The 55,810-nt window shown below is 59.9% G+C and carries 54 protein-coding genes, 1 pseudogene and 1 riboswitch (1 of these 56 cut by a window edge); of the genes and pseudogenes, 16 read left to right on the top strand and 39 right to left on the bottom strand.

Annotated features, from left to right (window positions below; translation table 11 throughout):
* Together AC07VO_RS20115 and sugE are read left to right on the top strand one after the other, a co-directional pair.
* On the top strand, nucleotides 1-920 hold the 3' portion of the coding sequence (locus AC07VO_RS20115; protein WP_018925159.1) for a bile acid:sodium symporter family protein. Its footprint begins 46 nt before the window's first position; 920 of the gene's 966 nt are visible here — the last part of the coding sequence; the start codon falls outside the window, past its left edge; it ends in the stop codon at nucleotides 918-920.
* Nucleotides 921-1,039: 119 nt separating this feature from the next.
* Nucleotides 1,040-1,354 carry a quaternary ammonium compound efflux SMR transporter SugE gene (gene sugE / locus AC07VO_RS20110; RefSeq protein WP_018925158.1) on the top strand — a complete coding sequence of 105 codons (315 nt, stop codon included), beginning with the start codon at nucleotides 1,040-1,042 and terminating at the stop codon, nucleotides 1,352-1,354.
* A gap of 52 nt (nucleotides 1,355-1,406) precedes the next feature.
* On the opposite strand, the gene AC07VO_RS20105 is transcribed toward sugE, so the two are convergent.
* From AC07VO_RS20105 to AC07VO_RS20090, 4 genes are all read right to left on the bottom strand, one after another.
* The gene (locus tag AC07VO_RS20105; RefSeq protein ID WP_086945820.1) at nucleotides 1,407-3,281 is read right to left on the bottom strand and encodes an MFS transporter; all 1,875 of its coding nucleotides are present in this window, start codon (nucleotides 3,279-3,281) and stop codon (nucleotides 1,407-1,409) included.
* Between the two features lie 102 nt (nucleotides 3,282-3,383).
* Nucleotides 3,384-4,535, bottom strand: a complete 1,152-nt coding sequence (locus AC07VO_RS20100) for a TDT family transporter (protein ID WP_086945821.1) — start codon at nucleotides 4,533-4,535, stop codon at nucleotides 3,384-3,386.
* Between the two features lie 106 nt (nucleotides 4,536-4,641).
* Nucleotides 4,642-4,953: a cupin domain-containing protein gene (locus tag AC07VO_RS20095; protein ID WP_007936125.1), complete on the bottom strand. Its 312-nt coding sequence runs from the start codon at nucleotides 4,951-4,953 to the stop codon at nucleotides 4,642-4,644.
* 42 nt (nucleotides 4,954-4,995) lie between these two features.
* Nucleotides 4,996-6,189, bottom strand: a complete 1,194-nt coding sequence (locus AC07VO_RS20090; protein WP_086945822.1) for an MFS transporter — start codon at nucleotides 6,187-6,189, stop codon at nucleotides 4,996-4,998.
* Between the two features lie 91 nt (nucleotides 6,190-6,280).
* Between AC07VO_RS20090 and AC07VO_RS20085 the strand changes: the two genes are divergently transcribed.
* Together AC07VO_RS20085 and AC07VO_RS20080 are read left to right on the top strand one after the other, a co-directional pair.
* The gene (locus AC07VO_RS20085) at nucleotides 6,281-6,820 is read left to right on the top strand and encodes a TetR/AcrR family transcriptional regulator (protein ID WP_086945823.1); all 540 of its coding nucleotides are present in this window, start codon (nucleotides 6,281-6,283) and stop codon (nucleotides 6,818-6,820) included.
* 159 nt (nucleotides 6,821-6,979) lie between these two features.
* Nucleotides 6,980-10,450: a hybrid sensor histidine kinase/response regulator gene (locus AC07VO_RS20080; protein WP_086945824.1), complete on the top strand. Its 3,471-nt coding sequence runs from the start codon at nucleotides 6,980-6,982 to the stop codon at nucleotides 10,448-10,450.
* 185 nt (nucleotides 10,451-10,635) lie between these two features.
* Here AC07VO_RS20080 and AC07VO_RS20075 read toward each other — a convergent pair whose 3' ends face one another.
* Nucleotides 10,636-12,000, bottom strand: coding sequence for a DNA recombination protein RmuC (locus tag AC07VO_RS20075; RefSeq protein WP_169342498.1), 1,365 nt, complete (start codon nucleotides 11,998-12,000; stop codon nucleotides 10,636-10,638).
* Between the two features lie 175 nt (nucleotides 12,001-12,175).
* Nucleotides 12,176-12,499: an SEL1-like repeat protein gene (locus tag AC07VO_RS20070; RefSeq protein ID WP_082920890.1), complete on the bottom strand. Its 324-nt coding sequence runs from the start codon at nucleotides 12,497-12,499 to the stop codon at nucleotides 12,176-12,178.
* Nucleotides 12,500-13,491: 992 nt separating this feature from the next.
* Between AC07VO_RS20070 and AC07VO_RS20065 the strand changes: the two genes are divergently transcribed.
* Entirely contained in the window at nucleotides 13,492-13,716 is a 225-nt protein-coding gene (locus AC07VO_RS20065) for a hypothetical protein (RefSeq protein WP_007898912.1), read from the top strand.
* A 405-nt stretch (nucleotides 13,717-14,121) separates the two neighbouring features.
* Here the strand turns inward: AC07VO_RS20065 and AC07VO_RS20060 are convergent, their stop codons facing one another.
* The 8 genes from AC07VO_RS20060 to AC07VO_RS20025 all read right to left on the bottom strand — a co-directional run bounded on the left by AC07VO_RS20060 (nucleotide 14,122) and on the right by AC07VO_RS20025 (nucleotide 24,251).
* On the bottom strand, nucleotides 14,122-14,757 hold the full coding sequence (locus AC07VO_RS20060) for a LysE family translocator (RefSeq protein WP_018925150.1): 636 nt from the start codon (nucleotides 14,755-14,757) through the stop codon (nucleotides 14,122-14,124).
* Complete coding sequence (locus AC07VO_RS20055; protein WP_018925149.1) at nucleotides 14,754-15,539, bottom strand: SDR family oxidoreductase; 786 nt, start codon at nucleotides 15,537-15,539, stop codon at nucleotides 14,754-14,756. Before AC07VO_RS20055 ends, AC07VO_RS20060 begins: the two co-directional genes overlap by 4 nt.
* The gene (locus AC07VO_RS20050; RefSeq protein WP_086945825.1) at nucleotides 15,536-16,732 is read right to left on the bottom strand and encodes an ATP-grasp domain-containing protein; all 1,197 of its coding nucleotides are present in this window, start codon (nucleotides 16,730-16,732) and stop codon (nucleotides 15,536-15,538) included. Before AC07VO_RS20050 ends, AC07VO_RS20055 begins: the two co-directional genes overlap by 4 nt.
* On the bottom strand, nucleotides 16,729-17,985 hold the full coding sequence (locus tag AC07VO_RS20045; RefSeq protein ID WP_086945826.1) for an ATP-grasp domain-containing protein: 1,257 nt from the start codon (nucleotides 17,983-17,985) through the stop codon (nucleotides 16,729-16,731). Before AC07VO_RS20045 ends, AC07VO_RS20050 begins: the two co-directional genes overlap by 4 nt.
* Before the next feature lie 57 nt (nucleotides 17,986-18,042).
* Entirely contained in the window at nucleotides 18,043-18,999 is a 957-nt protein-coding gene (locus AC07VO_RS20040; protein WP_064619327.1) for a TauD/TfdA family dioxygenase, read from the bottom strand.
* 141 nt (nucleotides 19,000-19,140) lie between these two features.
* Nucleotides 19,141-20,982, bottom strand: a complete 1,842-nt coding sequence (locus AC07VO_RS20035) for a carbamoyltransferase family protein (protein WP_086945827.1) — start codon at nucleotides 20,980-20,982, stop codon at nucleotides 19,141-19,143.
* The gene (locus tag AC07VO_RS20030) at nucleotides 20,979-23,024 is read right to left on the bottom strand and encodes an iron-containing redox enzyme family protein (protein ID WP_086945884.1); all 2,046 of its coding nucleotides are present in this window, start codon (nucleotides 23,022-23,024) and stop codon (nucleotides 20,979-20,981) included. The genes AC07VO_RS20035 and AC07VO_RS20030 overlap by 4 nt, the downstream gene beginning before the upstream one ends.
* 177 nt (nucleotides 23,025-23,201) lie before the next feature.
* Nucleotides 23,202-24,251 (bottom strand): SGNH/GDSL hydrolase family protein, encoded by a 1,050-nt coding sequence (locus AC07VO_RS20025; protein ID WP_018925142.1) that lies wholly within the window; start codon nucleotides 24,249-24,251, stop codon nucleotides 23,202-23,204.
* Between the two features lie 484 nt (nucleotides 24,252-24,735).
* Between AC07VO_RS20025 and AC07VO_RS20020 the strand changes: the two are divergent.
* From AC07VO_RS20020 to AC07VO_RS20010, 3 genes and pseudogenes are all read left to right on the top strand, one after another.
* Nucleotides 24,736-24,857 (top strand): annotated as a pseudogene (locus tag AC07VO_RS20020) (phosphatidylcholine/phosphatidylserine synthase); the annotation flags it as partial.
* A gap of 407 nt (nucleotides 24,858-25,264) precedes the next feature.
* Nucleotides 25,265-25,747, top strand: a complete 483-nt coding sequence (locus AC07VO_RS20015) for a hypothetical protein (RefSeq protein WP_007936111.1) — start codon at nucleotides 25,265-25,267, stop codon at nucleotides 25,745-25,747.
* Nucleotides 25,748-25,893: 146 nt separating this feature from the next.
* Entirely contained in the window at nucleotides 25,894-27,162 is a 1,269-nt protein-coding gene (locus AC07VO_RS20010) for an OmpP1/FadL family transporter (RefSeq protein ID WP_064619339.1), read from the top strand.
* A gap of 89 nt (nucleotides 27,163-27,251) precedes the next feature.
* Here AC07VO_RS20010 and AC07VO_RS20005 read toward each other — a convergent pair whose 3' ends face one another.
* From AC07VO_RS20005 to cobO, 14 genes are all read right to left on the bottom strand, one after another.
* Entirely contained in the window at nucleotides 27,252-27,803 is a 552-nt protein-coding gene (locus tag AC07VO_RS20005; protein WP_018925139.1) for a glutathione peroxidase, read from the bottom strand.
* Nucleotides 27,804-27,874: 71 nt separating this feature from the next.
* Entirely contained in the window at nucleotides 27,875-27,997 is a 123-nt protein-coding gene (locus AC07VO_RS20000) for a hypothetical protein (RefSeq protein ID WP_007936107.1), read from the bottom strand.
* A complete protein-coding gene (locus AC07VO_RS19995; RefSeq protein ID WP_064619342.1) occupies nucleotides 27,994-29,202 on the bottom strand; it encodes an MFS transporter in 1,209 nt (402 codons plus the stop codon). Before AC07VO_RS19995 ends, AC07VO_RS20000 begins: the two co-directional genes overlap by 4 nt.
* 52 nt (nucleotides 29,203-29,254) lie before the next feature.
* Nucleotides 29,255-29,659 (bottom strand): MarR family winged helix-turn-helix transcriptional regulator, encoded by a 405-nt coding sequence (locus AC07VO_RS19990; protein ID WP_007898923.1) that lies wholly within the window; start codon nucleotides 29,657-29,659, stop codon nucleotides 29,255-29,257.
* A 254-nt stretch (nucleotides 29,660-29,913) separates the two neighbouring features.
* Nucleotides 29,914-30,645, bottom strand: coding sequence for an adenosylcobinamide-GDP ribazoletransferase (locus AC07VO_RS19985; RefSeq protein ID WP_086945829.1), 732 nt, complete (start codon nucleotides 30,643-30,645; stop codon nucleotides 29,914-29,916).
* A 2-nt stretch (nucleotides 30,646-30,647) separates the two neighbouring features.
* On the bottom strand, nucleotides 30,648-31,223 hold the full coding sequence (cobC, locus tag AC07VO_RS19980) for an alpha-ribazole phosphatase family protein (protein ID WP_086945830.1): 576 nt from the start codon (nucleotides 31,221-31,223) through the stop codon (nucleotides 30,648-30,650).
* Nucleotides 31,220-32,275, bottom strand: a complete 1,056-nt coding sequence (gene cobT / locus AC07VO_RS19975) for a nicotinate-nucleotide--dimethylbenzimidazole phosphoribosyltransferase (protein WP_018925134.1) — start codon at nucleotides 32,273-32,275, stop codon at nucleotides 31,220-31,222. Before cobT ends, cobC begins: the two co-directional genes overlap by 4 nt.
* A complete protein-coding gene (gene cobU / locus AC07VO_RS19970) occupies nucleotides 32,272-32,793 on the bottom strand; it encodes a bifunctional adenosylcobinamide kinase/adenosylcobinamide-phosphate guanylyltransferase (RefSeq protein ID WP_064619351.1) in 522 nt (173 codons plus the stop codon). Before cobU ends, cobT begins: the two co-directional genes overlap by 4 nt.
* Nucleotides 32,794-32,835: 42 nt before the next feature.
* Complete coding sequence (locus AC07VO_RS19965; protein ID WP_086945831.1) at nucleotides 32,836-34,287, bottom strand: cobyric acid synthase; 1,452 nt, start codon at nucleotides 34,285-34,287, stop codon at nucleotides 32,836-32,838.
* On the bottom strand, nucleotides 34,284-35,276 hold the full coding sequence (cobD, locus tag AC07VO_RS19960) for a threonine-phosphate decarboxylase CobD (protein ID WP_019648164.1): 993 nt from the start codon (nucleotides 35,274-35,276) through the stop codon (nucleotides 34,284-34,286). The genes AC07VO_RS19965 and cobD overlap by 4 nt, the downstream gene beginning before the upstream one ends.
* On the bottom strand, nucleotides 35,269-36,177 hold the full coding sequence (gene cbiB, locus AC07VO_RS19955) for an adenosylcobinamide-phosphate synthase CbiB (protein ID WP_018925130.1): 909 nt from the start codon (nucleotides 36,175-36,177) through the stop codon (nucleotides 35,269-35,271). Before cbiB ends, cobD begins: the two co-directional genes overlap by 8 nt.
* On the bottom strand, nucleotides 36,174-36,824 hold the full coding sequence (bluB, locus tag AC07VO_RS19950; RefSeq protein WP_086945832.1) for a 5,6-dimethylbenzimidazole synthase: 651 nt from the start codon (nucleotides 36,822-36,824) through the stop codon (nucleotides 36,174-36,176). The genes cbiB and bluB overlap by 4 nt, the downstream gene beginning before the upstream one ends.
* Nucleotides 36,821-38,146 carry a cobyrinic acid a,c-diamide synthase CobB gene (locus AC07VO_RS19945; RefSeq protein WP_086945833.1) on the bottom strand — a complete coding sequence of 442 codons (1,326 nt, stop codon included), beginning with the start codon at nucleotides 38,144-38,146 and terminating at the stop codon, nucleotides 36,821-36,823. The genes bluB and AC07VO_RS19945 overlap by 4 nt, the downstream gene beginning before the upstream one ends.
* Nucleotides 38,143-38,754, bottom strand: coding sequence for a cob(I)yrinic acid a,c-diamide adenosyltransferase (gene cobO, locus AC07VO_RS19940; protein WP_007936078.1), 612 nt, complete (start codon nucleotides 38,752-38,754; stop codon nucleotides 38,143-38,145). Before cobO ends, AC07VO_RS19945 begins: the two co-directional genes overlap by 4 nt.
* 81 nt (nucleotides 38,755-38,835) lie before the next feature.
* Nucleotides 38,836-39,069: riboswitch (cobalamin riboswitch) on the bottom strand.
* 154 nt (nucleotides 39,070-39,223) lie between these two features.
* Between cobO and AC07VO_RS19935 the strand changes: the two genes are divergently transcribed.
* Both AC07VO_RS19935 and AC07VO_RS19930 read left to right on the top strand, forming a co-directional pair.
* A complete protein-coding gene (locus tag AC07VO_RS19935; RefSeq protein ID WP_086945834.1) occupies nucleotides 39,224-39,808 on the top strand; it encodes a hypothetical protein in 585 nt (194 codons plus the stop codon).
* A 68-nt stretch (nucleotides 39,809-39,876) separates the two neighbouring features.
* Nucleotides 39,877-41,190 carry a PQQ-dependent sugar dehydrogenase gene (locus AC07VO_RS19930; RefSeq protein WP_138866096.1) on the top strand — a complete coding sequence of 438 codons (1,314 nt, stop codon included), beginning with the start codon at nucleotides 39,877-39,879 and terminating at the stop codon, nucleotides 41,188-41,190.
* 128 nt (nucleotides 41,191-41,318) lie between these two features.
* On the opposite strand, the gene AC07VO_RS19925 is transcribed toward AC07VO_RS19930, so the two are convergent.
* The 5 genes from AC07VO_RS19925 to AC07VO_RS19905 form a co-directional block, all read right to left on the bottom strand.
* On the bottom strand, nucleotides 41,319-41,855 hold the full coding sequence (locus AC07VO_RS19925; RefSeq protein WP_064619367.1) for a C40 family peptidase: 537 nt from the start codon (nucleotides 41,853-41,855) through the stop codon (nucleotides 41,319-41,321).
* Nucleotides 41,856-42,021: 166 nt separating this feature from the next.
* On the bottom strand, nucleotides 42,022-42,657 hold the full coding sequence (locus tag AC07VO_RS19920) for a C40 family peptidase (RefSeq protein WP_064619369.1): 636 nt from the start codon (nucleotides 42,655-42,657) through the stop codon (nucleotides 42,022-42,024).
* 214 nt (nucleotides 42,658-42,871) lie between these two features.
* Nucleotides 42,872-43,576, bottom strand: coding sequence for a DnaA regulatory inactivator Hda (gene hda, locus AC07VO_RS19915; RefSeq protein ID WP_007936072.1), 705 nt, complete (start codon nucleotides 43,574-43,576; stop codon nucleotides 42,872-42,874).
* 230 nt (nucleotides 43,577-43,806) lie between these two features.
* A complete protein-coding gene (locus AC07VO_RS19910; protein ID WP_018925123.1) occupies nucleotides 43,807-44,880 on the bottom strand; it encodes an AI-2E family transporter in 1,074 nt (357 codons plus the stop codon).
* 32 nt (nucleotides 44,881-44,912) lie between these two features.
* A complete protein-coding gene (locus AC07VO_RS19905; RefSeq protein ID WP_495007664.1) occupies nucleotides 44,913-45,962 on the bottom strand; it encodes a DUF2066 domain-containing protein in 1,050 nt (349 codons plus the stop codon).
* A 384-nt stretch (nucleotides 45,963-46,346) separates the two neighbouring features.
* Between AC07VO_RS19905 and purM the strand changes: the two genes are divergently transcribed.
* From purM to AC07VO_RS19880, 5 genes are all read left to right on the top strand, one after another.
* Nucleotides 46,347-47,405: a phosphoribosylformylglycinamidine cyclo-ligase gene (purM, locus tag AC07VO_RS19900; protein WP_007936066.1), complete on the top strand. Its 1,059-nt coding sequence runs from the start codon at nucleotides 46,347-46,349 to the stop codon at nucleotides 47,403-47,405.
* A complete protein-coding gene (purN, locus tag AC07VO_RS19895; protein ID WP_018925121.1) occupies nucleotides 47,405-48,055 on the top strand; it encodes a phosphoribosylglycinamide formyltransferase in 651 nt (216 codons plus the stop codon). Before purM ends, purN begins: the two co-directional genes overlap by 1 nt.
* 8 nt (nucleotides 48,056-48,063) lie before the next feature.
* On the top strand, nucleotides 48,064-48,777 hold the full coding sequence (locus tag AC07VO_RS19890; protein ID WP_064619375.1) for a DUF3108 domain-containing protein: 714 nt from the start codon (nucleotides 48,064-48,066) through the stop codon (nucleotides 48,775-48,777).
* 195 nt (nucleotides 48,778-48,972) lie between these two features.
* Nucleotides 48,973-49,389: an OsmC family protein gene (locus AC07VO_RS19885; RefSeq protein WP_007936063.1), complete on the top strand. Its 417-nt coding sequence runs from the start codon at nucleotides 48,973-48,975 to the stop codon at nucleotides 49,387-49,389.
* Between the two features lie 61 nt (nucleotides 49,390-49,450).
* Entirely contained in the window at nucleotides 49,451-50,338 is an 888-nt protein-coding gene (locus tag AC07VO_RS19880) for a pirin family protein (RefSeq protein ID WP_138866099.1), read from the top strand.
* Between the two features lie 93 nt (nucleotides 50,339-50,431).
* On the opposite strand, the gene AC07VO_RS19875 is transcribed toward AC07VO_RS19880, so the two are convergent.
* The 4 genes from AC07VO_RS19875 to AC07VO_RS19860 form a co-directional block, all read right to left on the bottom strand.
* Entirely contained in the window at nucleotides 50,432-51,160 is a 729-nt protein-coding gene (locus AC07VO_RS19875) for a dienelactone hydrolase family protein (protein WP_086945838.1), read from the bottom strand.
* Nucleotides 51,161-51,227: 67 nt separating this feature from the next.
* Nucleotides 51,228-53,132, bottom strand: coding sequence for a molecular chaperone HtpG (gene htpG / locus AC07VO_RS19870; protein ID WP_026331729.1), 1,905 nt, complete (start codon nucleotides 53,130-53,132; stop codon nucleotides 51,228-51,230).
* Nucleotides 53,133-53,213: 81 nt separating this feature from the next.
* A complete protein-coding gene (locus tag AC07VO_RS19865; protein ID WP_019579626.1) occupies nucleotides 53,214-53,666 on the bottom strand; it encodes a PaaI family thioesterase in 453 nt (150 codons plus the stop codon).
* Entirely contained in the window at nucleotides 53,663-54,139 is a 477-nt protein-coding gene (locus AC07VO_RS19860; RefSeq protein WP_086945839.1) for a PaaI family thioesterase, read from the bottom strand. Before AC07VO_RS19860 ends, AC07VO_RS19865 begins: the two co-directional genes overlap by 4 nt.
* 156 nt (nucleotides 54,140-54,295) lie before the next feature.
* On the opposite strand from AC07VO_RS19860, the gene AC07VO_RS19855 reads away from it, so the two are divergent.
* Nucleotides 54,296-54,541 carry a hypothetical protein gene (locus AC07VO_RS19855; RefSeq protein ID WP_064619386.1) on the top strand — a complete coding sequence of 82 codons (246 nt, stop codon included), beginning with the start codon at nucleotides 54,296-54,298 and terminating at the stop codon, nucleotides 54,539-54,541.
* Nucleotides 54,542-54,617: 76 nt separating this feature from the next.
* Here AC07VO_RS19855 and AC07VO_RS19850 read toward each other — a convergent pair whose 3' ends face one another.
* Both AC07VO_RS19850 and AC07VO_RS19845 read right to left on the bottom strand, forming a co-directional pair.
* A complete protein-coding gene (locus AC07VO_RS19850) occupies nucleotides 54,618-55,019 on the bottom strand; it encodes an MAPEG family protein (RefSeq protein WP_018925113.1) in 402 nt (133 codons plus the stop codon).
* The gene (locus tag AC07VO_RS19845) at nucleotides 55,019-55,756 is read right to left on the bottom strand and encodes a DUF599 domain-containing protein (protein ID WP_018925112.1); all 738 of its coding nucleotides are present in this window, start codon (nucleotides 55,754-55,756) and stop codon (nucleotides 55,019-55,021) included. Before AC07VO_RS19845 ends, AC07VO_RS19850 begins: the two co-directional genes overlap by 1 nt.
* Nucleotides 55,757-55,810: the final 54 nt, after the last annotated feature.

Here is a 55,810-nt window from a genome sequence, read left to right as displayed (position 1 = left end):
CTTACTGGGTACTGATTTTCGCCATCGTGGCGTTTCTGCAGCCGGCCTGGTTCATCGGTTTGAAAGGCGCCATTGTGCCGCTGCTGGGGCTGGTGATGTTCGGCATGGGCCTGACCCTCAAGCTCGAAGACTTCGCCGAAGTCGCTCGCCATCCGTGGCGCGTGGCCCTGGGCGTGGTCGCCCACTTCGTGATCATGCCCGGCATGGCATGGTTACTCTGCCAGGTATTCCACCTGCCGCCAGAGATCGCCGTCGGGGTGATTCTGGTCGGCTGTTGCCCGAGCGGCACCTCGTCGAACGTGATGACCTGGCTGGCTCGCGGCGACCTGGCGTTGTCGGTGGCCATTGCCGCCGTCACCACCCTCCTCGCGCCATTGCTGACACCGGCGCTGATCTGGCTGCTGGCCTCGGCCTGGTTGCCGGTGTCGTTCATGGAGCTGTTCTGGTCGATCCTGCAAGTCGTGCTGTTGCCGATCGTACTTGGCGTGGTTGCCCAACGCGTACTCGGTGATCGGGTTCGTCACGCGGTAGAAGTGTTGCCGCTGGTATCGGTGGTGAGCATCGTGATCATCGTCACGGCCGTGGTGGCCGCCAGCCAGGCGAAGATTGCCGAATCCGGTCTGCTGATCATGGCCGTGGTGATGCTGCACAACAGCTTCGGCTACTTGCTGGGTTACTTCACCGGGCGCCTGTTCAACCTGCCGCTGGCCCAGCGCAAATCCCTGGCACTGGAAGTCGGCATGCAGAACTCCGGTCTGGGTGCGGCACTGGCCAGTGCGCACTTCTCGCCGCTGGCGGCGGTGCCGAGCGCGCTGTTCAGCGTCTGGCACAACATTTCCGGGGCCCTGCTCTCGACGTATTTCCGTCGCATGAGCGAAAAAGAGGATCGGAAAATCGCTGCTCAGCAAGTGGCTGACTGATCCGAAAACTTGATCCTCGGGTTAATGATGGGCACTCTATCGCGCAACGCGGGGACGACCTCGCGGCTCGATCGAGTGCTTAATCCGGGGACGACCCCATCCATCGATGGAGGTCTTCCATGTCCTGGATCATTCTGTTTTTTGCCGGTCTGTTCGAAGTCGGCTGGGCCGTTGGCCTGAAATACACCGACGGCTTCAGCCGCCCTCTTCCCACCGCATTGACCGTTGCCGCCATGGCGATCAGCCTTGGCCTGCTGGGCCTTGCCATGAAGGAATTGCCGCTGGGCACGGCCTATGCGATCTGGACCGGCGTGGGTGCAGTGGGCACGGTGATCGCCGGGATCATTCTGTTTGGTGAATCCATGGCACTGTTTCGGCTGGCCAGTGTGGCACTGATCATTACCGGGTTGGTTGGGCTCAAGGTCAGCGCTTAGGCCACTGACGTCATCGCGGGCAAGCCCGCGATGACGCCCGCAAAGTCACCAACTATCTGACGGCCCCACGCAAATCCCCCACCAACGCCTGCAACTTAGCTGGCTCCGCCACTTCAACCGCCACCGCCGGCCCTGCCACCAAGGTCACCCGCGACCACAACCGACGGAACAAGCCCTTGTTCGGATCGCGGCTGAAGAAACTCCCCCACAACCCTTGCAACGCCAGCGGAATCACCGGCACCGGCGTTTCTTCGAGAATCCGCGTCAGCCCGCCCTTGAACTCGTTGATCTCGCCATCAGCGGTCAACTTGCCTTCAGGGAAAATACACACCAGCTCGCCATCCTTCAGATACTGGGCAATGCGGGTGAAGGCTTTTTCGTAGATTTGAATGTCTTCCTGGCGCCCGGCAATCGGAATTGCCCCGGCCGTGCGGAAGATGAAGTTCAGCACCGGCAGGTTGTAGATTTTGTAATACATCACAAAGCGAATCGGCCGACGCACGGCCCCACCGATCAGCAACGCATCGACGAACGACACATGGTTGCAAACCAGCAGCGCAGCACCCTCATCGGGAATCAGCTCGAGGTTGCGATGCTCGACGCGGTACATGGAATGGCCGAGCAGCCAGATCATGAAACGCATGCTGAACTCGGGGACAATTTTGAAGATGTACGCGTTGACGCCGATGTTCAGCAGCGACACCACCAGGAACAGCTGCGGGATCGACAGCTTGGCGATGCTCAGCAAGACGATCGACACAATCGCCGACACCACCATGAACAGGGCGTTGAGAATGTTGTTGGCGGCAATCACTCGGGCCCGTTCGTTCTCGACGGTGCGGGACTGGATCAGCGCATACAGCGGCACGATGTAGAAACCGCCGAAGACTCCCAGCCCGAGGATGTCGATCAACACCAGCCAGGTGTGACCGAAGCCAAGGATTTCGATCCAGCCATGGCCGGTAACGCTGTCCGGAATTCCACCGGAATGCCACCACAGCAACAGGCCAAATACGGTCAGGCCGAATGAGCCGAACGGCACCAGACCGATCTCGACTTTGCGCCCGGAGAGTTTCTCGCAAAGCATCGAACCCAGTGCAATACCGACCGAGAACACGGTAAGAATCAGCGTCACCACGGTCTCGTCGCCGTGCATCCATTCCTTGGCATACGCCGGGATTTGCGTCAGATAAATCGCCCCGACAAACCAGAACCATGAGTTGCCGACGATCGAACGCGAGACCGCAGGGGTTTGCCCCAGGCCCAGCTTCAACGTGGCCCAGGACTGGCTGAAGATATTCCAGTTCAGGCGCATTTGCGGCGATGCCGCCGCAGCTCGGGGAATGCTGCGGCTGGCCAGATAACCGAGCACCGCAATGCCGATGATTGCCGTGGACACCACCGGCGCGTAGTTGCTGGCGGACATCATGATGCCGGCGCCAATCGTCCCGGCGAGAATTGCCAGGAAGGTGCCCATTTCCACCAACCCGTTGCCACCCACCAGCTCTTCTTCGCGCAAGGCCTGCGGCAGGATCGAGTACTTCACCGGCCCGAACAGCGCCGAGTGGGTGCCCATGGCAAACAGCGCCAACAGCATCAGCGACAGGTGATCGAACATGAAACCGACCGCGCCCACCGTCATGATGACGATTTCCCCGAGCTTGATCAGACGGATCAGCGCGTCCTTGGCGAACTTCTCCCCGAACTGCCCGGCCAGCGCCGAGAACAGGAAGAACGGCAGGATAAACAGCAGCGCACACAGGTTGACCCAGATCGAACGGTCACCCTCGATGGTCAGCTTGTACAGAATGGCGAGGATCAGCGACTGCTTGAAGATGTTGTCGTTAAAGGCCCCAAGGGACTGCGTGACAAAAAAAGGCAGGAAGCGCCGAGTGCGAAGCAAGGTGAACTGCGAGGGGTGACTCATCTTCCATGTGTCCCTGATTTTTTTGGTAGAGGGTGGCGTGGATACTGTTATTGGAATGTCGAACGTCGATCCAGGCCACACACATTACCTAATCTTTGCCGGTTATTTCTTTAATCCTGCGATGCACGGTGAGACAAACAGTTCGCCCTTCCACGCGCCCTGCACCGTGCGTTTGGCGACAATCAGCCACATCACCGCCAGCATGGCCACCAACACGCAACCAAAGACACTGAAAAACGTCAGGTTCAAGGTGCTGGCCAGTTTCAGCGTAGTCAGGGAATAGACACCCAGCGGGAACGTGAAACCCCACCAGCCGAGATTGAACGGGATACCGGCGCGCAAGTAACGCACGGTGATCAGCAGTGCTATCAGCATCCACCAAAGCCCGAAGCCCCACAGCGTGATCCCGGCCACCAGCCCAAGGCCCTCAGCTATTTCACCGATCCCCGGCAGACTGTTGGCGGCAAAGATCGCCGGTGCGTCGGCGCCCATCAACAACATGCCCAGCGCACCCGTGCCAATCGGCCCAAGCGCCAGCCAGCTCGAGGCGGCCATGTTTTCGTGGGGCAATTTATGCAACGCCATGCGCAGCAACAGGATGGTCAGAATGCTGAACGCCACTGGCAGGGAAAAAGCCCAAAGCACGTAGCTGGTCACCAGCACCACTAACTGCGAATGAGCATCGGCGAGGTGCGGCGCCAGCAAGCCACCACTGGCAGCCGCCACTTCCGCCGCCACCACCGGCAACAGCCAGACAGCGGTCATCTGGTCGATGCTGTGCTCCTGACGGGTGAACATCATGTAGGGAATCAGTACGCCGCAGGCCAGCGACATCGCCACGTCCAGCCACCACAGCACTTCGGCGACATGAATCACACCGTCGCCCCAACGCGGCAGGCCGAACAGCAGAAAGCCATTGATGATGGTCGCCAGGCCCATGGGAATGGTGCCGAAAAACATCGAAACCGTGGAGTGGCCGAAAATCCGCCGCGCTTCGTCGAAGAACATGACCCAACGCGCGGCATACATGGCCGTGAACAACACAAACAGGCCAATATTTAATAGCCACAAGCCTTCGGCCAACGCATGCAGACCGGGAGTCGACACCGGCAGTTGCGCAAGCGCAAGCGCCAATACACCAGTGCCCATGGTCGCCGCGAACCAGTTCGGGGTGAATTGGCGGATGGCTTCTCTTGGGTGCTGCAGATGACTGAACGGCTTGATACCGGGTTTAACGCTACGGGTGCAGGTCATGGCGAACTCCTGTCCTCTAATGAGGTAGGCGCTCATGATAGATCCGAATAGAATATCGATATAACGGGTAATATCTCTAACTGTTATCTGTTTTGCAGATATAGCATCAGACGCTGCCTTCAGTCTCGATCACCAATATCCTCGCCACGCCCTGCGGATGAGCCACATGTTCGGTGCCCACCGAGGCATAAAAAATATCGCCGACCTCCAGCAGGGTTTCCTTTTCGAGGCCTGCTTCGCGATAACGCATCTGCACCTGACCGTCGAGCACCACGAACACTTCCTGGCCATCGTTGACGTGCCATTTATACGGCTGATCGGTCCAGTGCAAACGGGTGGTGATACCGTTCATGTTGGCGATGTCCAGCGCCGCCCAGGCGCGGTCACCGGTGAAGGATTTGCTGCGGATGATCTTCATGGGTCGGTCCGTCGAAATGAATGGCGGTGCCAAGGCTAACGGTCATCTGACATCGACGCCACAGACTTTGACAGACCGCTCACGAAGCAAGCCGATCAGCGCACCGAGCGACAGGATGATCAGTACCGCGCCGTAACCGTCGGTGGTCGCCACCAGCCCAAAGCTGCGGGTCAGATTACCGGCCAGCAACGACGGCAAGCAGAACGCCAGATAACTGAGCACATAAAACGCCGACATCAACCCGGCCCGCTCATGAGGCAAGGCCAGCGGCACGATGCTGCGCAAGGCGCCAAGGAAACCCGTACCGAATCCGCTGCCCGCCACCAGCGTGCCGAAGAAAAACAATGGCAGGCTGGCGCTGTGGACCGCCAGCAGAATCAGCGCAACGCCTGCGGGCAGCAAGCTCGCGCCCAGCAGCAAGACCTTGTCGGCCGGCCGATTGCGCAAGGTGTAGATCATCGAGGCACCGGTCACCGTCAACACGGCCACCGTCGCACCGCCAATCAGATTCGACGTCGACCCGGTGGCTGTCCGCACCAGAGACGGCGCCAGGGAGGCGAAAAAGCCGCCAAGCGCCCACACCGCGAGGTCAATCGGCAGCACCCGCCACAACATTCGCCGCGCCTGAATCGGCACATGCAGGGTCGGGCGCAGCGAGGCCCAGGCACCCGGTTGTCGACTGACGCTTTCCGGCAGACGCCAGACGTACAGCGCTTGCATCGCAAACAGCGCGAACAACACCCAATAGGTCAATTGCAGCGGCAGGGGCGCAAACTCGGCCAATAATCCGCAACCCATGGCCCCCAGCGCCATGCCCAGCAACGGCGCAACACTGTTGACCATCGGCCCTTGCTGGCGATCGGTGTCCAGCAACGCCGCACTCAAGACGGCGGTGGCCATTCCCGTCGCAAACCCCTGAAGTACTCGCGCACCGATCAACCAGGCGACGCTGTCGGCGTTGATGAACAGCAACATCGCCAGCATATTCAGCAACACAGCGGTAAAAATCACCGGTTTGCGCCCCAGATAATCCGACAGCGAACCGACCGTGAGCAGCGCCGCCAGCAAGCTGAGGGCGTAGACACCGAAAATCAGGGTCAGGGTCGCGGCTGAGAACTGCAGGTGCTCCTGATAGAGGTGATACAACGGGGTCGGCGCGGTGGAAGCGGCGAGAAAACTGAGTAAGGTGATCGCCAGAAACCACAGGCTGGAACGATTTGTCGCTGGAAGAGACATGAGCACACTCCGCAAAAGCTAATTTTTTGCTTTTGCGGAGTGTGCTACTGGTCAGCGCTTAAAGCAAATTCTTTGTGTTAAGGTCCGCCGCATGGCTATTAAAGAAGGTTTACGCCCTGGTGGCAGAAGTGCCAGGGTTCAAGAGTCGATTCATTCGGCTGTCCGCGCGCTCCTCGAAGAGCAGGACCGCGCCTGCGTGACTGTGCCGCAGATTGCTGCCCGGGCCGGGGTGACGCCGTCGACCATTTATCGGCGCTGGGGGGATTTGTCAGCACTGCTCGCTGATGTCGCCCTCGCCCGCATGCGCCCCGACAGTGAGCCGGCCAATACCGGCAGCTTACGCGGGGACGTGCGGGCTTGGGCCGAGCAGTATCTGGATGAAATGAGTTCCGAACCCGGGCGCAACATGATGCGCGACGTGCAATCCAGCGCCACGCCGGGCTATTGCGTGACGATCATTGGCGGGCAGTTGCAGACGATTCTGGATCGCTATCCCGATCAATCGCGGCCAAGTGTCGACCGGCTGATCAATATGGTGGTGGCACCGACGGTGTTTCGCATCCTGTTTGCGGCGCAGGCGCTGGAGGTTGAAGAGTTGCATCGGCTGATCGATATTGCGTTGAGTCAGTAACGCCGCGAAGAGACCCGAAAAGACACCAAAGATCCAACTGACTCCCAACCTGCGACACCCCGCCACGCCACGACCTTGGTCGACACTGACTAACTCAGGCGGTCATGCGAGACTGTCTGGATCGGGCGCAGTCCCGGATGTCTTTTGTCTGGAGTTCCCATGTCGCTGTCCACCGGGCTGATCGCCATTGTCGCCCTGGCCTATATGGCCATCCTGTTCGCCATCGCCTTTTACGGCGACCGTCGCAGCACGCCGCTGCCGCCACGGGTGCGTGCCTGGGTGTACAGCCTGTCGCTGGCGGTTTATTGCACCAGCTGGACGTTCTTTGGCGCCGTGGGCCAGGCAGCCGAACAACTCTGGTCCTTCCTGCCGATCTACCTCGGGCCGATCCTGCTGCTGGTGTGCGCGCCGTGGGTCCTGCAAAAAATGGTGATGATCAGCAAGCAGGAGAACATCACCTCCATCGCCGACTTCATCGCCGCCCGTTACGGTAAATCCCAGTCCCTGGCGGTAGTCGTCGCGCTGATCTGCCTGGTCGGCGTGCTGCCCTACATTGCCTTGCAACTCAAGGGCATCGTGCTGGGTGTAAACCTGTTGATCGGCGCCGGCGCCGACGCCATGGGCACGCGCGCGCAGGACACGGCGCTGATCGTCTCCCTGGTACTGGCGCTGTTCACCATCGTTTTCGGTACCCGCAACCTCGACGCCACGGAACACCACCGCGGCATGGTGCTGGCGATTGCCTTTGAATCGCTGGTCAAGCTGTTCGCTTTTCTCGCGGTCGGCGCGTTCGTGACCTACGGCCTGTACGACGGTTTCGACGACCTGTTCGACCAGGCCATGCTCGCCCCGCGCCTGGAAGAGTACTGGAAGGAAACCATCAACTGGCCGTCCATGGTAGTGCAGACCGGTGTGGCGATGATGGCGATCATCTGCCTGCCCCGGCAGTTCCACGTGACCGTGGTGGAAAACATCGACCCCCAGGATTTACGCCTGGCCAAGTGGGTGTTCCCGACGTATCTGGCGCTGGCCGCGCTTTTTGTGGTGCCGATTGCACTGGCCGGTCAGATGTTGCTACCCAGTTCGGTGCTGCCGGACTCATTCGTTATCAGCCTGCCTCTGGCCCAATCTCACCCTGCCCTGGCAATGCTGGCGTTTATCGGCGGCGCTTCGGCGGCGACCAGCATGGTGATTGTCGCCAGCGTGGCGCTGTCGACCATGCTCTCCAACGACATGCTGCTGCCATGGTTGCTGCGGCGCAACAACGCCGAACGGCCATTCGAAGTGTTCCGCCAGTGGATGCTTTCGGTGCGCCGGGTGAGCATTGTGGTCATTCTGCTGCTGGCCTACGTCAGCTATCGCCTGCTGGGCTCGACCGCGAGCCTGGCGACCATCGGCCAGATTGCCTTCGCCGCCGTGACCCAACTGGCCCCGGCCATGCTCGGCGCGCTGTACTGGAAACAGGCTAACCGCCGTGGCGTGTTCGCCGGTCTGGCCACCGGGACATTCCTCTGGTTCTACACCCTGGTGTTGCCGGTTGCCGCCAACAGCCTCGGCTTGCCCTTGAGCAGTTTTCCGGGCCTGGCCTGGCTGCAAAGCAATCCGCTGAACCTGCCGATCACGCCGCTGACTCAGGGCGTGGTGTTGTCCCTGGCGGGTAACTTCACCTTGTTCGCCTGGGTCTCGGTGCTGTCACGCACACGGGTTTCGGAGCACTGGCAGGCCGGTCGTTTCATCGGCCAGGAAATCAGCCCCCGCCCCAGCGCCCGCTCGATGCTGGCGGTACAGATCGACGATTTGCTGCAACTGGCTGCCCGGTTTGTCGGCGAAGAACGGGCCCGTCAGAGCTTCATCCGTTTCGCCTACCGCCAGGGCAAAGGCTTCAACCCGAACCAGAACGCCGACGGTGAATGGATCGCCCATACCGAACGCTTGCTGGCGGGTGTACTCGGCGCCTCTTCGACTCGGGCGGTGGTAAAAGCCGCCATCGAAGGTCGGGAAATGCAACTGGAGGACGTCGTACGGATCGCCGACGAAACCTCGGAAGTGCTGCAATTCAACCGCGCCCTGCTGCAAGGCGCCATCGAGAACATCACCCAGGGCATCAGCGTGATCGACCAGTCGCTGAAACTGGTGGCCTGGAACCGGCGCTACCTGGAGCTGTTCAACTACCCCGACGGTTTGATCAGCGTCGGCCGACCGATTGCCGACATCATTCGCTACAACGCCGAACGCGGCCTGTGTGGCCCCGGCGAAGCGGAAGTGCATGTCGCCCGTCGCTTGCACTGGATGCGTCAGGGCCGCGCCCATACCTCCGAGCGACTGTTCCCCAACGGCCGAGTGATCGAACTGATCGGCAACCCGATGCCCGGCGGCGGTTTCGTCATGAGTTTCACCGACATTACCGCGTTCCGCGAAGCCGAGCAGGCGCTGACCGAAGCCAATGAAGGCCTTGAGCGGCGGGTCGCCGAACGGACCCACGAACTGTCGCAACTCAACCTTGCCCTGACCGAAGCCAAGGGCACCGCCGAATCGGCCAACCAGTCGAAAACGCGTTTCCTGGCCGCCGTCAGCCATGACTTGATGCAACCGCTGAACGCCGCGCGGCTGTTCTCCGCCGCCCTCTCCCATCAGGAAGAGGGTTTGTCCAGCGAAGCGCAGAAGCTGGTTCATCACCTGGACAGCTCACTGCGTTCGGCCGAAGACCTGATCAGTGATCTGCTGGATATTTCCCGTCTGGAAAGCGGCAAGATCAACCCTGATCGCAGGCCCTTCGTGCTCAATGAGTTGTTTGACACGCTGGGAGCCGAGTTCAAGGCACTTGCTCAGGAACAGGGGCTGAAATTCCGCGTCCGGGGCAGCACGCTACGGGTCGACAGCGACATAAAACTGCTGCGACGGATCTTGCAGAACTTCCTGACCAATGCCTTCCGCTACGCCAGAGGCCCCGTGCTGCTCGGCGTTCGGCGGCGCAACGGCGAGCTGTGCCTGGAGGTCTGGGACCGTGGACCGGGTATTCCGAAAGACAAACAACAGGTGATTTTCGAAGAGTTCAAACGCCTCGACAGCCACCAGACCCGGGCCGAGAAAGGCCTGGGCCTGGGGCTGGCGATTGCCGATGGACTGTGCCGCGTGCTCGGTCACACTTTGCGCGTACGCTCCTGGCCGGGGCGCGGCAGTGTATTCAGTGTCAGCGTGCCGTTGGCTCGGGCACAAGCCGCGGTGCCGGCCAAGGTTGCCGAACTCAATGGCCATTTGCTCGGCGGCGCACAGGTGCTGTGCATTGATAACGAGGACAGCATCCTGATCGGCATGAACAGCCTGCTCACGCGCTGGGGTTGCCAGGTCTGGACCGCGCGCAACCGTGATGAATGCGCGACGCTGCTCAACGACGGGATGCGCCCGCAGTTGGCGCTGGTGGATTACCACCTGGACGATGGCGAGACCGGAACCGACTTGATGGCGTGGTTGCGCACGCAATTGGGCGAGCCGGTGCCGGGGGTGGTGATCAGCGCCGATGGACGGCCGGAGACCGTGGCCCAGGTGCATGCAGCGGGCCTGGATTACCTGGCCAAACCGGTGAAGCCGGCGGCGTTGCGGGCGTTGTTGAGTCGGCATTTGCCGTTGTAATAAATGCGTCTGGCTAGCCCAGAACCCGTGGCGAGGGAGCTTGCTCCCGCTAGACTGCGCAGCAGTCGCAAAACACGCAACGCGGATTGCTTTACGGGAAACGGGGGCTGCTGCGCAGCCCAACGGGAGCAAGCTCCCTCGCCACAGCAAGCCCCCTCGCCACAGATGCCATCGAAAAAGATGGCTTATTCGGGCAACTCGGCCAAGCCATCGACATCCGTCATGGCCCGCTCCAGCAGGTCCGCCGGCAAGCTCTTGCTGGCCCGCGCGCCAAGCAATTTGAGCTGTTCGCTGCGACTGACCAGGTTGCCACGGCCTTCTGTCAGCTTATTGCGGGCAGAGCTGTAGGCTTTGTCCAGTTGCTGCAAGCGATTGCCAACCTCATCCAGATCCTGAATGAACAACACGAACTTGTCGTACAGCCACCCGGCGCGCTCGGCGATTTCCCGAGCGTTCTGGCTCTGGCGCTCCTGCTTCCACAGGCTGTCGATGACCCGCAAAGTGGCCAGCAACGTGGTCGGGCTGACGATCACGATGTTGCGGTCGAAGGCCTCCTGAAACAACGTCGGCTCTGCCTGTAACGCCGCGGAAAACGCCGCTTCGATCGGGACGAAAAGCAGGACGAAATCCAGGCTGTGCAACCCGTCGAGCCGCTTGTAGTCCTTGCCGGCCAGGCCTTTGACATGATTGCGCAGGGACAGCACGTGCTGCTTGATGGCGATCTGGCCGATGCCGTCGTCTTCGGCGGCCACATATTGCTGATAAGCCGTGAGGCTGACCTTGGAATCGACCACGACCTGCTTGTCGCCAGGCAGGTAAATAATCACATCCGGCTGGAATCGCTCACCGTCCGGCCCCTTCAGATTGACCTGGGTCTGGTACTCGCGCCCCTTCTCCAGGCCCGCGTGTTCAAGCACCCGCTCAAGAATCAGTTCACCCCAGTTGCCTTGGGTTTTCTGCCCTTTCAAGGCGCGGGTGAGGTTGGTGGCTTCGTCGCTCAGGCGCAGGTTCAGTTGTTGCAGACGCTCCAGTTCCTTGGCCAGGGAAAAGCGTTCGCGGGCTTCGGCCTGATAACTTTCCTCGACGCGCTTTTCGAACGACTGGATGCGCTCCTTCAACGGATCGAGCAATTGCCCCAGACGCTGCTGACTGGTTTCGGCAAAACGCTGTTCGCGCTCGTCGAAGATCTTGCCCGCCAGCTCGGCGAATTGCGCTCGCAGTTCGTCTCGCGAGCCTTGCAGGTCGTTGAGGCGCTGCTGATGGCTTTCCTGCTGCTCACGCAACTCGGCGTTGAGGGAGGCAGCCTGAGCGTCCAGGCGACGCAACTCAGCTTCTTTGCCGGCACGTTCGATGTTCCAGGCGTGGGCTGCGTCGCGGGCATCGTCGCGTTCGATCTGCAGCAATTCGACTTCACGGCGCAGGGCTGCCAGATCGGCTTGTTTGGCGGCGTTGGCCTGGCTCAGGTCAGCGACTTCATCACGGCAGGTGTCGAGCTGGGCGTTCAAGCCATCCTGCGTCAGCTGGGCCATGGCCAGGCGCTCTTCCAGCAATGCCAGTTCGGCCTGCCCCGTACTCGCCCGACGCTGAAGTTGCCAGGCCAGTACCAGCAACGGCAGTGCAGCGCCCGCCAGCCCCAGCAATGCGCTGGTCAAGTCCATCGCCATAGCCACTCCTGCCGATTAGATAAAGCGTGAAGGTTAACCAAGGCGTCAGGTCTTGGACAGCTCAGTCTTCGATCAGGCCGAGTTCCTGCTGGGCGCGTCGGTCCCCTGCGCGCGCAGCCTGGCGCAACAGGTCCTGGCCAATACGGCGATCCCGGGCATTCCCGCATTCGCGGCACATCAATTGGCCGAGGCGGCTTTGCGCGGCCACTACGCCTTCACGGGCAGGTTGCTTGAGTAAACGTCCGGCGAAGTGTTTGACGTTGGGGTTTTCGCCCAGGCGCGGGCTGTCCAGTAGCCACTCGGCCACACGCATCGAAAAGCGCTTGGGTGGGTTAATGCTGGAGGGTGCTGAGGCAGGAGAGACTGGTACTGAGCGAAACTTCATAAAGCACTGTGGGGCAGATCGGAAGGCGCGCCACTCTACTCTTTTTTTCGCACAGGTAAAGTCGAGAAAAGCCTGCACGCCCGTCCTAGAGCAAGCGCTCGGGACAATCCACAGAAGCTGTGGATAACTCAGTGGACAACCGCCCTTGAAGTCGCGCAAAGCCGTGTGGAATGGGGCTCGCAGTCAAACTGACGATTTTTTCACCAGTAAAAAAAAGCGATGTTTTTCATTGACTTAAATTTTCGTTACAGGCACCCACCCTCGGTGAAGCGAGGATGACAGTGGGATGACAGTCCGCGCAACTAATGTGCACAAGTACCTGCGAGGCGGTTATATCGGTGCGCTTTTTCGGCGCGTTTTTACGGTGACGCCTGGGGATAAACCCGGCAACCCGCGCCGCAGATTGATCCTGGCTCGATCGCCCTCTCGGATCAACGGCCGTTTTTTGGGCAATTGCGGGGCACGTGTCGGCCGATGACATTTTCCGACAGCACTTGCGGATGTGGTCGGCCGGCACTTCAGTGTTTTTTTGCGAGCAGGCTTCCCTTCGGCCATTCAATCCGTTAGTATCCGCGGCGTTAGTACCAAGCTGAAAGTCAATTCTGGTCGAACAAATCCCCCCGGTCAGCCTTCCCTGAGAGAAGCCTTCACCGACAAAGCGGGATCGACCACCTCGATGGTTTCCAGGTAAATCTTGCGTCAACACAGCCTTTGAATCGAAAGCAAAGGGTGTTGCGAAGTTCACTTACTCTGACCGAACCAACCTGCAAATTGATCAGGATCTTCACCCCGGGCCCAGAACCTTTGCCCCTGATGTGTTGCCTGCCCTCCTAAGTACCTACCTGCCAGCCCAAGCGCGCCAACTTATCAGCGCTTCAAACTGGCTGCTTTGTTCCAGTCGGGTTCTTCGTTCGACCAATGGTGGTCGTCGTCACTGGAACGTTTTAATTTTGCACGGTTCTTATCCGTGTCGCTTGTAGGAACACCCGATTATGTCTACTCAAATCCACACTCAGGATGCCATTCGCACCCTAACCAACGCTTTTGCTCCAATGAACTGCCTGATCATGGCCGCTCGCAAAGGCTGCTTCAGCTTCACTCTGGTCAACGAACACGGCATCGCTCGTCACAGCGAACGCCTGTACCCCGATCAATACTCCAGCGCCGAGCCGCTGCAGGCTGTGATCGAGCGTACTCGCCAGGCACTGGTTGCCTGAGACGCCAGAAAGGCTGAAAACCTCAAAAGCCCTGCTGAAAAGCGTAATGCTGCTCACTTAAGCGGAGCAGCCTTACGGTCCACTGGAAACCGGGGCTTTGATATTTTCACCGTCCCTGGCCTTGAAGGCCTTGGACGGTGATTCAGAAACACCCCTCCGATACCGGTTCTTAACCCTGCCAATCATCCGTCTGTACCTGAAATCGGGTTGTCCGCGGCCATCACGATCAGTTGCACGGCAATGTCCCCGCACAACCGCCGGATCTACGCACAAGATTACGCCCATGCTGGGCGCACCATAAAAATCCGATGCCAGAGGTCTGGCATCGGATTTTCGAGGAAGTCCGGCTGAGGCTCAAATACTCAAGTGAACAGCATTACGGTCAGGCGAAACACTCGCTCCCTATCAGGTGAGCGGTTTGCGCAGCAGGATATCGACCGCGAAGACGCCCAGGACAGTCCCGGACACCCAGCGTTGGGTGCGCATGGCAGAAGGTCGCTTGGCCAGGAATCCACTGACCCGGGAGGCGGCGAGAACGATCATGCCGTTCACGGTGACGGCAATGGTGATCTGTACCAACCCCATCTGGATGAATTGCTGGAAGGTAGATCCTGCGGAAGGGTCGATGAACTGCGGGATCAGCGCGGAATACATCAGCGCAATCTTCGGATTCAGCAGGTTCGTCACAAGCCCCATGGTGAACAGCCGTCTCCGCGAGTGAGGTGGCAGCTCCCGCGCCTCGAAGGGGGAACTCCCCCTGGGCTTCAGCATGTTCCAGGCCAGATAGCCCAGATAAAATGCGCCTGCGATCCTGACGACATCGTAGGCGACTGGCACTGCCTTGAACAAAGCGGCCAGTCCCAGTCCCGCCGCCAACAAGTAGCACACGAAGCCTAGCGCCACACCCGCCAGCGAAATCATCCCGGCCAGCCGCCCCTGGGAAATCGCCCGCGAGGTCAGGTAGACCATGTTGGGACCCGGTGTCAGCACCATGCCCAAGGAGATGATGGCCACACCGGCCAGGCTTTCCAGCGCCATCATTGGCGTGCTCCATCGTTCAAAGGGGATGTATCGGCCCGCTGCGGCTCGAACCAGCCGAGGCTGCCGCGGAACAGCGCATGCTGAGCACGCTGTGCCACTGGCCGAACCACGATTTCATCGACATTAACATGTGCAGGCTGATCGGCAACCCAAGCCACAACCTGGGCGACATCGTCCGCGCTCAAAGGCCGGTCGACATCCTTGTAGAGGGCACTGACCCGTTCGGCGTCGCCGCGAAAACGATTCAAGGAAAACTCTGGCGTATGCACCATGCCGGGGAGCACTTCGGTGATGCGCACCGGTATACCCTTCATCTCCAGTCGCAAGGAATGGGTCAGTGCGCGCTGGGCACTCTTGGCCGCGCAATAGCCGCCTCCCCCCTCATATCCGGCTAGCGCAGCCGTTGAGGTGATATTGATGATGCACCCTTGGGACGCGATGAGCCGAGGCAATAGCAGTTGGGTCATCCGCAAAGTCCCAAGGACGTTACTGTTGAACATGTTCGTCCAGTCCTCGGCACTGGCCGCGTCTACCCCATCCAGGCCGATCGCCCCGCCCGCACAGTTCACCAGAAGATCGCACTCGAAAACCTGCACCAAGTCCTCCTCTCGCGCCTGTGTCACATCCAGCACAATGGCGCGTCCGCCGGTTTCGCCGGCAATCTGCTCGAGCCGATCCCCCCTGCGCGCCACAAGGAATACCCGCCAACCACGACTGGCCAAGGTACGAGCGCATGCCTCGCCAATGCCACTGCTTGCACCGGTAACAACTGCTGTTTTCAAGATTGAGCTCCCCATGCTTCGGATAACTGTTCGAAGATCTTCCCCACGTCACGTACCAGCGCGGGACGATCGAAGCTGCGCAGCCGAAGGCGCGTGCCAGCGCCCTCATAAACACCGCTGGCGAAGCGATCCAGGTTCTGCGGCTGAGCCCAGTACAGGGTACCCAAGCCTTCACGCGGCGAGCTGTTGCGGCGGGCGATCACCCATGCCCCCCGCTCGCGGTGCAATGGCCTGCCCTCCTTGCTAAGGCTGCGCGCAAGGTCCCGGTAGCGGGTAGACGCCCCGGTCTGGATTTCCCAAGCGATCCCCAGCAGGTCGATATCCCTCACCTCTCGCCAGAGGAACGGGATTTCGGCGCCACCGACCCGGGCACCGATTTCCAGGAACAGCAATTTGTCATCCAGGTCGAACAGTTCGAGGTGGAAGACGATTTCTCGCTCAGGCGCGAAGACCGCCAGCAGTTGTTCGACGCGCCCCGCAATCCGCCGTTCGTTGTCGCCCTCCTCGAGTTCGATACTGCCCAGCGGGCTATCCGGACCGAAATCGGCACAGCTGTTCACATAACGCGACGCCGTGACTACCACAATCCGTTGCCCATCCCACCAGCCGTCAACGTGCAGGATGGGGGCCGCGCAGCAAGCCTGGACCATCATCGGCTCCTTGGCCTGCCCGATCTGATCAAGATCCCTTGGGCCGCGAAGAAACTTTACGCCGCGACTCGCCGTGCCGTAGCGCGGCTTGAGCACCAGCGGATAGCCGTGTTCAGCAGCCAGTCGCTCCACCGCTTCGCGGGAATCGGCAGGCGAAGCAGGCAACACGCCGATCGACGATTGCCGGCCTGCGACCTCCAGCATGGTGAGCTTGTCGCGGAACCGCTCGGTCCACGCGACAAGATCTCCCGGTACCTGCCATCGCTCACGGATAGAAGCCGCATTGAGCAGGTCGCCCTCATTGAGGGCAACCACCAGCGCTGGAACCCCATGTTGCTCGACCAGACGCTCGGCCTCAGCCATGACCGCCTCAGCATCGTCCAGTGAGACGAGCACCGAGCTTGACGCCAGGCGCTCGCTCGGCAGGGACGCGCAGGATTCGGGCGTACAGATCGCCCGAATCTGCATTCCTGCCGGCAGTTCGTATCGGTCGTATAGCGCTTGGCTACCGACCCAACGGTGCAAGCAGAGGACATATTTCATGCCGTGGGATCCACGATGAAGTTGACCGCCGCTACCAGTTCGTCACCGATACGCACGGCATCCTCGCGCGAGGTGCCTGTTGCCAGGACATACCCTGAAACGCAGTCGGCAACGGTGTCGAGCGGTGGAATCGTATCGCCCTCATGCTTCTGGATGACTACGGCACGCTCGGCTGCGCCCAGTTCGAACAGGAACGGCAAGAACACCCGTGGAGTCTCGCCTGACTTGGTATGGCGCACATCGACGTCAGGCTTGAGATCGAGCTCGACCTTTCTGACCTTGCCAGGTGTCGGTACGAAGAACTGGATCGCGGCACCCGCTTTCGGCTCGGGCGACACTTGCGGCAGAGTGTCGATACCCAGCGGCACAGTCAGGAACATGCGGTTCAGGTCCAGGCCGAACGCACGCCGCACCAGTTCAGGGGCACCCGAGCCCGCCAGGCGAGCATGGGATTCGAGTACACGAGGCCCCTTGGGGGTCAGCACGAACTCGCTATGGGAGGGCCCCTCTTCCAGTTCTACCGCGTCGAGCAGGCGGCAGGTCATTTCCTTCAGCTCGCTCAGCCATTTCCTGGCCTCGGTGCTCGGCGTGCTGACTTCCCACTCAACGTATTTGTCGTTCATGCGGTACTGGGAGTAACCAATGGGAAGGTGGCGCCTCTTGAACGAGAAGGAGTCGACGCTGACGACCGGCCCCTCCAGGTACTCCTCGATGATAATGTGCTTGACGTCGGCATCCTGAAGCGCCTGCCAGGCCTTGGAAGCAGAGGCTGCGTCATCGCAGGGATGGATATGCAGGCTGGCCACGCCTTCGGCGGGCTTGAGAACCGACTTGCCATGCTCTTTGACGAACGCGACGGCATCCTGCGCACTGGTGACATGGCGATAGGCAACCGGGCTCAGGTTGTGCTCGACCAGCAACTCGCGCATGGCCACTTTGTCCTTGAGCAGGCGCGCAGTCTTATAGGAAACCCCGGTGAGACCGAAGTGATCGACCACTTTGCCCGTTGACTCGCCTGCCACTTCGGTAGTGGTCATGATGCGATCGAACGGACGGTCGCGGTGCAGGGGCTCGAGGACCTTGATGATGGCCTCGGCGTCGTCAATCCTGGCATGCACCACCTGTTCGCAATGGGCGAGGATTTCCTGCTCGTAGTCACCCTCCTGATGCACCAGCACTACGTCGATGCCCAGCTCCTTGGCACCGTGAATGGGCGAGGGACGACCACCGACTACTGCGATACGCTTATTCATGCATGAACTCCCTGTCTACTGTGATGTTTGTTGTGTGATGGTTCTTGAAGCAAAGGCTCAACTGCCGTACACCCGGCGCAGCCAGCGCGCCTTGCCGTTGAGCAGAGGCTGGAACGCCTTGCGCCGGTGCAGCACGCGGGCATTTTTGAAAATGAAGAAGTCGCCTGGTTGCAACACCACCTCTATACCCTGGGCATCGCGCAGGCACTGGCGCAGGAGCCCAAGTGCCTTTTCGCTGTCCAGGTCGAGGGCGGCCACGATGCCATCGTCAAAGCGCAGGCGATAACCGCCCTCGTCGTGCTCCAGCACCGGCAGCACCCTCGGCTGGCCATCGAAGCCCTCGTTGGAGGCAGGGGCACCAAAGGTGTAGGCAGACTTCTGCAACTGGGCGATCGCCCAGCCGGGCAGCTTTGAAAGGACATGATCCACACAAACAATGTCGGTGGAGGCGCCTTCAAAGTTGCGCACGGCGGTAAAGGCCAAAAAGTTCGGCACGGCGGTCGCGACATTTCGGCTTTGATCGGCGAAGGGCCAGTTGGGATTGTCGGTGTGCCAGAAAAACTCCACATCCGCGCCCCAAGAGCTGGTGGTGCCCGCGGCCTCCGGAACCGGAACGACGTTTCTGACCAGCTTGCCGAAGTTCTCATACTCGACTGCATGCGGCCTGACACCCAGCAGCCGCAACATGCCAAAGTGCAGCAGATCGAAGTCAAGAACACACTCGGCGTTGGGCAGGAAACCATTGCGCGGCGTCGCGACGTCCGTAGAGAGCGAAATGCCTCTGATGAGCAGCGCTTTGTGCGGGCTGTCAGGAAATGCGCGAATTGCCTCGACGATGTCCCGGCCCAACACTGTGCCGAGCCAGTCCCCGCCGACTGCTCCCACACTCTCAGCGCAGTGCGGCGTTTCGGCCAGCCTCACGCGACAGCCCTCCAGCCCGGTCAGGTCGGGATCATTGACGACCACCACCTGTACCAATGAAGCCTCCTGAACATCCATGGCCATGACGCTCATGATTTGCGGTTCAGGTATGAGGTGACCTTGGGGTCCGGCTGATGGGCGAACGCCTTGGTTCGTCGGATAAACATCCCCAACGGCAGGATCAGGTAGAGCAGAACATAATCCATAGTGCACCTTCCCTAGTGTATGAAAGAGTTAATCCAGCGGTACTGTCTCGCGCCAGTCGACCGCCTCCTCGAACTGAGGCTGCTCCGATTTATCGAGGTAGAAGTCGCCAATCGCCAGCACATCCATGTTGGTACGCATGAAGCAGCGATAGGCTTCGAACGGCGTGTTCACAATCGGCTCACCGCGCACGTTGAACGAGGTGTTGACCAATACAGGACACCCTGAACGCTGATAGAAGTGTTCAAGCAGCGCCCGGAACCGCGGGTTGCGCTCCCGGTCAACGGTCTGCACCCTTGCCGAGAAGTCCACGTGGGTGATTGCCGGCAGATCGCTACGCACCAACTTGAGCAAGTCGATCCCGGTAAGCCGCGCACTCTCCTGTGGGATCGCCTTGCGAATGCCCGTTGCAATGGGCGAGACCACCAGCATGTAGGGGCTTTCCTCGACGATGTCGAAGTAGTCTGCCGCTTTTTCCTCAAGCACCACGGGAGCGAAGGGGCGGAAGGACTCGCGGAACTTGATGCGCAGGTTCATGTTTGACTGGGTGTCCGAGCGGCGCGGATCACCCAGGATCGAACGGCTGCCAAGCGATCGCGGACCGAACTCCATTCGCCCCTGGAACCAGCCGATGACCCCGCCGTCCTCGATGCTGGTGCTCACCCGCTGGTCGAGCTCTTCCGGCGAAAGCCTGTGAAAAACAGCGCCGCAGGCTTCCAGTTCGTCCCTGATCTGCTCTTCGCTGTACTCCGGCCCAAGCAATGCTCCGCTCATGCCATCACGCACGCCAGCAGGCAGTTCGCGGCTTGCTACGCCGCGATACTTGCGGTCAGTCAGCAGCGCGGCGCCCAGCGAGCCACCCGCATCGCCAGCCGCCGGTTGCACCCACAGACGGTCGAATATCCGCTCACGCGAGATCACGCCGTTGGCTACGCAGTTGAGGGCAACGCCCCCGGCCATGCACAGTGCGGTCTCGCCAGTGAGCTCACGGGCGGTCTTGGCCAGGCGCGAAACGACGATCTCCGTGACTTTCTGCACCGATGCGGCCAAATCGAACTCGCGATCGGTAAGGGGGGCCTCGGGCAAGCGCCGGGGGCCACCGAACAGCTGCTCAAAGGCATCGCCCGTCATAACCTGGCCTTTGATGAACTCAAACTTGGTCCAGTCGAGCCTGAAGCTGCCATCGGGCTTCACATCGATCAGATGCGAGAGGATCGTGTCGACGTAATGGGGCTTGCCATATGGCGCAAGTCCCATGAGTTTGTATTCGCCGGAGTCCACCTTGAAGCCGCAGAAATAGGTGAAGGCCGAATAAAGCAGGCCCAGCGAATGGGGAAAGGACAACTCGGCAACCAGCTTTATACCTTCTGGCCTGCCGTGCCAGATGGTGGTCGTCGCCCACTCGCCGACACTGTCGATACACAGGATCGCGGCGCTCTCGAAAGGACTGGGGAAAAATGCCGATGCAGCGTGGGACTCGTGGTGACCATGCACTTCGATTCGGCGACCGTCCCGGTCTCCCATCGCTCTGAGATGACGCACGACCTCACGGTCCATCCGGCGCTTGGTTGATAGCCATTCGCCAAGCACCGGTGCGTAGGTGCGCGCTGCCGAAAGCCCGGCCACGGCGGCCGTCGAGAGTACCCGACGGAACTTCAGTGCCGGGTCTTCGTAATAGGCGACATGGTCGACATCGGCCAGGTTTATACCTGCGTTCCTCAGGACGTACTCGATGGCCTTGCGTGGGAAACCCGGGTCATGCCGTATCCGGCTGAAACGCTCTTCCTGGGCCGCGGCAACGATCTTGCCGTCCACTACCAGAGTGGCCGCGCTGTCGTGATAAAAGGCAGAGATGCCAAGCGTAATCGTCATAGCAGCGACCTCACTTTTTCGCGAAACTTATCCAGCATTGTTTGCTCCCTGGGTGGATTGAGCGCGACGAATCCATTACGGACGCGCGCCCAGAGTTCATCACGGTCACTACGAGAAAAAGCACAAAGGTAGGTATCCAGACTCGCGGCAGCCCATGCCGTATGCCCGGTGGAGATGTTGTCGATGGAGTTGTGCAGATCGACGAACATCGTCGGATAGCCATAGGCAACCAACGCCTTGTGGGTACGCCGATAACCGCCCCCTACTCCGGATAGCTCCATCGCCAGGTTCAGCCCGAGAATCTCCGGGCAGTAGGTTTGGGGATATCGCCCGATAGACAACCAGAACACGGGCAGCTCGAAGTTCTCGTCGTTGAAGCAAGCGGCGTTGGCGTATCCAGGGTCGGCGGTGGCCGGCAACTCGCCATGTACTGCCTTGAGCAGATGGCGGTAGATGACGGGATGGTTCTGCGCCTCGATTCCGTTGCCCAACTCATCGAAAAGCGTTTCGAACAGTCTGCTGCCGTACGCCGTGGAGGCTACCGCCGGGTGGGCGAACCCGGCCAGCCAGGCCCCGTCGATCATTGTCAGCGGCGCCAGGGACAGGATATCGGCGACCACCTCATCGCGAGACGGCAGCTCTTCGTCCTGCTCCAGTGCCTGGTTGGAAGCTTCATGCTGGCCCTGCAACCACTGCTGCAAGACACCGGGAGCCCAACGCTCCGGCAACGAGCAATACCCCTTGGTGACGCCACGGGCGGCCCTGGCCAGCCAGCTCTTCACGTAGTGACCGGCATAGGATTCCTCCGACGGCGTGAGCTCTATTCGCAACAGGCGCGGGTAGGCCTGTCGCGGGCTGAATCTGGCGACCAACGCTTGGGTTTCAGCAACCTCGCGAAGAGCCCCGGCGAGTTTGCCGTCGTCTTTCCATGCCTGGAAAGCCGGGGTCTGCCTGGGCGCATCGGAATAAGGCAAGCCGCAGATCCAGCGGTGAAGAATGGCAATATCGTCGCGACTGAAGATTCGGAACATCTTGCCCCGCGGCGAAATCAGGCTGGTGAGCAGTGGACTCGATTCCGGCCTGCCCGCCCGCACGTAAGCGCTGGCGGCAAGATGGTCGAGAAACTTCAAGGAGTCGTCGACTGCGAGCAAGGGCTTCATCGGCACCTTATTCAACTGAGTCTTGTCATGGTATTGACAAGCATCCAGCCGACGTCGGCTGATCAGGTGGCGCGCCGCCTCTCTCGGATCGAGCCAACGCTCAAGCACATCGAGCAGCGCTTCGTTCATCTCCTCGGCCTGTCGGCGCGCCCACAGGTAGCCTTGGCGTACCCCATCGTTTCCGGCAGCGCCCATTTGCACGAGAAATTCCCGGACTGCCGTTTCGGCGAGCACGGCAAGATCGTCGGCACTACCAGCGGGGTCGCGACGCAGATCGAGAAACTGTCGAGCGGACGGCTCGTTATGGGCGATGAACTCAAACGAGGGCAACAGCCCACAATGACGCAGGTAAAGGTTGATCCCCAGGATCTGGGCCGTCAGCGACTCCGGAAAATGCCCCAATACGAGCAGGGTCGAGGCAAAGTTGAAGGCTCCGTCCGAGATCCTTGGGTCGGCCACTGCTCGCAAGAGATCTTCGCCAGCATCTGCCAGCGCGTGCTGACGCAGCAATTCCAGGTAGCGCTGGATACGACTGGCCCCTGGCTGACCGGCACCCACATCCGCCGCATGGATACTAAGCGCTGCCATGGCATGGCGTGCTTCATTATTCCAGCTGCCGCACACCCCATGAATCAGGTGCTGACTGCCGATCAGAAAGGGAGCCGACTCCAACGCCGCCTTGGCACGCAACGCCTGGGCATCCGCTTCGTTCCCCTCGATTGTCTGTACCAACCTTCGGAATCCGTCGCGCAACGGCCCAAGCCGCTCGCATGCAACACTCGCCAGCCCCGCCAAAGCCGCCGGGCTGGTGAAGTCGACGTCTACCAAGTCCGTCCCATGCACCTCACCCAGGCAAGTGCGCAGGCTGACCGGCGTGAACATGCGCCTGGCCTCTCCCCCGGTCTCTGCCCCGAGGAAGCTGGAAAAGATTTGCCTATTAGTCTTCATCAGTGCATTGGATATATGGAGGAATTGTTTTTCTTCTTGGCTTTTTTCTTTTTCTTGAACAAAGAACCAAGTGCCTTGCGAATTCGCTTTAACATAGAGCCCCCTAAATTTTCATTGCAGGTATCGATGAATGGCGCGTGCTACGACATCACTGCCAAGGTCGGTAAAGTGCGCGCGATCAACGTATAACCATTCATCATCCGGACGCTCTCTAAAATCATCGATCAAACTGGCAAATCGAATACCCAAGTCATGACAACTGTTGGCCAGACTATCGGCGTAATATTCCGCGACCGTGGGGGCGGATATATCGCCATATAAATGCTGCCAGGTACCAAACCGGGAAATCTGATCAAGCTCATTGAACAGCTTCTGTTCTTCGGCACACGGCGTTCTTACCCAAGTCGCCAAGGGCTGGAGAACAAACGTAAGTTCTGCACCCAAAGAATCCGCGAGGCGTTTCCAGGTAGTCAGACAATTCATGGTGTCTTGCAGAGCGCGTACCAGAGTTTGCGAAACAGGCGGAACCTCAGTCGTTTCGGCCGGCCATTTTGGAAGTTTTCCAGGCGGCAGTTCTGCACCATTTTCCTCAGCAATTTCATCAAACTTTTCGTAATAGTCACCGCAGAAGTAGAACGGTGGCAGATCACCTCGAATGAACTCAGGAAGACGCGCCATGACCAGAGTATTGAAGCCGCCCATGATCACGATGCGTCGCACTTTGGGCAGTCGATGAGCATGCAGCACGAACAGCATCAATTCCTGGGTCGCATTAAAGGTATGCCCCGCGAAATTCAGCCATGGCGTAGCATCGGGATCATGCGTGGACAGGCGGCTCGCTACCGAGGCGGCATCACTGGAAGCCCCGTAACCCAAGGCTGACGATGCCCCGACCAGTAAATTCACCTCTGATAGCGTGCTGGCCTCGAGGGTGCCGACACTGACCGGCCGACCTTGCGCATCATAGGCCAGGCGAAATCCGAGCCGATCGGTATTGATCGCTTCCGAACGGTAATCGGCGGCATTGAAACCCATCACATAAGGCAAGTACTGGGAACGACTGCGACTGGCGAATTGATCGTAGGTGAGCATCTGGGGTGTTAACTTCACACGTTCCAGACTGGGATCATCCAGCGCAATGCGCTTGCGTCTTTTAAACATGGCCAAGCCACTCCTTTAGCGAGAATCGGAATTCCATTTGATCAGCCAACTTTTTTTGGGACGAACGTCTATTTCGATTATTCAATATCGAAAGTGCGAACCTGCCAATAACGGCCCACAGCAAGCCAGGCACCATAAGTTTGGGATATCAACAATCCAAACTGTTAGATGCATGAAGGTCGAGATTAATTAAAACCGTGCGCGAGCAAAATAATTCACAGCACAATGCGACGAGGCGGGAAATTCAGTGATGATTTTTGCGAGGTGCAATTTGAAGGTATTGCAGACTGCAATACGCTGATACGGATAGCTTCCATGCATTGTATCTTCCTTCTTACTTTTATTCTTTTTGGCCCATCCGAGGGGCTCATGCGATCGATTCTAGACATTGGATCCCAAATGTCAAATGAAGCACCTGCATTTTATCCAAGAAAAAAAATATTCATGAAAAGGCGCGTAAATCAACAAACCCTATGAATGCCCGATCAAGTTGCCTGACGACACCCTGCTGCTGACCGTGTCGCTGATTCTGGTGTCGTCGCTGTTTGCTTTTGCAATGTCAACATGAAGAGCTAGGACAACTCCTTCCAGGGCTTCGCCGCCACGTAGAACGTGGTTGCACTGTGCCTTTACATCATCGACCCGTCGCCGTCGCGTACGCCGGCTCCTGAGCACCTTCCTCCACCCCCCCATAGAGTGAGTCGCGTCTGCACCGTCCAAGGCCTTCCAGGCCAAGGACGGTAAGGCGGCTCCGCTTAGGTGAACAGCATCACCCTGAAAAGCGGGGTTTTTATCGCCCGATATTTCTCTTTTAGCCGCCATTGCCTAAGCACCAACCGATATAACGGTTATAACTCGAAGCCGGAAATATTTTAAAAACAGTCCTTTACAGCAAAATAATGACACTACACTTCAACTCAAGCGGCTTGATCCGCTTACGGCGAGCCTGATTCGATCCACAGCTGCCAAGGCCTCTTCAGGTATCGCCGACCACTTGATGTTTCGAGGGCTTTATGGGTATCGCTGCCAGCGAACTGTGCCGTTATGTGATCCGTCCGACATTGATCTACCTCGGGCGCCATAGCGCGACTGCCGAATCCCTGCTGCTGGGCATCGCCGCCAGTCAGTCAGCCCTTGGTTCAGCCCTGCATGACCGCCGTGGACACGGCTTGTACCGGATCGCCGAGCCCCGCCACCAGGCCCTCTGGGATCACTACCTGGCCCTGGACCCGGAGCGGGCGAGCCTGGTTCGCGGCCTGGCCAGCCAGCATGCTTTTCTCAGCGGGCCGCACCTGGAATTGACCGTCAACCTGCGTTATGCCACAGCCATCGCCTGGCTGCTGGTAGAAGAACAGAACACTCCCCTCCCCGCCTCCGATGACTTGCTGGGAATGGCCCGAATCTGGCGCCAGACCTTCCAGCCCCAAGGTCGTTTGCGAGACTTCACCTACGCCTGGCAAACCTGTGTTTCATCGTTGAATCAGGTCGCCTGCTGATTCACCCATTTCAGAAGATCGCCCAACAGGTCGCGATTTTGGTCGGATTGTCCTACAAAACCGCTCTAAATCAAGCAATACAGGCTATGGCGCCCGGACGAAAATGTTGGTAATTTTCGCTCCGGTGATCACCAGGAGTTCTAATAATGAAAAAAGTAATGCTCAAAACCACCCTTAGCCTCGCCGTTGCCTTGGCATCCACCCAGATCTTCGCCAGTGGCTTTGCCCTCAACGAACAAAGCATCAGCGGGATGGGGACAGGTTTTGCCGGGCGATCTTCTTCTGCCGACGACGCATCCACTGTTTTTGGTAACCCTGCCGGCATGTCTCGCCTCAAGCGCGAACAAGTGACCGGCGGTGTTGCATTTATCGACGCGCACGCTGACATCAGTGATGCCAGCTCCAGCCCGAATGGTGGTACCAACAAAGGTGACATGGTCCCTTTCATGGGCGTGCCCATGGGCTACTACGTAAAGCCACTCGATGACCAGTGGGCAGTCGGTTTCGGCGTCTATGCTCCATTCGGTCTGGTGACCGACTACGAGAACGGCTTCGCCGGCCGTTACTTCGGCAGTAAAAGCGAAGTCAAAATCGTGACTCTCCAGCCAACCATCAGCTATGCCTTCAACGACAAGGTGTCGATCGGTTTCGGTCCGACCATCAACCGCATTGACGGCACCCTGGAATCGAACCTGTCACTAAACCCGCGCGCAGCGGACGGTAACGTCAAGATCAAAGGTGACGACACCGCGCTGGGGTACAACATCGGCATCTTGGTACAAGCGACCGACAGCACTCGCGTTGGCCTGACCTACCACTCGAAAGTGAAGTACAAGCTCGAAGGTGACACCAAGGTCAACTACAGCCTCCTCGGGGCTCTGGGTCAGAACCCTAACCAGAAGTACGATGCATCCCTGGACATAACGACTCCTGAGTCGGTTGATATCTCGCTCACTCACCAACTGGATGACAAGTGGACCCTCTACGCGGGCAGCACCTGGACTCGCTGGAGCCGCCTGAAAGAAATCAGCGTCGAAAACAGCGGCGTCCCTGCAGCCCTGAACAGCCGGTTTGGTACCATCACCGAAGAACAGAACTGGCATGACACCTGGGCTCACGCCATCGGTGCTTCGTACCAGTTGAACAAACAATGGGTTCTGCGTACCGGTCTGTCCGTCGACCAGGCACCAACCAACAACGAAAACCGCTCCCCGCGCATTCCGACTGGCGATCGCAAGATTTTCAGCCTGGGCGCGGGCTGGAGTCCGACCGACGACCTGACCATCGACGTAGCGTACTCGTACCTGCGCGAAGAGTCGGTCAAGGTCAACAACAGCAACGGCCGCCAGAGCTACAACGCCAAGTATGAAAACTGGGCAAACGGTTTCGGTGTAGGCGCGACCTACCGTTTCTGATCATTCACGGCGAACCTGAACCCCTCGCCGCCTGAATTGAAAAAGCCCCGCACTCTTGTACAGAGGCGGGGCTTTTTAGTGCGCGTCGATCAGGGCTTCGAGGCCAGGGCTTTCTCCACCGCCTCGATGAACTCGGGATTGTCGGGCTTGGTCAGGCTGGAGAAATTGGCGATCACGTTGCCTTGGCGATCGACCACGTATTTGTAGAAATTCCACTTCGGCGAACTGCTTTGCTCGGCAAGGACCTTGAACAAATGCGTGGCGTCATCGCCGCGGACTTTCTGCGGTTCGGTCATGGTGAAGGTCACGCCGTAATTCACATAACAGACCTTGGCAGTCTCTGCACCATCCTTGGACTCTTGCCTGAAGTCATTGGATGGAACACCGACCACCTCAAGCCCTTGATCCTTGTAGCGCTGATACAGCGCCTCAAGACCTTTGAACTGCGGGGCGAAGCCACAGAAGCTTGCGGTATTGACCACCACCAACGGTTTGCCGGCGAAGCGCTGGCACAAATCGATGGATTCCTTGGCGCGCAGCTTCGGCAATGAGCCTTGCAACAGCTCCGGGCATTCTGCTGCCTGAGCCAGCCCGGAAAAAAACATCAGCAACGCAGGAACTGCAAGCCAGCGCATCGGCATGTCGGTGCATCCTTGAGCAATCGTCAGAACGCGAAACTACTCGCCTTCGCCGCTCGCTAGCAAGCAGCTCGCTAGCAAGCACCCATGCCCAGCTGCATCAATGCCAGCCCACCCTGATGCCAGCCCCACCAAACCAGGGCCAGCAGCAATACGCCGACGGCGATGGCTGCCATCCGCGGCCAAAGACTGTTCATGCGGCACTCACCTGGGTTTGCAGGCGCGCCACCGGCTGCTCCCGTACTGGCCAGTTCAGGGCTGCGGCCATCAGACTCAAGAGAATCGCCACCTGCCAGATCAAGTCGTAGCTCCCGGTTCGGTCATACACCACCCCGCCCAACCAGCCGCCGAGGAACGAGCCCAACTGGTGGAACAGGAAAACAATCCCGCCGAGCATGGACAGATTTCGGACACCAAACAAGGTTGCCACCGTGCCGTTGGTCAAGGGCACCGTCGACAGCCAGAGGAAACCCATGGCCATGCCGAACAAATAGGCCGTGACCTGAGTGACGGGTGCCCAGAGGAACAGTGCAATCACCACCGCCCGCAACAGATACAGAGCGGTGAGCAAGCGCGGTTTGGACATCCGTCCGCCAAGCCAGCCTGCGGTATAGGTACCGAAGATATTGAACAGCCCGATCAGCGCCAGCACCGTGGTGCCGACGGAGGCTGGCAGGTGTTGATCCACCAGATACGCCGGCAGGTGCACACCGATGAACACCACTTGAAAACCGCAGACAAAAAAGCCGAACGCCAACAACCAGAACCCTGAATGGGAGCAGGCTTCGTGTAGCGCTTCAGAGAGGGTTTGCTCATGCCCAAGCACCGGCAACGGTTTGTCTTTAAGCATGCTCACCAGCGGCACGATCAACGCCACCAGCAGGCCCAGCACCAGCAATGCCGCAGACCAGCCCAGCCAGCCGATCAGCCCCAGCGTGCCGGGCAACATGGCGAATTGACCGAAGGAACCGGCAGCACTGGCGATCCCCATGCCCATACTGCGTTTTTCCGGTGGTACGGCACGGCCGACCACGCCAAGGATCACCGAGAACGAGGTGCCGGACAGACCGATACCGATCAACAACCCGGCGCTCAAGGACAAGGTCACCGCCGAATCGGACAACCCCATGAACATCAGGCCCAGGGCGTACAGAACACCACCGATCAACACCACCTTTGCGGCGCCAAAGCGGTCGGCCAATGCGCCGGTGAATGGCTGCGCCAGGCCCCAGATCAGGTTCTGCAGGGCAATGGCGAAGGCAAACACTTCGCGACCCCAGCCGAATTCGGCACTCATCGGCGCCAGAAACAACCCGAAGCCGTGTCGCACCCCCAGGGACAACGCCAGAATCAGCGCACTGCCCAACAGCACCCAACCGCACGTACGCCACATCGATGTCATTATTGTTCTCCGGTAGCGGGTATATACCCGCTTAAGATCGAAAAAACTGGCCTCAAGCCAGTTCGTCCAGCAGTTTCAGCAAGGTTTCACGCTTCTCGGCACCCAGACGGTCGATCAACCGCTGCTGCGCCGCTTCCCAGGCTGGCAAGGCCGCTGCCAGACGTTCGCGCCCCGTCTCGGTGAGCAGGACGATGCGATTGCGCATGTCTTCGCCCTCGACCAGCGTCACCAGACCTTCACCTTCCAGCACCCGAAGATTGCGCCCCAGGGTGCTGCGATCCAGGCCCATGGCCTCGGCCAGTGTCGAGATGCTCGGCTGATCCAGACGCTGCAGGTTGCACAGCAGAGAATACTGGGCAACGTTGATCCCGAAGCCGTCGAGCGCGCCGTCGTAATGCCTGCTGACGCCACGAGCGGCGCGACGCAGGTTAGTGCACAAACATTGAGAAGGAAGCATGGTGCGTGTATATACCCGCGGTTAAATGAAAGCAAATATTTCGACACATTTTACCTGTAGCAGCTGGCGAAGCCTGCGTTCGGCTGCGCAGCAGTCGTAAAATCAGAACTTGCGGTGCATCAGGCAGACCGCCTCAGCCGAACTCGCGACTGCTTCGCAGCCGAACGCAGCCTCGCGAGCTCGGCAGCTGCTACAAAGAGTGTGCTGCACCTGAAACGGCTTAACTGGCTGACAAGCCTCGCTTCTACGGGGACTCAGAGCAGCGCCAACCCCACCAGCAGCGCCACTTCCAGCAATTCCAGCAACGCCCCGGCAGTGTCGCCAGTCGTCCCGCCCAATCGCCGCATCATGACTTTCCGCAACCAGACAAACACCACAGCTGCCAGCGCAAGCGCCCACACACCGCTGAGGCCCGCGATCAACACACACGCCACCGCACTGATCACCAACACCTGTTTCCCGGCCAAACGCGGCAGATGATCGGCCAGCGCCTGCCCCAATCCACCAGGACGCACGTAAGGTGTAGTCAGGAATAATCCCAACAGCGCGCTGCGAGCAATCAGTGGAACGATGATCAACACCACGCTGTGCTGCTGCTCAATCAACGCCAGCAACGCGGCGAACTTGAGCAGCAGCACCAGCACCAGCGTTACCACCGCGATCGGCCCGCTACGCGGGTCTTTCATGATCGTGAGAGTGCGCTCACGGTCGCCATAACCACCGAGCCACGCATCGGCGCTATCGGCCAGGCCATCCAGGTGCAACGCTCCGCTGAGCAACACCCACACAGTCAATAACAGTGCGGCATGAAGCAACAACGGCGCGCCCTGCAACAGCCCGTTCAACGCCCACAGAATGGCGCCGAACAGCACGCCGACCAGCGGATAAAACAGCAGCGACCGGCCCAACTCCTCGGGCGTCGGCATGCCCGGCAGGCGAATCGGCAGGCTGCTGAGAAATTGCAGGGCGATCCAGAACGGCAACATGATCAGATCGCTTCCCTTAACAAGGCGCCAGATTCAACCGTCAACGAGAACAACGCGCCATGGCCGACCTCAACGTTGAGCAACTGCTCACGCGGCAATCCGCGCGCTTGCGCCAGCAACAATCGCATGACGCCGCCATGACTGATTAGCAGGACCCGCTCACCCGCATAGGCCGCGTGCAACCGCTCAATGGCCGCCAACACCCGCGTCGAAAAGTCGGCAACCGGCTCACCATCAGGCGGCGTAAACGAATAGGGATCGGCCCAGAACAAGCCCAATGCCTCGGCACTGGTTTCCATCAGCGCCGCGGCGCTCTGCCCTTCCCAAGCGCCGAAGTGCAGCTCTTGCAGATCCTTTTCCAGCTGCACCGGCAACCCCAGTTGCGTCCCAAGCTCTTCAGCAAAGCGTGCACAACGCTGCAACGGCGAGCTGACCAAGCGATCCCAAGGGCCCTGCTCAACCACCGCAGCGCGCATCTGCTCCCAGCCCTTGCCGGTCAGCGCGTCATCGAGGCTGCCGCGCAGGCCGCCACCGAGTTCGGTTTCGCCATGACGCAACAGGTCCAGGCGCAAGGTCATGCCGGGCGATCCGCCACTGCGGCTTCGGCGAATGTTGCCATCTGTCCGTGCAGGTCGCAGGCCAGGCGCAGCAATGGCACGGCCAACGCCGCACCACTGCCCTCGCCCAACCGCAGGCCGAGGTCCAGCAACGGTTCGGCGTTCAGGGTTTCCAGCACATGGCGATGACCTGGCTCGGCACCACGATGACCGAACAGCAACCACTCACGACAGGCCGGATTCAGACGCACCGCCACCAGCGCGGCGACGCTGCAAATAAACCCGTCGACCAACACCGCGACGCCTTCCTGAGCACAAGCCAGGTACGCGCCAACCAGCGCAGCGATTTCGAAACCGCCGAGGTTGAACAAGGTTTGCAGCGCATCGCCACGCTGAGCACCATGCAACGCCAAGGCGCGCTCGATGACCTGGGCTTTATGGCTGACACCCGCCGCGTTCAGGCCAGTGCCCGGTCCGGCCAGGTGCACCACCGGGCAATCGAGCAAAGCACAGGCCAAGGCGCTGGCCGCCGTGGTATTGCCGATGCCCATTTCGCCGCCGATGAACAACTGCGCGCCTGCCGCGATGGCGCGCTGCACACTGTCGCGACCAGCCTGCAAGGCGAGTTCGCCCTGGGCCTGAGTCATCGCCGGGCCCTGGACGAAATTCGCCGTGCCCGGGCCGACGTTCAGGTGACGCACACCCGGCAGATTCAATGACGGCGTAACGGTGCCGAGGTCGACTACTTCAAGGGACGCGCCCAACTGCCGCGCCAACACGCTGATCGCCGCGCCGCCGCTGACGAAGTTGTGCAGCATCTGTCCGGTGACTTCCTGCGGAAACGCCGACACCCCTTCGGCGACCACGCCATGGTCACCGGCAAAAATCGCGATCCACAGCTGATCGAGGGTCGGCTTGACCTGCCCCTGCAACCCGGCCAGTTGCACCGCCACCGCTTCGAGCTGGCCGAGGGAACCGGCAGGCTTGGTCAGTTGCTGTTGACGCGCCTGCGCCTGTTCGACCACTTGTGCATCGATTGGCTTGCACGGGTTCAGCCACCAGGTGTGAGTCATAATGCAGTTCCTTTCAAAGTCAGGGGCAGGCCGGCGACGGTCAGGACGACACGTTGGCAGCGCTCGGCCAAGGCTTGATGCAGCCAACCGGCTTCATCGACATAGCGGCGAGTCAATTCGCCCAGCGGCACGACACCCATTCCGGTCTCGTTGCTGACAAAAATGATTTCACCCGGCAACGATGCCAGGCAGTCCAGCAGGGCCTCGCGCTCGGCCGACAGGCGCTCGGCGTCGTCGAGCATCAGCAGATTGGTCAGCCACAGCGTCAGGCAATCCACCAGCACGCAACGGTCGACGCCGGCGCTTTCGCGCAGTACGCGGGCCAGCTCCAGCGGTTCCTCGATCAACGCCCATTCGGCCGGACGACGGGCACGGTGATGGGCCACCCGCTCGTTCATTTCACCGTCCAGGGGTTGGCTGGTGGCGATGTAAGTGACGTGGAGCTGACTGTCAGTCGCCAGCTTTTCAGCCAGACGACTTTTGCCGGAGCGGGCGCCGCCGAGGATCAGTTGCAGCATGGTTCATTCCTTAAAATCTTCGATGAGGCCAGTGCAGCCACCTCAAAAACCGCAGAGTTCACGCAACAGCGAGGTATCCAGATGCTTCTCCACCAGATCCGCCAACCGCTCGATATCGCGCTCGCGCAACCCGTGGTAATCCACCTCCTGCACCTCCTGCAAACCAGCCCAACGCAACAGTGCACTGCACGCCGCCGGTGATTCGAACAGGCCATGCAGGTACGTACCGAAAATCTGCCCATCGGCACTTTGCGCACCATCGCTGCGACCATCGTCCAGCTGCACGGCGGCGTTTTCCAGCGCCGGCCCGGTGGTCACGCCGGCATGAATTTCATAGCCGCTGACCTGCGCATCTTCCAGCGCCAGACGCCCACGTACGTTGCGCAACTGCTTCTCTTCTTCGAGCTGCGTTTCGAACGCCAGCAAACCCAAACCGGCACTGGAACCCGGCGCGCCTTCGAGGCCCAGCGGGTCATGCACCTGCTCACCGAGCATTTGCAGGCCGCCGCAGATTCCCAGCACTTTGCCGCCGTAGCGCAAGTGCCGCGCGATCGCCGAGTCCCAGCCGTTGCTCCGCAGGTACGCGAGGTCGCTGCGTACGCTTTTCGAACCCGGGAGAATCATCAGGTCGGCCGGTGGAATCGCCTGGCCGGGGCCGATGAATTGCAGGTCCACTTGCGGATGCAGGCGCAGTGGATCGAAATCGGTGTGGTTGCTGATGCGCGGCAGCACCGGCACCACCACGTTGAGCACTTGATCGGCCTTGTCGGCCTGACGCTGATCGAGGCCGTCCTCGGCCTCAAGATGCAGGTCCATCACATAAGGCAACACGCCGATCACCGGTTTGCCGGTGCGCGCTTCCAGCCAGTCCAGCCCCGGTTGCAGCAAGGCGATGTCGCCGCGAAAACGGTTGATGATGAAGCCTTTGACCCGCGCCTGTTCGCTCGGCGACAGCAGCTCCAGCGTACCGACCAAATGCGCGAAAACTCCGCCGCGATTGATGTCGGCAATCAGCACCACCGGGCAGTCCACCGCCTCGGCAAACCCCATGTTGGCGATGTCGCCGGCGCGCAGGTTGATCTCGGCCGGCGAGCCCGCCCCTTCAACCAACACCAGCGGATACGCCGCGCTCAGCCGTTCATGGGAGGCCAGCACCGCCTGCATGGCGATGGCTTTGTAGTCGTGATAGGCGACCGCATTCATGGTGGTGACGGCGCGGCCATGGATGATCACTTGGGCGCCGGTATCACTGTTGGGTTTAAGCAGCACCGGGTTCATGTCGGTGTGCGGTTCAAGGTTTGAAGCCTGGGCCTGCACCGCCTGAGCGCGACCTATCTCGCCACCGTCGGCGGTCACCGCACTGTTGAGGGCCATGTTCTGCGGCTTGAACGGCACCACGCTCACGCCTTGGCGCGTGACCCAGCGACACAGTGCCGTCACCAGTGTGCTTTTACCGGCATCGGATGTGGTGCCTTGCACCATCAACGTTGTCATGGGTTTTCCTTGGCATGGATTTGCAGGGCTTGTTCGAGGCGCGACCAGTCCGCTTCATCCGCAGGTAAACCAAAACGCAGGCTGCTGTTGTGGGTGAACAACCGCAGCAGAATGCCACGCCGGGCCATGAATTCATGCAGCGCTTGGGCGCGCTCGGTGATCAGCCACTGGAACAACGCGCAACCGCCCTGAGGTTTGAAACCATACTGCTCAAGCAGCAACGCCAGACGCTCGCCAGCTTCGTCAGTGCGAATGCGCTGTCGGGTGTGCCCGTCCGTATCCGTCAGGCACGCCTGGCCCAAGACGCGGGTCGGCCCACTGACCGCCCAAGGCCCGACCTGCTCGGCCAACAGTTTGAGCAACTTGCGCTCGGCCAGCACAAACCCGAGCCGCACACCGGCCAGGCCGAAAAACTTGCCGAAGGAACGCAGCACGATCAAGCCGATCTGGTTGGTGAACGGTGCCAGACTCAAATGCGGTGTGTTGTCCATGAACGCCTCGTCCACCACCAACCAGCCACCGCGCTGGGCCAGCCGCGCATGCCAATCCAGCAGGCGGGCCGGGGTCAGGCTCAGACCCGTGGGATTGTTCGGATTGACCACCACCAGCACGTCCAGGTTGTCGAGAAAGAAATCGACTTCCGACTCCAGGACTTCACGCACGACATAACCGTTGCGACGCCAGGCTTCGGCGTGCTCGGCGTAACACGGCGACAGCACACCGACCTTGCCGGCCCTGCGCAAACGCGGCAGCAACTGAATCGCCATTTGCGAACCGGCCACGGGCAACACCTGGGCCGCACCGTAATAGTCGCAGGCAGCTTGCTCCAGACCGTCATCGGTTTCCGGCAAACGTGCCCAGGCCCGCAGCGGGATATCCGGAACCGGGAATGGCCAGGGCGCAAGACCACTGGACAGGTCGAGCCAATCGGCTTCGGCGATACCGTATTCAAGTGCTGCCTTGCGCAACCGGCCACCGTGTTCAAGCATAGAATTCAGCCCCCACGCAGAGAATCAGCAGCCATAACCATACCCCGCGCTGGACCAATTGCCAGCCACGGTCGATGGAATCGGCATCCGCCGGCACGCCTTCGCCCAACTGCGGACGCTGATGCAGTTCGCCGTGATAAATCGCCGCCCCGCCCAACTCGACACCCAACGCACCGGCACCAGCCGCCATCACCGGCCCGGCATTCGGGCTGTCCCAGGTCGGCCCCTGGGTGCGCCAGCATTTCAGCGCCAGTCGGGTTTTGCCCAACAGTGCGTAGGTCAACGCCACCAGGCGTGCAGGAATGTAGTTGAGGACATCGTCGATCTTTGCGGCAGCCCAGCCGAAACGCTCGAAGCGTTCGTTGCGATAACCCCACATCGCATCCAGGGTGTTGCTCAGACGATAGAGCACCACACCGGGCGCACCCGCCACGGCAAACCAGAACAGCGCGGCGAACACTGCATCGCTGCCGTTCTCCAACACCGATTCGGTGGCGGCGCGGGCGACTTCGGTTTTGTCCAGTTCGCTGGTCTGACGGCTGACCAGATAACCGACGCGTGTGCGCGCCTCAACCAGATCATCGCTGCGCAGGGCCTTGGCCACCGGCTCGACATGCTCGCCGAGGCTGCGCATGCCAAGCGCGCAATAGAGCGCGAGAATCTCGACGATCCAGCCAACATAAGGTGCCCAGGACAGCGCGGTGACCAGCAAGGTCAGCGGCACGACCGCCATCACCCAGGCCGTCACCCCGTGACTGCGCCAACCGCGGCCAGCGGAGTTGAAACGTTGTTCGATGCGATCGGCAAAACGACCGAACGCCACCAGCGGATGCCAGCGTTTGGGTTCACCCAGCAGCGCATCCAGCGCGACCGCGGCGACACTCAACAACGCCACACTCATTGACTCACTCCCCAATAATTTTCATACAGCAACTCGTTGAGCGGACGCGCTTGCGCCCAGCCTTCGAGTACCAGCATCGGCGCTGGATAGAATTCCTTGACCGGCCCCAGGCAAAGAACGGCCAAAGGCTTGGCCCCGACCGGTAAACCCAACAGGTTCGCCAAGGCTTGCGGTTCGAACAGCGACACCCAGCCCATGCCCAGGCCTTCGGCGCGGGACGCCAGCCAAAGGTTCTGGATGGCACAGGACAGCGAGGCCATGTCCATTTCCGGCAACGTACGACGGCCGAAAATATGCCGTTCGCGATCGTCCATCAGCGCAGCGACCAGCACTTCGGCGCAGTCTTGGATGCCTTCGACCTTGAGCTTCATGAATTCGTCGGAGCGCTCGCCGAGGGCTTCGGCGGTGCGGACGCGTTCTTCCTCCACCAGTTGCTGGATCTGTCCGCGCAGCGCCCGGTCGCTGATGCGGATGAACCGCCAGGGCTGCATCAGGCCGACGCTCGGCGCCTGGTGCGCGGCTTCGAGCAGGCGCCTCAGTAACTCGGGCTCGACCGTGCCGCCGCTGAAGTGGCGCATGTCACGGCGTTCGCCGATGGCCCGGTAGACCGCATCGCGTTCGACTTCGGAAAAGGCGTTTTCTGTCATGGCCTGCTCGCGATGACGGCTTCACGATCGGGCGCCAACAACGCAGCAATCGCCGCCGGATTGGACGGAAAATAAAAGTGCACATAAGAGGCCGTCATCCGCCCCTCACGATAAACCGCCTCCGCCCCTCGCCCGCCATTGGGGCTCAGGCCACGCGCAATCGGCTCAAGCTCGGTGCTGGTCAGCGAGTGGTGATAGGTGTGCCCGCGCAGCAAACCTTCGGGCAATTCCACCGCCTGCAAGGCCAACGCCGCCAAACGCTTCTGCATCACCGCATCACCGGTCAGCAAGCCAACCAATTCAGCGCGAGTACCCTCGACATCGGTCAACGAATCCAACAAATACAGCATGCCGCCACACTCGGCCAGCAACGGTTTGCCCGCTGCGTGATGAGCGCGGATGGCGGTCAGCATTGGCGTGTTTTGTGACAACGCCACATGGTGCAATTCAGGGTAACCACCCGGCAGATAAAGGCTGTCTGCCTCCGGCAACTCGCGGTCGCGGATCGGCGAGAAGAAAGACAACTCGGCGCCCATCGCCCGCAGCAGATCCAGGCTCGCGCCGTAGGTAAACGCAAAGGCTTCGTCCCGGGCCACGGCAATCCGCACACCGGCCAGCAATGGTTCGGCGGCGATCACTTCAGGCGCGGCGAATTCCACGGCCGGCGGTAAAGCCACGTCGCAACTGCTGGCCAGCGAGGCGGCGGCTGCATCGAGGCGCAGATCGAGATCATTCAATTCGCTGGCCTGTACCAGGCCGAGGTGCCGACTCGGCAATTCGATGCCGGTCTCCCGGGACAACGCGCCGTACCAGCGCAAGCCTTCTGTCAGACTGCCTTCGAGCAATTGCGCATGACGCAGGGTGCCAACCCGGTTGGCCAACACACCGGCAAACGGCAAATCCGGCTGATAGCGCGCAAGCCCCAGGGCCAGTGCGCCAAACGTCTGCGCCATCGCGGTGCCGTCAATCACGCCGAGCACCGGCACACCGAAATGCCGCGCCAGGTCGGCACTGGACGGCGTACCGTCGAACAACCCCATGACGCCTTCGATGAGAATCAGGTCAGCTTCGCCAGCAGCTTCCCACAACAGACGACGACTTTCCTGCTCGCCGACCATCCACATGTCCAGCTGATAGACCGGTGCACCGCTGGCGCGCTCGAGAATCATCGGGTCGAGAAAGTCCGGGCCGCATTTAAACACACGCACCTTGCGCCCCTGATTGCGGTGCAAGCGGGCGAGCGCGGCGGTGACGGTGGTCTTGCCCTGACCGGAGGCCGGCGCGGCAATCAGTACCGCCGGGCATTGACGTGGTTGATTCACAACTCGACGCCTTTTTGCGCCTTGATCCCGGCCTGGAAGGCGTGCTTGATCATGCCCATTTCGGTGACGGTGTCAGCCAGTTCGATCATCTCCGGTTTGGCGCCACGGCCAGTGACCACCACATGCTGCATCGGCGGACGGGCCTGCAAGTCGCTGAGCACCTGATCGAGATCGAGGTAACCGTGCTTGAGGGCGATGTTCAATTCATCGAGTACCACCAGGCCAATCGACGGATCGCTCAGCAGTTCGCGGGACACCGCCCACGCAGCTTCGGCGGCGGCGATGTCACGCTGGCGGTCCTGGGTTTCCCAGGTGAAGCCCTCGCCCATCACATGAAAACGCACCTGCTCCGGGAAACGCCGGAAGAACAGCTCCTCGCCAGTGCTGCTGCGCCCCTTGATGAACTGCACCACACCGCATTGCATGCCGTGGCCCATGGAGCGCGCCAGCATGCCGAACGCCGAACTGCTTTTGCCTTTACCGTTGCCGCTCAGCACCAGCAGCAGGCCGCATTCATTCGGCGAATTGGCGATGCGTTCGTCGATCACGGCTTTTTTGCGCAGCATGCGCGCCAGATGGCGTTCGTCACGATCGGGGGTATCAGTCATGGGGGAGCTCTCCGTTGAGGCTGGATAACGGCGGGCAGGCACAAGAATAGACGGCAAGAAGCCTGGCATCGCCCACCGTGATGCCGCTGAATGGATCAGGCCGGTCTCCGGGCTCATGAGCGGCTCGGGGCCAACTGCGCGCCTTCCCGCATCGTTCATCGACACAGTGGCATCAGGCGCAGTCTTCACTCATTTACCGTTGCGGGGGCAGCGCCGGGATCGTGATCATTCTTCGCTGGAAGAAATCCACTCACCGGCTTCCCTGTTTCACTCTGTCGACCAAGGCCACAGAGCACCTGAAACAAGCCGCGAAGGTTAGAGGGTTGGGGGTGGAGCGTCAATTAAAGACGGGACGCCTTCCGGCGAATAACTGCCGCTGATCAATTATCTGACGCCAATCTTGTGCCACACTGCCAGCAGTGATATCAAAGAGCCACAACCTCACAACACAATAACAAGGGTGAGCCACATGCAAGGCATGATCATCAGCAATCCGAAGCTGGAATTCCTGCGCCCGGTGCTGGAACGCTGGTTTGACTGTATCGACCGCTACAACGCCGTGCGCGGCGATAACGATACGCCTTACTGGTACGACGAAAACGCCAACCTCGGCCTGCTCTCTGCCGCAGCCTGGATGGCGGAAATGGTCACGCTGCAGCAAACACCGTCGCGCAAACAGACCGAAGAAGGCGAACGCAACGCCCGCGCCGATCTGTTTATCGCCACCAGCGAAGAACGCGCGTACCTGCAGGCCACCCAGCGCTGGCCGCGGGTCAACAACCTGAACCTGACCCAGGCACTGGCGGACATCACCAGCGACGCGAAGCGCATCAGCTACACCAGCGACCTGAAACTCGGCTGCCTGTTTGTCGCCCCACAAAAAGCCCAGCACAGCGCCACCCCGGAAGAACTCCAGGACATGCTCGACGACCTGCAAAAGGAGCACACCTGCGCCGTGGCCTGGTATTTCCCTTACGCCTACCGCAAGTTGCGCAATGAAACCGGCAACTACCATCCGGGGATCGCCGTGCTGTTCAAGGAGGCCCGCGGCTGACCGGTTGAACCATCGGGTGTTTACGCTTCTCTATGATTACGTCAATGCATTCATAGGGAAGATCAGTAATGCGCAAACCCCAGCTCATTCTCATCATCGCGCTCGCCGGAGGGCTCGCCGCCTGTGGTGAAACCTCCAGCCTGCAAGTCTCGGACGGCACCGGACCGTCGCCCAAGCTGCCGGAACCGAACAAAACCCTGATCCCGACGGTGAACATCGCCCCGGCGATCGGCTGGCCTCAGGGTAAAAAACCCGTCGCCGCCGCAGGCACTCAAGTAGCAGCGTTTGCCGAAAACCTCGAACACCCGCGCTGGCTCTATGTGCTGCCCAACGGCGACGTACTGGTGGCCGAAACCAACGCGCCGTCCAAATCCGATGACAGCAATGGCATTCGCGGCTGGATCATGGGCAAAGTCATGGGCCGCGCCGGGGCTGGCGTCCCCAGCCCGAACCGCATCACTCTGCTGCGGGACAAGGACCACGACGGCGTCGCCGAAACCCGCACGGTGTTCCTGGAAAACCTCAACTCGCCTTTCGGCATGACCCTGGTTGGCAAAGACCTGTATGTCGCCGACACCGACCGTTTGCTGCGTTTTCACTATGAAAACGGCGAGACAGCGATCAAGTCACAGCCAATCAAAGTGGTCGATTTGCCGGGCGGCACGCGAAATCACCACTGGACCAAAAATGTCATCGCCAGCAAGGACGGCAGCAAGCTGTACGTCACCGTGGGCTCGAACAGCAACGTTGGTGAAAACGGCATGGATCAGGAGGAAGGTCGCGCGGCGATCTGGGAAGTCGATCGCGCCACCGGCAACCATCGAATCTTCGCCTCGGGGATTCGTAACCCGAACGGCCTGGCCTGGGAGCCGCAAAGCGGTGCTCTGTGGACCGCAGTCAACGAGCGTGACGAAATCGGCAGCGACCTGGTGCCGGACTACATCACGTCAGTGAAGGACGGCGGGTTCTATGGCTGGCCTTACAGCTATTACGGGCAACATGTCGATGTTCGCGTCGAGCCACAAAACCCTGATCTGGTCGCCAAGGCCATTGCACCGGACTACGCAGTGGGGCCCCATACCGCGTCGCTGGGCCTGACGTTCGCCGAAGGCAGCAAGTTGCCCGCGCCGTTCACCCAAGGCGCCTTCATCGGCCAGCATGGCTCGTGGAACCGTAAACCGCACAGCGGCTACAAAGTAATTTTCGTGCCGTTCAGCGCCGGCAAACCGAGCGGACAGCCGCTGGATGTGCTTACCGGCTTCCTCAACGACGAGGGAAAAGCCATGGGGCGGCCGGTGGGCGTGGTGATCGATCAGCAGGGCGGCTTGTTGGTGGCAGATGATGTGGGGAACAAGGTGTGGCGCGTTTCCGCGGCCAAGTAAAGTCTGTCCGTAGGAGCGAGGCTTGCCCGCGAAAGCGGTGTGTCAGTCGATATCAATGTTGACTGTGCTGCCGCCTTCGCGGGCAAGCCTCGCTCCTACAACTCCGCCAGAGCGATCATGACAAACCCCTAGGGATTATGTGCCAAGTGCTCGGGCTGCAGGACGCGCTTGGCGCTCAGGTAGGCTTTCTGCCAGTAAGCCTTGGACAAGCTGTCCAGCTTGACCGTGCCGCCCGTGGCTGGAGCATGGACGAAGCGCCCTTCGCCGACATAGATCCCGGCATGGCTGACCTGGGAGCCGCCATTGGTGGCGAAGAAGATCAGGTCGCCGGTTTGCAGGCCTTCCTTGCCGACGTCGGGAGCCTGCATGCCGATCATCTCGCGTGTGGACCGCGGCAAGGAAATGCCTGCGACATCGCGATAGACGTAACCGATCAAACCGCTGCAATCGAACCCGGAATCCGGCGTGTTGCCGCCCCAACGATAAGGCGTCCCCACCAGACCGAGCGCGCGAAACAGCACGTCTTCTGCCGCAGGGGAAAAGGCTTGGGGAGAACCGAAAACAATCGGTGCGCGAACCACCGGCGCAGGTGGCGGTGTGCGGCTGGCGCAGGCGCTGAGCAGCGCTGCGAAGAACATGAGTGCGAGGCGGGCCGACATCGTCATAAACAGAACATCCTGATCTGGCTGCGGCTTTTTTCTGCCACAAAGACAGAAAAGAAAACCGCCTGCGCAGAACGCAGGCGGTTTGCCATCAATAATAGATCAGGATTCTAGCGGCTACGCGGCAAACTTCAAGTAAGACTTTAAGTTCGCCTTGTAAACTGTCCGCTTATTGGCGCGCAGTGACGATAGGCGCTGCAGCCGGTGCCATTGCGAGCGCACGCTTGGCTTCGATGAAGGTCTTGCTCCAGTAGCTGTCGCCCAGGCTATCGACCCGGACACCACCGCTTTTGCGGCTGCTGGAGTGGATGAACTGGTTGTCACCCACGTAGATCCCGGCGTGACTGACACGACCGCGACGGCCATTGGTGGCGAAGAACAGCAGGTCACCCGGCTTGAGGGCGCTGCGAGCCACCAGCGGAGCGTCAACGTTGATCATTTCGCGAGTGGAGCGCGGCAGGTTCATGCCAGCCTCTTCACGAAACAGATAACCGATGAAGCCGCTGCAGTCGAAGCCTGCCTCGGAGGTGCCGCCGAAACGGTAACGGGTACCGATCAGGGACATGCCACGTTCGAGGATGCTGTCAGCCAGAACCGGAAGCTGATACGACTTGCCCCCGGCGAAGTCTGCCAGTTCTTTATTGGTTGCTAGCTCTTCCTGGAAAAGAACGGAAGAAGACTGCGCGGTAACTGAATTTGAAACCTGATGCTGTGGCTCTTGCTGGGACACTGGAGAGTGAGCAGCGCAACCGAACAACAGGGTGACGAGTGCGAGAGGCACGAGGGGTGCGAAGCGATTTAGCATGGGCACGACCGTGGCTGATAGTTGTAAAGAAGCCGAGACTATGCCCGCTATCGATCTCATTTGCAAATTCAATCGATCTTTATGTGACTTATCGGTTTCTCGTTTCCATCTAAGCGCTTAAGCCCATTTTAAACCTTTGCGCAGCCTGCTCCCTTGCAGGAAAGCGGATTTGTTGACGCCTGGAATATGCCGGAACCCGCGAAAAACCTGGCCTTTACCAGCCCAACGTCTCTTTCAGGAACGGGATTGTCAGCTTGCGCTGAGCTTGAAGGGAGGCCTGATCGAGGCGCTCAAGCAGCTCGAAAAGCGCACTCATGCTGCGAGTACCGCGAGTCAAAATAAAATGACCGACTTCGTCAGTCAGGTGCAGGCCACGACGGGAGGCGCGCAACTGCAAGGCACGCAACTTGTCTTCGTCAGAGAGCGGACGCATCTGGAAGATGAGCGCCAGTGTCAGCCGAGACTTGAGGTCCGCCAGCTTCACCGGTAGTTCGCGCGGGGATGTCGAGGCGGCGATCAGCAGACGCCGACCGCTGTCACGCAGACGATTGAACAGATGGAACAACGCCTCTTCCCAATCCGCCTTGCCGGCGACCGCCTGCAAATCGTCCAGGCAAACCAGTTCGTATTGTTCGAGGTTGTCGAGGATTTCGATGCCGCGGTCCATCAACTCGGCCAGCGGCAGATACACCGCCGGTTCACCCATCTGCTCGAAACGCAGGCAAGCCGCCTGCAACAAATGCGTGCGCCCTACCCCGTGCTTGCCCCAGAGGTAAATCAGGCTTTCCGTCCAGCCGGCGTCGGCTTCGCACAGCCGCTCGACATAGCCGAGTGCAGCGGCATTGGCGCCTGGGTAGTAATTGATAAAGGTGGCGTCATCACGCAGACGCACACCTAGGGGCAGCTGAATCGGTTTCATGCTGACTGAACAGTTCCAAAGGAACCGTTAGTGGCCTCTGTGTAAAGTTTGCGAAGTTTATACCCGTGAAGCTGACGGCACAATGCGACAGACCACAAGCAAAATCAAAGGTTTGCGTTAACGTGCTGGTTTTATGACAGTTTCTTTGGCGGTGCATGTGACAGCCGCGCGAGGGATACGGGCAAACCCGGCGTGAAACCAGGCTGCCCGCGACGAGCGATCAAAAGGCCTTACTTCTCAGACTCGTCGACACCGCCGTAGATATCCGAATCTTTATACAAATCATGCACATGGCGCACCAGAACCATGATCACCGCCGCCACCGGCAATGCCAGCAGCACCCCGGTAAAACCAAACAGCTCGCCGCCGGCCAGAATCGCAAAGATCACCGCCACCGGGTGCAGGCCGATCCGGTCACCCACCAGCAACGGCGTCAGAACCATGCCTTCCAGCGCCTGGCCGACCATGAACACCGCGACGATACCGATCATGGGATACAGATCGCCACCGAACTGGAACAGGCCGGCAATCAACGCCGCGCCAATCCCGATGACAAACCCCATGTACGGCACGATCGCCGCCAGGCCGGCAATCAGACCGATCAACAACCCCAGTTCCAGCCCGACGATCATCAAGCCAGCGGCGTAGATCACACCCAGCGCCAGCATCACCAGCAACTGTCCGCGCACGAACGCCCCAAGCACTTCATGGCATTCCCCAGCCAGGGTCATGACACGCTCTTCACGATCACGCGGCAGCAAGCTGCGGATCTTGGCCATCATCAGGTCCCAGTCGCGCAGCAGATAAAAACTCACCACCGGGATCAGCACCAGATTGGCCAGCCAGCCGATCAGCGCAAGGCCTGAAGCCGTCGCCTGACTCAGCACCACGCCGACAATGTCGGTGGTCTGGCCCATGTGCTCGCTGATCGCCGCCTTGAGCTTGTCGAACTTCCAGAAGCCCTCCGACAAACCCAACTTCGATTGCGCCCACGGCAACGCGGTGTGCTGCAACCAGTCGAGCATCTGCGGCGCCAGTTCATACAAGCGAAACAGCTGCTTGGCGAGCATCGGCACCAACACCAACAACAGCGTGGTGAGGACCATCGTGAACAACGCGAACACCGCCACCACGCCCCATGTCCGGGACAAGCCGAGCTTCTCCAGCCGATCCACCAGCGGGTCGAACAGATAGGCCAGCAACAGCGCCACCAGGAACGGCGTCAGGATCGGATGCAACAGGTAAACAAACGCGCAAAGCAGGGCCACCCCACCGAGCCAGAACCAACGCCGCGTATCGGCCATGTACCACTCCTGCTTCTATATAAAGAAAAAACTCACCAACGGAAATGCAACTGCGGCGTCGGGGCAGGCGCTGGCGCTGCGGCCGGCGCAGAACCCACAGTCACCGGCTGAACAGGTGCCGGCACCTGACTGGCCGGAACCTCCTGCAATTGCGCCAGGGACAACTGAGCTCGCAGCTGATCGGCACTGCCGTTGACGCGATAAAGCACGCGGTCACCATCGACACTTTGCAGACACGCGCCAAAAGGCTCCAACAAACGCCCAAGCGTCGCATAACGCTCCAGATTCATGCCCTGCACTTCCAACAACTGCTCGCCCGACACACCTGGCTTGGCAACGAAACGCGACGCCAGACGCTCGCTGACCGCCAGCATCACCGCATCGGCCACGGCGGCGGTATCGGCGCCCTGCACGCTGCCGGCCTCTTTCTGATCGCCCAGCCACAGTCGCCACTTGGCTTGCCATTGCCCCCCTTCTTCACGGGCATGCACCGCCAGCAAGGCATCGGCATTGTAACGATCGGAGGCACTGCGCAGTGGCGCAGGGTCGGCACCTTCCAGATTCGGTGCCGTGGCGACGATCTGTTCATTCAGGTCAGCCAGCGGCAAACGCAGCGGCAGGCCTCGGTGCTGAGCCGCCCGACGCAAGGGCGCAGCACTGGCCTGACCATCGCCGACCAGGCTCGAACCTTCGGTGGAATCGTTCAACCACCAGCCGAGGATCGACGGCCGATTGGCCCCCCACACGGCCAGCCCGGCACGACGCAAGGCCTGCTCGGTGGTGGCCGGGTCGAAATCGACTTTCAGCACTTGCGGTGGCCCGGCGTCGTAGCCGAACTGACTGATGATCTGCTGAGGGTCTTTGCGCACGGCCGCAAGGCCAGGGCTTTGCGCCGCCTTGGGATCGCCGGTCAAGCGCAACACCAGCGTTTCCAGCGCCTGCTGAGTCGCCTGGTCGCGCTCCTCCGGTGTCTGGCCGCTGACCGGTTGGCGCACTTGATAGAGGCCTTTGACGGTTTCGGCATGGCTGGCCAGGCTGACCACGGATAAACAGCCCACGAACAAGAATTTAAGAAAACGCATGGAAGATTCCTGACGACAAGAGCGGCTGGAACAGACCGCATGAAGACGATTGAGCCAGGGCTGTGACCGCAGGCCCAAGCAAAACATTCACACGATCGCGGTAAGTTTTCGCACTGTCATAACGATAGACGGTTAACGTCGTACCTTATACAGCCATGTGGGACGTCGCCAACACGGGCAATATCAGTTTTTTTAACGCGATATGCCCCTGCCCGTCGGCACGAGGATGGCCGCTGCCCCTCAAGCCTGATAAAATCGCGCGCCTTCGCAGACCGGCTACAGCCGGGTAGTGTCGAAATAGCGCGTGAGGCAATTGCCTCATCAATTTCGACAGGCCCGCTGAACTCGGTCGTTACCCCTGAATCCCCCCTAAAGGCCTGGATCATGAGCAAGCAACCCTCCCTGAGCTACAAGGACGCCGGTGTAGACATCGACGCCGGTGAAGCATTGGTCGAACGCATCAAGAGCGTCGCCAAGCGCACTGCGCGCCCGGAAGTCATGGGCGGCCTGGGCGGTTTCGGCGCCCTCTGCGAAATCCCGGCCGGTTACAAACAACCGGTGCTGGTATCGGGCACTGACGGCGTCGGCACCAAGCTGCGCCTGGCGCTGAACCTGAACAAGCACGACAGCATCGGCATCGACCTGGTGGCCATGTGCGTGAACGACCTGGTGGTCTGCGGCGCTGAGCCGCTGTTCTTCCTCGACTACTACGCTACCGGCAAACTGAACGTCGACACCGCTGCTCAGGTTGTAACCGGCATCGGCGCCGGCTGTGAACTGTCCGGCTGCTCCCTGGTCGGCGGCGAAACCGCTGAAATGCCTGGCATGTATGAAGGTGAAGACTACGACCTGGCCGGCTTCTGCGTCGGCGTCGTGGAAAAATCCGAAATCATCGACGGTTCAAAAGTCGCTGCCGGCGATGCCCTGCTCGCCCTGCCGTCTTCCGGCCCGCACTCCAACGGCTACTCGCTGATCCGCAAGATCATCGAAGTGTCGGGTTCCGACATCGAGAATATCCAGCTCGACGGCAAACCGCTGACCGACCTGCTGATGGCTCCGACCCGTATCTACGTGAAGCCGCTGCTCAAGCTGATCAAGGACACCGGCGCCGTCAAAGCCATGGCCCACATCACCGGTGGCGGCCTGCTGGACAACATCCCGCGCGTACTGCCAAAAGGCGCTCAAGCGGTGGTTGACGTCGCGAGCTGGACCCGCCCTGCGGTGTTCGACTGGCTGCAAGAGAAAGGCAACGTCGACGAAACCGAAATGCACCGCGTGCTGAACTGCGGCGTCGGCATGGTCATCTGCGTGGCTCAAGAGCACGTTGAAACCGCGCTGAACGTCCTGCGTGAAGCTGGCGAGCAGCCATGGGTCATCGGTCAGATCGCCACCGCTGCCGAAGGCGCGGCTCAGGTCGAACTGAAGAACCTCAAGGCTCATTAATGTCCCAGACCTGTGATGTGGTGGTGCTGCTGTCCGGCACCGGCAGTAACTTGCAGGCCTTGATCGACAGCACGCGGACCGGCGACAGCCCGGCCCGCATTGCTGCGGTGATTTCCAACCGCGCCGACGCCTACGGCCTGCAACGCGCCAGGGACGCGGGTATCGACACCCGCACCCTGGATCACAAGGCTTTCGAGGGCCGCGAGGCCTTCGATGCCGCGCTGATCGAACTGATCGACGCCTTCAACCCCAAACTCGTGGTACTGGCCGGTTTCATGCGCATTCTCAGCGCTGACTTCGTGCGCCATTACCAGGGTCGCCTGCTCAATATCCATCCCTCGCTGCTGCCCAAATACAAAGGGTTACACACTCATCAGCGCGCGCTGGAGGCCGGCGATACGGAACACGGCTGCTCCGTGCACTTCGTCACCGAGGAACTCGATGGCGGACCACTGGTCGTACAGGCAGTAATACCGGTAGAGTTGCACGATTCGCCGCAGAGTCTGGCGCAGCGAGTCCACACCCAGGAACACCTGATCTACCCGATGGCCGTACGCTGGTTTGCCGAAGGCCGTTTATCACTCGGCGAACAAGGTGCTTTACTGGACGGACAGTTACTCGCGGCCAGCGGCCACTTGATTCGAACCTAGGAGATTTTATGCGTCGTGCCCTGCTCTTCGCTTGCGCCCTGCTCGCCCTGCCGTTTGCGCAGGCCGCGGACCTTCATCCCTTCTCCGCCAGCTACACCGCCGACTGGAAGCAACTGCCCATGAGCGGCACCGCCGAACGCAGCCTGACCAAGGAAGCCAACGGCGTCTGGAAACTCAGCTTCAAGGCATCGATGATGATCGCCAGCCTGACCGAAGAAAGCACCCTGACCCTGGACAAGGACACGCTGCTGCCGCAGTCCTACCACTTCGAACGCGGTGGCCTGGGCAAAGCCAAGAAGGCTGATCTGGATTTCGATTGGACCAACAAGATGGTCACCGGCACCGATCGCGGTGACGCCGTCAAGCTCCCGCTCAACCGCGGCATGGTCGACAAGTCCACCTATCAACTGGCGCTGCAGCATGACGTGGCCTCCGGCAAGAAAAGCATGAGCTATCAGGTCGTCGATGCCGGCGAAGTCGATACCTATGACTTCCGCGTGCTGGGCTCGGAGAAAGTCGACACCAAGGCAGGCCAGATCGATGCGGTCAAGGTCGAGCGCGTGCGCGATCCGACACAAAGCAAGCGCATCACCGTGCTGTGGTTCGCCAAGGATTGGGATTACCTGCTGGTCCGTCTGCAACAGGTCGAAACCGACGGCAAGGAGTACAACATCATGCTCCTCGACGGTACGGTCAACGGCAAGACGGTCAAAGGCAGCTGATCCGGACCGACATGAAAGCCCCGCAAACGCGGGGCTTTTTTTCGTCTGGCGTTAAGCGGGGGACAGGACAATGACAACTTTGAGCTGTGGCCAAATCGTCCGGCAAGAAATAGGAACGCGAACGTGAAGGAATACTCTATAAATTCAGGGTCTTTTTTGATCGAATGACTTTTCCTGATCCCTGCGAGGTTTCCCATGACTGTTACCGTCAATACTGTCTCCGCCGAAGGTTTTCGTCACAGCGTCCAGATCGATGACCATGAACTGTTTGCCGATGTTCCCAAGTCGTCCGGTGGCGAAGGCACCGCGCCAGAGCCCCATGACTATTTCGACGCGGCCCTCGGCGCCTGCAAGGCCCTGACCCTGAAACTGTATGCGAAGAAGAAGGGCATCCCACTGACCGGCGTCGGGGTCGAGGTCAAGCGCGACAACAGTGAAGAGCAGAAAGGCAAATATGCCCTGCACGTCAAACTCACGCTCAAGGGCGTACTCACCGACGCCCAGCGCGACGAGCTGCACCGCGTGGCCGACCGCTGCCCGGTACACAAGCTGATGACCACCTCTGAAGTCAGCATCGAGACTCATCTGTCCGAAGGCGCCTTCAGCCAATAGCGGCAACGGCTGCGCAAGCGGGTTATGCTCCCTGCGTCACCCGCTCAGCCTGGAACGCACCATGAACACTCCGCTCGTGATCCGCCCCCGCGCCGAAGATGTCGAAGGCCAGCCGATCCTTCGCCCTTTGCCGTCAGCCAAATGCCGCAACGTCGGGCCCTTCGTGTTTTTCGACCACATGCTCGAAACCCGTTATCCACCGGGCAAAGGCATGGACATCCGTCAGCATCCGCACATCGGGCTGTCCACCCTCACCTACCTGTTCGAAGGGCAAATCCAGCACAAGGACAGCCTCGGATCCGATCAGGTGGTGAATGCCGGCGATGTCAGCTGGATGACCGCCGGCAGTGCGATTGCCCACGTCGAACGCACGCCCGAAGCCTTGAAGAACAGTGGCGGTACGATGCACGGCTTACAGATCTGGCTGGCTTCGCCCAAGGACCGTGAGCACGGCCCAGGACACTACAGCCACCATCCAGCAGCCACGCTGCCCGTCAGCGAAAACCTTGGCGTGAAGATACGAATGATCGCCGGGAAGGGCTTTTGCCTTGAATCACCGGTCCCGGTGCTTTCGCCTACGCTGTATGCCGAATTGAACCTGCAAACGGCGACCACGCTGCTGATTCCCACCGAGCATGAAGAACGGGCGCTGTATGTGTTGAGCGGCGAGGCGCAGCTTGATGGCGAGCTGCTGGAGCCCTACACGCTAGTAGTGCTGCCGGCCGGGGAAGAGATGACGCTGTTCGCCGAGAGTGACTGCCATGCCGTGCTGTTTGGCGGAGCGCCACTGGACGGGCCACGACGGATCAACTGGAACTTCGTGGCCAGTGATCCGGCGTTGATTGATGAAGCACGTCGGCGCTGGGCGGCCGGGGATTGGCCGACGGTGCCGGGGGAAAGTGAGCGGATTGAGTTGCCGAAACACCGAAGCCCGCCAACGCCCCTGTAACTGATCGGCTGATCGTTCCCACGCCGCGAGCGCCCCTAGAGGCATTCCCACGCAGAGCGTGGGAACGATCATCGTCCGGACCGAGAGCAGCAATCAACCCTTGAACACTTCATCCAGCAAGTTATGCATCGACGTGAACGCGCGAGCCGCGGTTTTCGCGTCATACATCATCATGCCCGGCACGTTGGCATGCGGGTCGGTGAACGAATGCACCGCGCCGCCATAGCTCAGCAATTGCCAATCCACACCGGCGGCATTCATCTCAGCTTCAAACGCTGGCAGCTGCTCTTTCGGCACCAGCGGATCGGCAGCGCCATGCAGCACCAGCACCGAACCCTTGATGTTTTTCGCATCGTTCACGTTCGGCGTATCCAGCGTACCGTGGAACGACACCGCAGCCTTCACCGGCGCACCGCTACGCGCCAGCTCCAGCGCGCAGCAACCACCGAAGCAGAAACCAAAAGTCGCCAGTTTCGAGGTATCGACCGCCGCCTCGCCCTGCCCTTGCAGTTGTTCGAAGGCTGCCTGCATGCGTTTGCGCAGTAAGGCGCGATCATTCTTCAGCGGCATCATCGCCGCGCCTGCCTCGTCGCCGTTCTGCGGACGAACCGATTGCCCGTACAGATCCGCGATCAGCACCACATAACCCTTGGATGCCACCGATTTGGCAATCTCCTCGGCGCCGACGCTGACGCCCATCCAGTTCGGCGCCATCAACAGACCCGGACGCGGGCCTTTATGGTCGGCATCGAAGGCCAGACGGCTTTCATACGATTGGCCGTCGATCTGATAGGCGACGGATCGAACAGTGATTTGGCTCATGACTGACTCCCAGTAAAAAAGCACCAGAATGAAAAAACCCGCCGAAGCGGGTTTTTATACAACGTGGTTAAACCGACAGTTCAACCAGCAGCTTGTTCAGACGACGCACATAAGCGGCCGGGTCTTTCAAGCTGTCGCCGGCCGCCAGGGCCGCCTGATCGAACAGAATGTGCGACAGGTCGCCGAAGCGCTCGTCGCTCTGCTCGTTGTCGAGCTTCTCGATCAGCGGGTGAGCCGGGTTGAATTCGAAGATCGGCTTCGAATCCGGAACCTTCTGACCGCTGGCTTCCAGGATCTGACGCATTTGCAGGCCCAGGTCCTGCTCGCCGATGGCCAGAATCGCCGGGGAATCGGTCAGGCGATGGGAAACCCGCACTTCAGCAACGGACTCACCCAAAGCGGTCTTGAGACGCTCAACCAGGCCTTCTTTGGACTTGGCGACTTCTTCCGCGGCTTTCTTGTCTTCTTCCGAATCCAGGTTGCCGAGGTCCAGGTCACCGCGTGCCACGTCGACAAAGCTCTTGCCGTCGAAGTCGCTGAGGTAGCTCATCAGCCACTCGTCGATACGGTCGGTCAGCAGCAGCACTTCGATGCCTTTCTTGCGGAAAACTTCCAGGTGCGGGCTGTTTTTGACTTGCGCGTAGGTTTCACCGGTCAGGTAGTAGATCTTGTCCTGACCTTCCTTGGCACGGGCCAGGTAGTCGGCCAGACCTACAACCTGCTCGCCGTCATCGCCCTGAGTGGACGCGAAACGCAGCAGACCGGCAATTTTTTCTTTGTTGGCGAAGTCTTCTGCCGGGCCTTCTTTCATGACCTGACCGAAGTTCTTCCAGAAGCCTTTGTATTGCTCAGGCTCGTTCTTCGCCAGTTTTTCCAGCATGTCCAGAACGCGCTTGGTCAGCGCCGATTTCATGGAGTCGATGATCGGGTCTTTCTGCAGGATTTCCCGCGACACGTTCAGCGACAGGTCGTTGGAATCGACCACGCCTTTGATGAAGCGCAGGTACAGCGGCAGGAACGACTCAGCCTGATCCATGACGAACACGCGCTGCACGTACAGCTTCAGGCCTTTCGGCGCTTCACGCTGGTACAGATCGAACGGAGCACGGGTCGGCACATAAAGCAGCGAGGTGTACTCGAGCTTGCCCTCGACTTTGTTGTGGCTCCAGCTCAGCGGGTTTTCGAAATCGTGAGCGACGTGCTTGTAGAACTCCTGGTATTCCTCGTCCTTCACTTCAGTGCGAGGGCGAGTCCACAGGGCGCTGGCGCGGTTGACGGTTTCCCACTCAACGGCAGGCTTCTCTTCGCCTTCGGCGGCTGCAACTTCTTTCGGCAACTCGATCGGCAAGGCGATGTGGTCGGAATACTTCTTGATGATGTTGCGCAGGCGCCAGCCATCGGCGAACTCGTCTTCGCCGGATTTCAGGTGCAGAACGATACGGGTGCCGCGATCAGCTTTTTCGACGGTGGCGATTTCAAATTCGCCTTCGCCCTTGGACGACCAGTGCACACCTTCGCTGGCAGCGAGGCCGGCACGGCGGCTGAATACGTCAACTTTATCGGCGACGATGAACGCCGAGTAGAAACCGACACCGAACTGACCGATCAGGTGCGAGTCTTTTTTCTGATCACCAGACAGGTGCTTCATGAAATCGGCGGTACCGGACTTGGCGATGGTGCCCAAGTGAGTGACCGCATCTTCACGGCTCATGCCGATGCCGTTGTCTTCGAGGGTGACGGTTTTAGCGTCCTTGTCGAAGCTCACACGGATTTTCAGCTCAGCGCCGCCTTCCAGCAATTCAGGCTTGGCCAGCGCTTCAAAACGTAATTTATCGACAGCGTCAGAGGCGTTCGAGATCAATTCGCGAAGGAAGATTTCCTTGTTGGAATACAGCGAATGGATCATGAGGTGCAGCAGCTGCTTCACCTCGGTCTGGAAGCCCAGGGTTTCCTTTTGAGTTTCCACACTCATGGTCATCAAACTCCAATCAGATGGCAGTGGCCGCGACCTTGAGGGTCGGCGGCGGGTTGTCCTCAGAGTTGGGGGCTGAGATCAGGATTTCAAGGGCTCTTCGATTTTGAAGTGGGCCCGGGCCGTGGCAATGGGCTCGGCTTCAGTGCTTTGCCAGGCGGTAATCGCCACGTTCGCCACCCGCCGCCCCTGGCGACAAACCTGGCATCGGGCCCAGGTATCGCGAAACTGCCCCGCGCGCAGGTAGTCGAGGGAGAAGTCGATAATCTTCGGCACACCGGGCGAGCCGGTGAAAATCAACAGGTGCAGCGCCGCCGAGAGCTCCATGAACCCGGCAATCACCCCACCATGAATCGCTGGCAGTAAAGGGTTACCAATGTTGTCCTTGTTGGCCGGCAGACGAAACAGCAGCTCATCTCCTACCCGCGAACATTCGACGCCGATCAGCTCGGCGTAAGGAATCAGCTGCAGCAGCGCGGCGTAGTCCCCCTGAGCATGGGCCTGTTGAAGCTGCTCCTTGAACGTGTCGGTCATTTCGTACCTCCGGAAATGGCGCCGCCAAAGTTTTTAGTACCTTTGATGCCCTTGCCCATGCGCATGAAAGTGCCCACTACATGAGCGATGGGCTGTTCGGGGTCGTCCTGATAGGCAAAACCGCGCGCAAAAATCACATCGGTAGTCACTCGGTAGCATTGGGCGAAGCCGTAAACGTCTTTGTGTGGCTCGGCGGCATGCATGTAGTCGATGCGCAGGTCGAGCGTCGGGCAGACTTCGAACTCAGGCAGCACGCAGAGGGTGGCCATGCCACAGGCGGTATCCATCAGCGAGGTCAGCGCACCGCCATGAATCACCCCGGTTTGCGGGTTGCCGACGATCTGCGGGCTATACGGCAGAATCACCGTCAGTCCTTCGCTGCTGGCGCTGTGAAGGCGCATGCCGAGTACCTGACAATGGCGCAACGCCGACAGGAATCGCATCGCACGCTCAAAAACGGGGTTTTCGGCCATTTGGTAAACGCTCCTTAGTGTCCGGGCGAAGTAGCCGGCTCTTAAGTAAAAGTTCCGTAGCAAAACAAACTTATATATCTGAATGATTTAAGGAACTTAACCCTGGTCGCTGTGCTCGAAAGGCCAGTAAATATTTTCCATCAGGAGAAACACCCCATGCGTAAGACTTTAGCTATTGCCTTGATGTTGACCGCTTCCCTCGGTCTCGCCGCTTGCGGTAAAAAATCCGAGGACAAAGCTCAAGAAGCCACCCAACATACAGAGCAAGCTCAGGAAAAAATGAGCGAAGCTCAGGATAAAGTGAACGAGGCGGCAAAAGAAAACGCTGAAGCTGCCAAAGCTCAGACTGAATCGAACGAAGCAGCGGCAAAAGAAGCCGCTCCAGAAGCACCTAAAAACTAAAAGCGTTTTTAGTGATAAAAGAAAACCCGCCAAGTGCGGGTTTTCTTTTATCTGAAATTTTGCTCGAAACGCGTCCTTAGAGCAAAACAGTCCTAAAAGTCGGACTAATCATCAGCAACAACGAACACACTAATCCGACGAACCACACCAGACTTCGCTGCCAGGCCAGATCAGCCCAATAACACAGTAAGTAGATAACGCGCGCGATCACGAAGGCGATCGCCAGTGCATCGATCAGCCATCCCGCCGTTTGCGTGGTGTGCGCCATCAACACCCCGACCGCAAACAAAATGAACGCCTCGAAACTGTTCTGGTGGGCCGCCAACGCCCGGGCGCCGAAACCTGTGAGTTGCGCCTGTTGTTGACGCGGCAGGTGATTGTTGTAACCGCCCTGCTCTTTCATCGCCTTGGCCACCGGCATGCGCGCCACGAAAATCAACAAGGCGCTGATAAACACACACCAGAATGGAATACTCATCAAGCCGCCTCTTTGTTCAGCTCAGGCAATGGCGCCTCTGTAGGTGTATAGACCATCACGTCAAGAACGTCGGAGTGAAACTCGCGGCGATACAATACCAACACGACACCGGCGCTCATCAACATGAACAACCAGGGGCTGACAAACCACGCCAGCATGCTCATGCCGAAGTAATAGGAACGCAGACCGAAGTTGAACTGGTTGGCCGCCATGGAGATGACACGGGCGGCTCGGGAAGCAAAGGCGTTACGCTCTTGCTCGGACACATGCCGCTCACCGATCATCGGTGCCGAACCCACGAGAATGGCCGCAAAGTTGTACTGACGCATGCACCAGCTGAACGTAAAGAACGCATAGACAAACACCAGCGCCAGGCACAACAACTTGATCTCCGACATGCCTTGGGAAGCCTGTTGCACCATCGGGATATCAGCAAGCAACGACACGGCTCTTTCGGATGCCCCCAACACCGTGAGAATACCGGCCAGGATAATCAACGTGCTGGAAGCGAAGAACGAGGCGTTGCGCTCCAGGTTACCGATCACGCTGGCATCGGCGATGCGGTTGTCGCGCAACAGCATGCGGCGCATCCAGTCTTCGCGGTACAGGTGCAGCACACTGGCCAGGCATGCGGTGTCACGGCCCTTCCATGTCGCGTAACGGGTGTAGCCACCCCAGCAGACGACAAACCAGAGCGCGGCGAGGATGTGGATCAGATTGGCGTGGATGAACGACATGCAGTTCCTTGTGATGTGTAGACGATGATGAAACCTGCGGATAGTGCTTCGACG

This window comes from Pseudomonas sp. GW821-FHT03E01, assembly GCF_059420765.1.
This window is presented reverse-complemented; position numbering and strand designations above follow the sequence as displayed.

Excerpts from the sequence above, each read along its gene's own strand:
- sugE (WP_018925158.1), top strand. The coding sequence starts at position 1,040 with ATGTCCTGGATCATTCTGTTTTTTGCCGGTCTGTTCGAAGTCGGCTGG.
- AC07VO_RS20105 (WP_086945820.1), bottom strand. The coding sequence starts at position 3,281 with ATGAGTCACCCCTCGCAGTTCACCTTGCTTCGCACTCGGCGCTTCCTG.
- AC07VO_RS20100 (WP_086945821.1), bottom strand. The coding sequence starts at position 4,535 with ATGACCTGCACCCGTAGCGTTAAACCCGGTATCAAGCCGTTCAGTCAT.
- AC07VO_RS20095 (WP_007936125.1), bottom strand. The coding sequence starts at position 4,953 with ATGAAGATCATCCGCAGCAAATCCTTCACCGGTGACCGCGCCTGGGCG.
- AC07VO_RS20090 (WP_086945822.1), bottom strand. The coding sequence starts at position 6,189 with ATGTCTCTTCCAGCGACAAATCGTTCCAGCCTGTGGTTTCTGGCGATC.
- AC07VO_RS20085 (WP_086945823.1), top strand. The coding sequence starts at position 6,281 with ATGGCTATTAAAGAAGGTTTACGCCCTGGTGGCAGAAGTGCCAGGGTT.
- AC07VO_RS20080 (WP_086945824.1), top strand. The coding sequence starts at position 6,980 with ATGTCGCTGTCCACCGGGCTGATCGCCATTGTCGCCCTGGCCTATATG.
- AC07VO_RS20070 (WP_082920890.1), bottom strand. The coding sequence starts at position 12,499 with ATGAAGTTTCGCTCAGTACCAGTCTCTCCTGCCTCAGCACCCTCCAGC.
- AC07VO_RS20065 (WP_007898912.1), top strand. The coding sequence starts at position 13,492 with ATGTCTACTCAAATCCACACTCAGGATGCCATTCGCACCCTAACCAAC.
- AC07VO_RS20060 (WP_018925150.1), bottom strand. The coding sequence starts at position 14,757 with ATGATGGCGCTGGAAAGCCTGGCCGGTGTGGCCATCATCTCCTTGGGC.
- AC07VO_RS20050 (WP_086945825.1), bottom strand. The coding sequence starts at position 16,732 with ATGAAATATGTCCTCTGCTTGCACCGTTGGGTCGGTAGCCAAGCGCTA.
- AC07VO_RS20045 (WP_086945826.1), bottom strand. The coding sequence starts at position 17,985 with ATGAATAAGCGTATCGCAGTAGTCGGTGGTCGTCCCTCGCCCATTCAC.
- AC07VO_RS20040 (WP_064619327.1), bottom strand. The coding sequence starts at position 18,999 with ATGAGCGTCATGGCCATGGATGTTCAGGAGGCTTCATTGGTACAGGTG.
- AC07VO_RS20035 (WP_086945827.1), bottom strand. The coding sequence starts at position 20,982 with ATGACGATTACGCTTGGCATCTCTGCCTTTTATCACGACAGCGCGGCC.
- AC07VO_RS20030 (WP_086945884.1), bottom strand. The coding sequence starts at position 23,024 with ATGTTCACGCCGGTCAGCCTGCGCACTTGCCTGGGTGAGGTGCATGGG.
- AC07VO_RS20025 (WP_018925142.1), bottom strand. The coding sequence starts at position 24,251 with ATGTTTAAAAGACGCAAGCGCATTGCGCTGGATGATCCCAGTCTGGAA.
- AC07VO_RS20015 (WP_007936111.1), top strand. The coding sequence starts at position 25,265 with ATGGGTATCGCTGCCAGCGAACTGTGCCGTTATGTGATCCGTCCGACA.
- AC07VO_RS20010 (WP_064619339.1), top strand. The coding sequence starts at position 25,894 with ATGAAAAAAGTAATGCTCAAAACCACCCTTAGCCTCGCCGTTGCCTTG.
- AC07VO_RS20005 (WP_018925139.1), bottom strand. The coding sequence starts at position 27,803 with ATGCCGATGCGCTGGCTTGCAGTTCCTGCGTTGCTGATGTTTTTTTCC.
- AC07VO_RS20000 (WP_007936107.1), bottom strand. The coding sequence starts at position 27,997 with ATGAACAGTCTTTGGCCGCGGATGGCAGCCATCGCCGTCGGCGTATTG.
- AC07VO_RS19995 (WP_064619342.1), bottom strand. The coding sequence starts at position 29,202 with ATGACATCGATGTGGCGTACGTGCGGTTGGGTGCTGTTGGGCAGTGCG.
- AC07VO_RS19990 (WP_007898923.1), bottom strand. The coding sequence starts at position 29,659 with ATGCTTCCTTCTCAATGTTTGTGCACTAACCTGCGTCGCGCCGCTCGT.
- AC07VO_RS19985 (WP_086945829.1), bottom strand. The coding sequence starts at position 30,645 with ATGTTGCCGTTCTGGATCGCCCTGCAATTTCTCAGCAGCCTGCCGATT.
- cobC (WP_086945830.1), bottom strand. The coding sequence starts at position 31,223 with ATGACCTTGCGCCTGGACCTGTTGCGTCATGGCGAAACCGAACTCGGT.
- cobT (WP_018925134.1), bottom strand. The coding sequence starts at position 32,275 with ATGACTCACACCTGGTGGCTGAACCCGTGCAAGCCAATCGATGCACAA.
- cobU (WP_064619351.1), bottom strand. The coding sequence starts at position 32,793 with ATGCTGCAACTGATCCTCGGCGGCGCCCGCTCCGGCAAAAGTCGTCTG.
- AC07VO_RS19965 (WP_086945831.1), bottom strand. The coding sequence starts at position 34,287 with ATGACAACGTTGATGGTGCAAGGCACCACATCCGATGCCGGTAAAAGC.
- cobD (WP_019648164.1), bottom strand. The coding sequence starts at position 35,276 with ATGCTTGAACACGGTGGCCGGTTGCGCAAGGCAGCACTTGAATACGGT.
- cbiB (WP_018925130.1), bottom strand. The coding sequence starts at position 36,177 with ATGAGTGTGGCGTTGTTGAGTGTCGCCGCGGTCGCGCTGGATGCGCTG.
- bluB (WP_086945832.1), bottom strand. The coding sequence starts at position 36,824 with ATGACAGAAAACGCCTTTTCCGAAGTCGAACGCGATGCGGTCTACCGG.
- cobO (WP_007936078.1), bottom strand. The coding sequence starts at position 38,754 with ATGACTGATACCCCCGATCGTGACGAACGCCATCTGGCGCGCATGCTG.
- AC07VO_RS19935 (WP_086945834.1), top strand. The coding sequence starts at position 39,224 with ATGCAAGGCATGATCATCAGCAATCCGAAGCTGGAATTCCTGCGCCCG.
- AC07VO_RS19930 (WP_138866096.1), top strand. The coding sequence starts at position 39,877 with ATGCGCAAACCCCAGCTCATTCTCATCATCGCGCTCGCCGGAGGGCTC.
- AC07VO_RS19925 (WP_064619367.1), bottom strand. The coding sequence starts at position 41,855 with ATGACGATGTCGGCCCGCCTCGCACTCATGTTCTTCGCAGCGCTGCTC.
- AC07VO_RS19920 (WP_064619369.1), bottom strand. The coding sequence starts at position 42,657 with ATGCTAAATCGCTTCGCACCCCTCGTGCCTCTCGCACTCGTCACCCTG.
- hda (WP_007936072.1), bottom strand. The coding sequence starts at position 43,576 with ATGAAACCGATTCAGCTGCCCCTAGGTGTGCGTCTGCGTGATGACGCC.
- AC07VO_RS19910 (WP_018925123.1), bottom strand. The coding sequence starts at position 44,880 with ATGGCCGATACGCGGCGTTGGTTCTGGCTCGGTGGGGTGGCCCTGCTT.
- AC07VO_RS19905 (WP_495007664.1), bottom strand. The coding sequence starts at position 45,962 with ATGCGTTTTCTTAAATTCTTGTTCGTGGGCTGTTTATCCGTGGTCAGC.
- purM (WP_007936066.1), top strand. The coding sequence starts at position 46,347 with ATGAGCAAGCAACCCTCCCTGAGCTACAAGGACGCCGGTGTAGACATC.
- purN (WP_018925121.1), top strand. The coding sequence starts at position 47,405 with ATGTCCCAGACCTGTGATGTGGTGGTGCTGCTGTCCGGCACCGGCAGT.
- AC07VO_RS19890 (WP_064619375.1), top strand. The coding sequence starts at position 48,064 with ATGCGTCGTGCCCTGCTCTTCGCTTGCGCCCTGCTCGCCCTGCCGTTT.
- AC07VO_RS19885 (WP_007936063.1), top strand. The coding sequence starts at position 48,973 with ATGACTGTTACCGTCAATACTGTCTCCGCCGAAGGTTTTCGTCACAGC.
- AC07VO_RS19880 (WP_138866099.1), top strand. The coding sequence starts at position 49,451 with ATGAACACTCCGCTCGTGATCCGCCCCCGCGCCGAAGATGTCGAAGGC.
- AC07VO_RS19875 (WP_086945838.1), bottom strand. The coding sequence starts at position 51,160 with ATGAGCCAAATCACTGTTCGATCCGTCGCCTATCAGATCGACGGCCAA.
- htpG (WP_026331729.1), bottom strand. The coding sequence starts at position 53,132 with ATGAGTGTGGAAACTCAAAAGGAAACCCTGGGCTTCCAGACCGAGGTG.
- AC07VO_RS19865 (WP_019579626.1), bottom strand. The coding sequence starts at position 53,666 with ATGACCGACACGTTCAAGGAGCAGCTTCAACAGGCCCATGCTCAGGGG.
- AC07VO_RS19860 (WP_086945839.1), bottom strand. The coding sequence starts at position 54,139 with ATGGCCGAAAACCCCGTTTTTGAGCGTGCGATGCGATTCCTGTCGGCG.
- AC07VO_RS19855 (WP_064619386.1), top strand. The coding sequence starts at position 54,296 with ATGCGTAAGACTTTAGCTATTGCCTTGATGTTGACCGCTTCCCTCGGT.
- AC07VO_RS19850 (WP_018925113.1), bottom strand. The coding sequence starts at position 55,019 with ATGAGTATTCCATTCTGGTGTGTGTTTATCAGCGCCTTGTTGATTTTC.
- AC07VO_RS19845 (WP_018925112.1), bottom strand. The coding sequence starts at position 55,756 with ATGTCGTTCATCCACGCCAATCTGATCCACATCCTCGCCGCGCTCTGG.